49 protein-coding genes (1 of these 49 cut by a window edge) are annotated in these 57,671 nt (G+C 70.6%); 21 read left to right on the plus strand and 28 right to left on the minus strand.

Annotation, left to right across the window (positions count from 1 at the left end; all coding sequences use genetic code 11):
• Positions 1-744 precede the first annotated feature (744 nt).
• The 3 genes from QSK17_RS01355 to QSK17_RS01365 all read right to left on the minus strand — a co-directional run bounded on the left by QSK17_RS01355 (position 745) and on the right by QSK17_RS01365 (position 3,830).
• Entirely contained in the window at positions 745-1,992 is a 1,248-nt protein-coding gene (locus QSK17_RS01355) for an amidohydrolase (protein WP_285702484.1), read from the minus strand.
• A 387-nt stretch (positions 1,993-2,379) separates the two neighbouring features.
• Entirely contained in the window at positions 2,380-3,561 is a 1,182-nt protein-coding gene (locus tag QSK17_RS01360; RefSeq protein ID WP_285702485.1) for a glutamate--cysteine ligase, read from the minus strand.
• A 62-nt stretch (positions 3,562-3,623) separates the two neighbouring features.
• Positions 3,624-3,830: an SCO4848 family membrane protein gene (locus QSK17_RS01365; RefSeq protein ID WP_285702486.1), complete on the minus strand. Its 207-nt coding sequence runs from the start codon at positions 3,828-3,830 to the stop codon at positions 3,624-3,626.
• Positions 3,831-3,928: 98 nt separating this feature from the next.
• Here QSK17_RS01365 and QSK17_RS01370 point away from each other — a divergent pair, with 98 nt between their 5' ends.
• Complete coding sequence (locus tag QSK17_RS01370) at positions 3,929-5,092, plus strand: D-alanyl-D-alanine carboxypeptidase family protein (protein WP_285702487.1); 1,164 nt, start codon at positions 3,929-3,931, stop codon at positions 5,090-5,092.
• A 27-nt stretch (positions 5,093-5,119) separates the two neighbouring features.
• On the opposite strand, the gene QSK17_RS01375 is transcribed toward QSK17_RS01370, so the two are convergent.
• The 3 genes from QSK17_RS01375 to QSK17_RS01385 all read right to left on the minus strand — a co-directional run bounded on the left by QSK17_RS01375 (position 5,120) and on the right by QSK17_RS01385 (position 8,480).
• Positions 5,120-6,055 carry a YihY/virulence factor BrkB family protein gene (locus QSK17_RS01375; protein WP_285702488.1) on the minus strand — a complete coding sequence of 312 codons (936 nt, stop codon included), beginning with the start codon at positions 6,053-6,055 and terminating at the stop codon, positions 5,120-5,122.
• A gap of 66 nt (positions 6,056-6,121) precedes the next feature.
• Complete coding sequence (trpS, locus tag QSK17_RS01380; protein WP_285702489.1) at positions 6,122-7,129, minus strand: tryptophan--tRNA ligase; 1,008 nt, start codon at positions 7,127-7,129, stop codon at positions 6,122-6,124.
• Positions 7,130-7,172: 43 nt separating this feature from the next.
• Complete coding sequence (locus tag QSK17_RS01385) at positions 7,173-8,480, minus strand: hemolysin family protein (protein ID WP_285702490.1); 1,308 nt, start codon at positions 8,478-8,480, stop codon at positions 7,173-7,175.
• Between the two features lie 190 nt (positions 8,481-8,670).
• Between QSK17_RS01385 and galE the strand changes: the two genes are divergently transcribed.
• Positions 8,671-9,645, plus strand: a complete 975-nt coding sequence (gene galE, locus QSK17_RS01390; protein WP_285702491.1) for a UDP-glucose 4-epimerase GalE — start codon at positions 8,671-8,673, stop codon at positions 9,643-9,645.
• A 7-nt stretch (positions 9,646-9,652) separates the two neighbouring features.
• Here the strand turns inward: galE and QSK17_RS01395 are convergent, their stop codons facing one another.
• Together QSK17_RS01395 and QSK17_RS01400 are read right to left on the minus strand one after the other, a co-directional pair.
• The gene (locus tag QSK17_RS01395; RefSeq protein ID WP_285702492.1) at positions 9,653-10,915 is read right to left on the minus strand and encodes a hypothetical protein; all 1,263 of its coding nucleotides are present in this window, start codon (positions 10,913-10,915) and stop codon (positions 9,653-9,655) included.
• Positions 10,916-11,009: 94 nt separating this feature from the next.
• Positions 11,010-12,461: an MDR family MFS transporter gene (locus tag QSK17_RS01400; RefSeq protein ID WP_285702493.1), complete on the minus strand. Its 1,452-nt coding sequence runs from the start codon at positions 12,459-12,461 to the stop codon at positions 11,010-11,012.
• A 55-nt stretch (positions 12,462-12,516) separates the two neighbouring features.
• Here QSK17_RS01400 and QSK17_RS01405 point away from each other — a divergent pair, with 55 nt between their 5' ends.
• Complete coding sequence (locus tag QSK17_RS01405; RefSeq protein WP_285702494.1) at positions 12,517-13,086, plus strand: PadR family transcriptional regulator; 570 nt, start codon at positions 12,517-12,519, stop codon at positions 13,084-13,086.
• Here QSK17_RS01405 and QSK17_RS01410 read toward each other — a convergent pair.
• From QSK17_RS01410 to QSK17_RS01425, 4 genes are all read right to left on the minus strand, one after another.
• Positions 13,083-15,269 (minus strand): protein kinase domain-containing protein, encoded by a 2,187-nt coding sequence (locus QSK17_RS01410; protein WP_285702495.1) that lies wholly within the window; start codon positions 15,267-15,269, stop codon positions 13,083-13,085. The two genes, QSK17_RS01405 and QSK17_RS01410, sit on opposite strands and share 4 nt — an antisense overlap.
• Positions 15,270-15,500: 231 nt before the next feature.
• Positions 15,501-16,718, minus strand: a complete 1,218-nt coding sequence (locus QSK17_RS01415) for an NADP-dependent isocitrate dehydrogenase (protein WP_285702496.1) — start codon at positions 16,716-16,718, stop codon at positions 15,501-15,503.
• Positions 16,719-16,814: 96 nt separating this feature from the next.
• Positions 16,815-17,090: a DUF3017 domain-containing protein gene (locus QSK17_RS01420; RefSeq protein WP_285702497.1), complete on the minus strand. Its 276-nt coding sequence runs from the start codon at positions 17,088-17,090 to the stop codon at positions 16,815-16,817.
• 228 nt (positions 17,091-17,318) lie between these two features.
• A complete protein-coding gene (locus QSK17_RS01425; protein WP_285702498.1) occupies positions 17,319-18,440 on the minus strand; it encodes a citrate/2-methylcitrate synthase in 1,122 nt (373 codons plus the stop codon).
• Positions 18,441-18,621: 181 nt separating this feature from the next.
• Between QSK17_RS01425 and QSK17_RS01430 the strand changes: the two genes are divergently transcribed.
• Positions 18,622-19,269 carry an FHA domain-containing protein gene (locus tag QSK17_RS01430; RefSeq protein WP_285702499.1) on the plus strand — a complete coding sequence of 216 codons (648 nt, stop codon included), beginning with the start codon at positions 18,622-18,624 and terminating at the stop codon, positions 19,267-19,269.
• A gap of 30 nt (positions 19,270-19,299) precedes the next feature.
• On the opposite strand, the gene QSK17_RS01435 is transcribed toward QSK17_RS01430, so the two are convergent.
• A complete protein-coding gene (locus QSK17_RS01435) occupies positions 19,300-21,138 on the minus strand; it encodes a phosphatidylglycerol lysyltransferase domain-containing protein (protein WP_285702500.1) in 1,839 nt (612 codons plus the stop codon).
• A gap of 201 nt (positions 21,139-21,339) precedes the next feature.
• Between QSK17_RS01435 and QSK17_RS01440 the strand changes: the two genes are divergently transcribed.
• On the plus strand, positions 21,340-22,464 hold the full coding sequence (locus QSK17_RS01440; RefSeq protein WP_285702501.1) for an alpha/beta hydrolase: 1,125 nt from the start codon (positions 21,340-21,342) through the stop codon (positions 22,462-22,464).
• Between the two features lie 6 nt (positions 22,465-22,470).
• Here the strand turns inward: QSK17_RS01440 and QSK17_RS01445 are convergent, their stop codons facing one another.
• The 3 genes from QSK17_RS01445 to purN all read right to left on the minus strand — a co-directional run bounded on the left by QSK17_RS01445 (position 22,471) and on the right by purN (position 25,622).
• Positions 22,471-23,322 carry a bifunctional methylenetetrahydrofolate dehydrogenase/methenyltetrahydrofolate cyclohydrolase gene (locus QSK17_RS01445; protein WP_285702502.1) on the minus strand — a complete coding sequence of 284 codons (852 nt, stop codon included), beginning with the start codon at positions 23,320-23,322 and terminating at the stop codon, positions 22,471-22,473.
• A 59-nt stretch (positions 23,323-23,381) separates the two neighbouring features.
• On the minus strand, positions 23,382-24,923 hold the full coding sequence (gene purH / locus QSK17_RS01450) for a bifunctional phosphoribosylaminoimidazolecarboxamide formyltransferase/IMP cyclohydrolase (protein ID WP_285702503.1): 1,542 nt from the start codon (positions 24,921-24,923) through the stop codon (positions 23,382-23,384).
• A gap of 66 nt (positions 24,924-24,989) precedes the next feature.
• Entirely contained in the window at positions 24,990-25,622 is a 633-nt protein-coding gene (purN, locus tag QSK17_RS01455; RefSeq protein WP_285702504.1) for a phosphoribosylglycinamide formyltransferase, read from the minus strand.
• Positions 25,623-25,779: 157 nt separating this feature from the next.
• Between purN and QSK17_RS01460 the strand changes: the two genes are divergently transcribed.
• Positions 25,780-26,184 carry a hypothetical protein gene (locus QSK17_RS01460; RefSeq protein WP_285702505.1) on the plus strand — a complete coding sequence of 135 codons (405 nt, stop codon included), beginning with the start codon at positions 25,780-25,782 and terminating at the stop codon, positions 26,182-26,184.
• Positions 26,185-26,237: 53 nt separating this feature from the next.
• Here the strand turns inward: QSK17_RS01460 and QSK17_RS01465 are convergent, their stop codons facing one another.
• The 4 genes from QSK17_RS01465 to icmB form a co-directional block, all read right to left on the minus strand.
• Positions 26,238-27,845 carry a cell division protein PerM gene (locus tag QSK17_RS01465; protein WP_285702506.1) on the minus strand — a complete coding sequence of 536 codons (1,608 nt, stop codon included), beginning with the start codon at positions 27,843-27,845 and terminating at the stop codon, positions 26,238-26,240.
• Between the two features lie 308 nt (positions 27,846-28,153).
• Complete coding sequence (gene sucD / locus QSK17_RS01470; RefSeq protein ID WP_285702507.1) at positions 28,154-29,029, minus strand: succinate--CoA ligase subunit alpha; 876 nt, start codon at positions 29,027-29,029, stop codon at positions 28,154-28,156.
• Positions 29,029-30,210, minus strand: a complete 1,182-nt coding sequence (gene sucC, locus QSK17_RS01475; protein WP_352231752.1) for an ADP-forming succinate--CoA ligase subunit beta — start codon at positions 30,208-30,210, stop codon at positions 29,029-29,031. Before sucC ends, sucD begins: the two co-directional genes overlap by 1 nt.
• 168 nt (positions 30,211-30,378) lie before the next feature.
• Complete coding sequence (gene icmB / locus QSK17_RS01480) at positions 30,379-30,777, minus strand: coenzyme B12-dependent isobutyryl CoA mutase small subunit (protein ID WP_285702508.1); 399 nt, start codon at positions 30,775-30,777, stop codon at positions 30,379-30,381.
• 410 nt (positions 30,778-31,187) lie between these two features.
• Here icmB and QSK17_RS01485 point away from each other — a divergent pair, with 410 nt between their 5' ends.
• Positions 31,188-32,057 (plus strand): SCO4651 family lipoprotein, encoded by an 870-nt coding sequence (locus QSK17_RS01485; protein ID WP_285702509.1) that lies wholly within the window; start codon positions 31,188-31,190, stop codon positions 32,055-32,057.
• 214 nt (positions 32,058-32,271) lie between these two features.
• Here QSK17_RS01485 and pcrA read toward each other — a convergent pair whose 3' ends face one another.
• Positions 32,272-34,530 (minus strand): DNA helicase PcrA, encoded by a 2,259-nt coding sequence (gene pcrA / locus QSK17_RS01490; protein WP_502889113.1) that lies wholly within the window; start codon positions 34,528-34,530, stop codon positions 32,272-32,274.
• A 120-nt stretch (positions 34,531-34,650) separates the two neighbouring features.
• On the opposite strand from pcrA, the gene QSK17_RS01495 reads away from it, so the two are divergent.
• Complete coding sequence (locus tag QSK17_RS01495; RefSeq protein ID WP_285702510.1) at positions 34,651-35,388, plus strand: ABC transporter permease; 738 nt, start codon at positions 34,651-34,653, stop codon at positions 35,386-35,388.
• Between the two features lie 113 nt (positions 35,389-35,501).
• Here the strand turns inward: QSK17_RS01495 and QSK17_RS01500 are convergent, their stop codons facing one another.
• The 6 genes from QSK17_RS01500 to QSK17_RS01525 form a co-directional block, all read right to left on the minus strand.
• Complete coding sequence (locus QSK17_RS01500; RefSeq protein WP_285702511.1) at positions 35,502-36,338, minus strand: CPBP family glutamic-type intramembrane protease; 837 nt, start codon at positions 36,336-36,338, stop codon at positions 35,502-35,504.
• A 9-nt stretch (positions 36,339-36,347) separates the two neighbouring features.
• A complete protein-coding gene (locus QSK17_RS01505; RefSeq protein WP_285702512.1) occupies positions 36,348-38,573 on the minus strand; it encodes a bifunctional polysaccharide deacetylase/glycosyltransferase family 2 protein in 2,226 nt (741 codons plus the stop codon).
• Entirely contained in the window at positions 38,570-39,088 is a 519-nt protein-coding gene (locus tag QSK17_RS01510) for a hypothetical protein (protein ID WP_285702513.1), read from the minus strand. The genes QSK17_RS01505 and QSK17_RS01510 overlap by 4 nt, the downstream gene beginning before the upstream one ends.
• 123 nt (positions 39,089-39,211) lie before the next feature.
• Complete coding sequence (locus QSK17_RS01515) at positions 39,212-40,672, minus strand: glutamate-cysteine ligase family protein (protein WP_285702514.1); 1,461 nt, start codon at positions 40,670-40,672, stop codon at positions 39,212-39,214.
• Positions 40,673-40,700: 28 nt separating this feature from the next.
• Positions 40,701-41,339 carry a response regulator gene (locus tag QSK17_RS01520; protein WP_285702515.1) on the minus strand — a complete coding sequence of 213 codons (639 nt, stop codon included), beginning with the start codon at positions 41,337-41,339 and terminating at the stop codon, positions 40,701-40,703.
• Positions 41,340-41,415: 76 nt separating this feature from the next.
• Entirely contained in the window at positions 41,416-42,612 is a 1,197-nt protein-coding gene (locus QSK17_RS01525) for an ATP-binding protein (protein ID WP_285702516.1), read from the minus strand.
• 133 nt (positions 42,613-42,745) lie between these two features.
• Here QSK17_RS01525 and QSK17_RS01530 point away from each other — a divergent pair, with 133 nt between their 5' ends.
• The 13 genes from QSK17_RS01530 to QSK17_RS01590 all read left to right on the plus strand — a co-directional run bounded on the left by QSK17_RS01530 (position 42,746) and on the right by QSK17_RS01590 (position 56,829).
• A complete protein-coding gene (locus tag QSK17_RS01530; protein WP_285702517.1) occupies positions 42,746-44,590 on the plus strand; it encodes a PspC domain-containing protein in 1,845 nt (614 codons plus the stop codon).
• Positions 44,580-44,786, plus strand: a complete 207-nt coding sequence (locus QSK17_RS01535) for a hypothetical protein (RefSeq protein ID WP_285702518.1) — start codon at positions 44,580-44,582, stop codon at positions 44,784-44,786. The genes QSK17_RS01530 and QSK17_RS01535 overlap by 11 nt, the downstream gene beginning before the upstream one ends.
• Before the next feature lie 102 nt (positions 44,787-44,888).
• Positions 44,889-45,467, plus strand: a complete 579-nt coding sequence (locus QSK17_RS01540) for a CGNR zinc finger domain-containing protein (protein WP_285702519.1) — start codon at positions 44,889-44,891, stop codon at positions 45,465-45,467.
• 229 nt (positions 45,468-45,696) lie between these two features.
• Positions 45,697-46,140: a VOC family protein gene (locus QSK17_RS01545; RefSeq protein ID WP_285702520.1), complete on the plus strand. Its 444-nt coding sequence runs from the start codon at positions 45,697-45,699 to the stop codon at positions 46,138-46,140.
• A 259-nt stretch (positions 46,141-46,399) separates the two neighbouring features.
• Positions 46,400-47,383 (plus strand): pyridoxamine 5'-phosphate oxidase family protein, encoded by a 984-nt coding sequence (locus QSK17_RS01550; protein WP_285702521.1) that lies wholly within the window; start codon positions 46,400-46,402, stop codon positions 47,381-47,383.
• Positions 47,383-47,613: a ferredoxin gene (locus tag QSK17_RS01555; protein WP_285702522.1), complete on the plus strand. Its 231-nt coding sequence runs from the start codon at positions 47,383-47,385 to the stop codon at positions 47,611-47,613. The genes QSK17_RS01550 and QSK17_RS01555 overlap by 1 nt, the downstream gene beginning before the upstream one ends.
• On the plus strand, positions 47,610-48,062 hold the full coding sequence (locus QSK17_RS01560; RefSeq protein ID WP_285702523.1) for a nuclear transport factor 2 family protein: 453 nt from the start codon (positions 47,610-47,612) through the stop codon (positions 48,060-48,062). Before QSK17_RS01555 ends, QSK17_RS01560 begins: the two co-directional genes overlap by 4 nt.
• A gap of 78 nt (positions 48,063-48,140) precedes the next feature.
• Positions 48,141-48,632, plus strand: coding sequence for a (2Fe-2S)-binding protein (locus QSK17_RS01565; protein ID WP_285702524.1), 492 nt, complete (start codon positions 48,141-48,143; stop codon positions 48,630-48,632).
• Positions 48,629-51,058 carry a xanthine dehydrogenase family protein molybdopterin-binding subunit gene (locus QSK17_RS01570; protein ID WP_285702525.1) on the plus strand — a complete coding sequence of 810 codons (2,430 nt, stop codon included), beginning with the start codon at positions 48,629-48,631 and terminating at the stop codon, positions 51,056-51,058. The genes QSK17_RS01565 and QSK17_RS01570 overlap by 4 nt, the downstream gene beginning before the upstream one ends.
• On the plus strand, positions 51,058-51,921 hold the full coding sequence (locus QSK17_RS01575) for an FAD binding domain-containing protein (RefSeq protein WP_285702526.1): 864 nt from the start codon (positions 51,058-51,060) through the stop codon (positions 51,919-51,921). The genes QSK17_RS01570 and QSK17_RS01575 overlap by 1 nt, the downstream gene beginning before the upstream one ends.
• A gap of 162 nt (positions 51,922-52,083) precedes the next feature.
• Complete coding sequence (locus tag QSK17_RS01580) at positions 52,084-52,896, plus strand: SRPBCC family protein (protein ID WP_285702527.1); 813 nt, start codon at positions 52,084-52,086, stop codon at positions 52,894-52,896.
• 115 nt (positions 52,897-53,011) lie between these two features.
• Positions 53,012-55,744: a bifunctional glycosyltransferase/CDP-glycerol:glycerophosphate glycerophosphotransferase gene (locus QSK17_RS01585; RefSeq protein ID WP_285702528.1), complete on the plus strand. Its 2,733-nt coding sequence runs from the start codon at positions 53,012-53,014 to the stop codon at positions 55,742-55,744.
• On the plus strand, positions 55,744-56,829 hold the full coding sequence (locus QSK17_RS01590) for a glycosyltransferase (RefSeq protein WP_285702529.1): 1,086 nt from the start codon (positions 55,744-55,746) through the stop codon (positions 56,827-56,829). The genes QSK17_RS01585 and QSK17_RS01590 overlap by 1 nt, the downstream gene beginning before the upstream one ends.
• Here the strand turns inward: QSK17_RS01590 and QSK17_RS01595 are convergent.
• Positions 56,819-57,671, minus strand: the 3' portion of a protein-coding gene (locus tag QSK17_RS01595) for a sulfotransferase family protein (protein ID WP_285702530.1). Its footprint extends 188 nt past the window's final position; the window shows 853 of its 1,041 coding nt (coding positions 189-1,041); its start codon lies off the right edge, out of view; it ends in the stop codon at positions 56,819-56,821. The genes QSK17_RS01590 and QSK17_RS01595 overlap by 11 nt on opposite strands.

Genomic DNA, 57,671 nt, shown 5'->3' on the forward strand with positions numbered 1-57,671 from the left:
AACCTGTAGCCAGGGGCCGAGAACAAGCCGATCGCATTCCACCAGACGGCAAGAAGAAGAGCGTGATCCCCCGCCTGCCCACGCCCGGCCGTACGCCGGTGGAAATCTTGGGAATCGAAAATGATCACGTCTCCGATGGCCGGTTCGACCGCGACGGAAGCCTCGCTCCCGACGATTTCCCATGAGTAACCGATGCCCCTTCGGCACGGGTCGTCGGCGGCCTCGCCCCGGAATTCGCGCGTGTGGTCGTGCTGCTCGCGGCCGCCCGTCGGCCTCGTCCGCGGCCCTGGCCTCGCTGGGACTCAGCCCGAGATGGGCGGCCCAAGATGCGCACGGAAGGCGATATTCGCGAGTGTCTCAGTCGGTCGACGGAAACGAAGTCCGGCGTCTCCGCCAGTGCGGTGCGCGTTTCGACGGGAAGCGCCCGGCGCCCGTGAATCGCCGCGATCCGGCCCTCATTCGACTGCGGGATTCGGTCCCGGGCAAGAGGTCCCGAGGCGACGGCGGATTCGGTCGAGGATTCGGTTTCGGGTGAGAAACTCGGAGGCAACGGCGAGATCGGTGCCCGTCGACTCGAAAAGGCCCGGCAGACCTTCCGCCGCGGTTTTCCGGAAAGTCACGTGAGCATCGCCGGACGGCGAGAGCGTTCACCCGGTGAACGCGCGCACCACCCGGCCGGGCCGATACGCGATCGCCCCGGTCACATCATCACTTGATGCCGTGACCGGGGCGGTGGACGGCCGTTTAGCGGGCTCCGTCGCCCCAGAGCGCGGTGAGCGCGGTCGCCGCGAGCGTCTTGACCCCGACGCCGATGGCCCGCTCGTCCACGTCGAACTCCGGACGGTGGATGTCGACCTCGTTGACCGCGCCGGGGACGCGGGTGCCGAGCCGGGCCAGCGCGCCGGGCACCGACTCGACATACCAGGAGAAGTCCTCACCGCCGAGACTCTGCGGGGTGGGCACGGGCCCCGCGTCGCCGATCATCTGGACCACGGCGTCGTGCAGCATCTGGATGCTCGTCGCCTCGTTGACCGTCGGCGGCGTGCCACGCCGGTAGTCGATCTCCGCCTCGACGCCGTACGCCGCGGCCACCGACTCCACGAGCGAGGTGATGAGGTCGGGCGCCTGCTGCCAGGCCTCCTCGTCGAGCGAGCGCACGCTGCCCTGCGCCATGCCGACATCCGGGATGAGGTTGAAGGCGGAGCCGGCCGAGACCTGCCCCCAGACGAGGCTGAGGCTGGAGCGCGGGTCCACCCGGCGGGACAGTGCGGCGGGCAGCTCAGTAATGATCTTGCTCAGCGCGTACACGAGGTCGACCGTCAGGTGCGGGCGCGCCGTGTGGCCGCCCGGCCCGGAGACGCGGATCTGGACGTTGTCGCAGGAGCCGGTGATCGCACCGACACGCAGGCCCACGTGACCGACGTCGATCCTGGGATCGCAGTGCAGCGCGAAGATGCGGTCCACATCGCTCAGCCCGCCGTCGCGCATGACCTCCAGGGCGCCGCTGCCGATCTCCTCGGCGGGCTGGAAGAGCAGCCGGACCCGGCCGGGCAGCGCGCCCGCGTCGGCCTGGGCGGCGAGGTACAGGCCGGCGCCGAGGACCGCGGCCGTGTGGACGTCGTGGCCGCAGGCGTGGCACGCGCCCGGAACCGTCGACCGGTACGGCACGTCCTTCTCGTCGTCCATCGGCAGCGCGTCGATGTCGGCGCGCAGCGCCACCGTCGGACCGGTGTCCCGGCCGAGATCGACCCACAGGCCGGTACCCCGGGTGAGCCGCCTCGGCTTCAGGCCGGCGTCGGACAGCCGCTGCGCGATCTTCTCCGTGGTGCGGTGCTCGTTGAAGGCGGTCTCCGGGTGGGCGTGGACGTCACGCCGGAACTCGATGAGCTCATCGCCGTGCTCGCGCAGGAAGTCGGTCAACTGCCCGGCGAGGTCGCCACCCTGGGGAACCACCGCGTGATCGGGGGGCGCGAGCCTCGATGAGATCGTCACAACTCTTTCCTTCCTCGGGCGAACCGCGGCCCACGGGCCATGGAGGGTGCCGTGCCCTCTACCCGGCGCGGTTCGCCGGTTATCGTGATGGCGCTCAGCCGGAGCGCGACCGCCTCGCGCCGGGCGCCGGACAGCCGGGTCCGGAGATCGGCTGAGCGTCGCCGTCGTACCCGCCCTCGCCCAGGTTCCGTGTCAAACGCCCGAGCGGATCTCTGTGGAGCCCGCTCCACCCGGCAGGCCGCGATGTCAGGCCACGCCGAAGAGCGAAAGGGTCGCGTAGGCATGTCCGCCACGACCGACCCTCCGTTCACAATCTTTCCACGGTTACGGCGGGCAAGATGGGCGATTGACACAGTATTTACGGCGGCAACCCGATCACCCGCCCATTCAGGTCCCCGAGTGGCCCGGGCCTCCGCCTCCGAACCCGGGAGGCGACGTCACGAACCTGTCCTCGGCGAGTTCCATGATCGTCGCGTCCACGACGTCCTCCAGCGCCCCGCCCGCCGACAGGATCGCCCGCTGCCGCTCGCACGAGCTGCCCCAGTCCAGGACCTCGGCCATGACGGCGAGCTCGTCCGCGCACCCGAGCCGCTCGGCCACCGGCTCCAGCTCGCGCTGCAGCTCGTAGAGCACGTCGCGCACCGGTGCGGTCGATCCCTGGTCATCGGTGATGACCTCGGCGTTCAGCCCGTATCGGGTGGCGCGCCACTTGTTGTCCCGCACGACCCACGCGGGCGGCCGGGGAAGCTTGTACCCCCGGTCGAGCTGCTGGTCGAACTGCTGGACCAGGCACTGGGACAGGGCGGTCACCATCCCGACCTCACGGAGAGTGGGGATCCCGTCGAACATCCGGATCTCGATAGTCCCGAAATCAGGATGTGGTCTGATATCCCACCATACCTCCTTAATACTCCTAATTGTCCCTGCGCGTACCAGAGTGTCCATATACTCCTCGAACTCCGCCCAGTCGGCCAGCAGGTGCGGCGGGCCGGCCGTGGGCAGCGCCCCGAAGACGATGGCCCGGCTGGACGCGAGCCCGGTGTCCTGGCCGCCCCAGCAGGGACTCGACGAGGTGAGCGCGAGGAAGTGCGGCAGGTACGCCGCCAGCGCGTTGACGATCGGGATGACCTTGTCCCTGTCCCGCACGCCGACGTGCACGTGCACGCCGAAGGTCTGGATGCGCCAGGCCAGCCACTGCATCTCCTCGACCAGCTCGGTGTAGCGCTGGACGGGCGCGTAGACCGCGTCACGCCAGTCGCTGATCGCGTGCGTGCCGGTGCAGGCCAGGGACATCCCGCGCGGCTCGACCGCGTCGCGCAGCCGGTCGATGCTCTTGCTCAGGTCGGCCACGGCCTCCGCGGCCGTGTGGCAGACGTCGGTGACGATCTCGATCTGGGACTGCATCAGCTCGTGCATGGCCTTGGGACGTGAGCTCTCGCTCAGCTCGGGGACCGCGGCCAGCACCTCCTTCGCGTCCTGGCGGAGGCGCCGGGTGTGCCGGTCGACGAGCTGCAACTCCCACTCCACACCAAGAGTCGCCCCACGCGAAGGATTGAACTGGATCGCCACCGCGGACCTCCCGTGCTCGGAATCGGCGTTCTTCTACGCCGTACCCGATTTACCCGCCCGATTTACCCCCTTCTGCTGCCGGTTTTCCAGGCACGTACCCCGACGACGCCCAACACGACGGCCAGGATGATGTTGACCGCGATGAGAATGCCGTGAACCACGTAGAAACCGGTCTCGTGCCCATCAGCGAGGTTGAAACCGAGATTGATCCATTCAAAGATCATGAAAGCGGCAAGGGCGAGGAGAAAGCCCGATACACGTCTCGTCATGCTCTCAGTATCGGCATTGCCACCGAGTGCGTACGCCCGCGATCTTCGGGGGATCTGTCACATCATGCGTAGAGACTCGAAGCTAGGCTGATCTCCCTATGAGGACCAGCCTGCACGCCCTCGGGGCGGCCTTCACCACGGCGACGCTCCTGGGCGTCGCGCTCTGCACCCCCGCCGCCGCGCAGGCCGTGCCTCTCGCGCGCAGCGGCGCCGTCGGCGGCGACCTGCTCGCCGGCCACGGTGTGATCGCCCCCGCCGGGATCAAGGCCCCCCCGAAGACGACCGCCTCGTCCTACGTCATCGCGGACGCGGAGACCGGGCAGGTGCTGGCCGCGAAGGACCCGCACGGCCACTACCTCCCGGCGAGCACGCTCAAGACGCTGACCGCGGTCACGCTCATCCCGAAGCTGGACAAGGACAAGACCGTCAAGCCCAGCCAGGAGGCGTGCGACGAGGAGGGCAGCGCGGTCGGCCTGGTGCCCAAGCCGATCTACAAGGTCGACGACCTCCTGCGCGCGCTGCTGATGGTGTCGGGCAACGACGCCGCCAACGCCCTCGCCGAGGCGCACGGCGGCCTGGCGACCACCCTCGCCGACATGAACAAGGAGGCCCGCAGGCTCCAGGCGTACGACACGGTGGCCAAGACGCCGAGCGGCCTGGACCGGCCGGGCCAGCGGAGCTCGGCATACGACCTCGCGCTGATCGCCAGGGCCGGGCTGGCGCTGCCCGCGTTCCGGAAGTACGTGAGCACGAAGACGGCCAGGTTCCCCGCGCCCAAGGGCTACTACGAGATCGGCAACCACAACAAGCTGCTCTGGCGCTATCCCGGCATGATCGGCGTGAAGAACGGCTGGACCACGAAGGCCCAAGGCAGCTTCGTCGGCGCGGCCACGAGGAACGGCCACACGATCATCGTGTCGATCATGCACTACGAAGGCTCCTTCTGGGAGGACGTGGCCCACATGCTCGACTGGGGGTTCGCCGCGCGCGGCCGGGCCACCCCGGTGGGCGTCCTAGTCGATCCCGTGCCCGACAAGCCGATGATCGAGAGGGTGCTGCCGCGCTCCGGTCCCGCGCTCGCCGGAGGAGCCACCGCGCTGCCCTCCCGGCTTCCCGCGCTGCCCTCCCGGCGTCCCGTCGCCGCCAAGGACGGCGGGAGCGGCCCGCTCGCCGCCATGATCGCGGCCGGCGTCGGCCTGCTCGGCGGCCTCGCCTGGCTCGGCTACGGCATCCGGCGCCGCCGCCGCGCGAACGGTTCCTGAGGACGCCGGCTCACCGGGTCAGCGGGCTCAGGTGGGGATGATGGTGGACGGCACGGGTGTCGGCTCGGGCGGCGGGCCCATCCCTGAGGTGGCCGTCCACGCGGCGGCGTACAGGACGACCCTCGCCGACCAGTTGATCCAGATCAGCAGGCCCACGACGACGGCGAACGTGCCGTACACCGGGTTGTGCAGCGTCTTGGCCAGGATCAGCGTCGCGAACTGCTTGAGCACGCCGAACGCGACGGCGCCGACCAGAGCGCCCCTGAGCAGGACCCGGAACGGCTGCCGCGGCCGGGCCAGCCAGCCGAACAGGATCAGGAAGAGCAGCAGGTCCGCGCCCAGTCCGGCGAGGAAGCCGGTGATCCAGACAGCGGCACCGGCGAACCAGGAGGTGCCCAGGCCGAGCCAGCCGGCCACCGTGCTCGTCGCCCCGGTGGCGAACGCGCCGATGACGGCCGACGCGAGCAGGGTCACGCCGATGAGGACGAGCGTGATCAGGTCCCTGAGCTTGCCCAGAAAGAAGCTGAGCGGCGGCTCGCGGCTCATCCAGATCTCGCGGAGCGCCTCGCGCAGCGCGTCCACCGCGCCGAGGCCCGCGTACAGCAGGCCGACCAGGCCGACGATCCCCGCCCCCGCCCGAGCCTGGGCGATCGTGCTGATCTGGAGCCGGTCGGCGAGCCCGGGGAGCTGCTGGTTGATCGCCTCGGCGAGCGTGTTCTGCGCGTCCGGGCGGGCCGCCAGGACGAAGCCGAGCACCGCGAACGCCAGCGCGATCAACGGGAAGAAGGACAGGAACGCGAAGTAGGTGACCGCTCCCGCCAACCGACTGGCCGACTGCACCTGGTACCGGTGGATGGTGCGGACCAGGTGGTCGAACCAGGGGAACCTGACGCGTTCCCGCTCCAGCAGGCGGCGGCCGCGGGCCTTGACCTTCTCGGCAAGCCGCAAGATCCGCGTGAACATGGCCACCTCCCGCCGGAGGACTGCCCCGGACCGCCGCCCGGAAATCGGATCAGCCCGGAGATCGGATCAGGAGGAGGCGGGCAGGAACCCGATGCGCTCGCGCACCTGGGCCATGGTCTCGCGGGCCACCGCGCGGGCGCGCTCGGCCCCGGCGGCGAGCAGCTTGTCCAGCTCGGCCTCGTCGGCCAGCAGCTTCTCCGTGCGCTCCCTGATCGGCGTGAAGGTGTCGAGGACCAACTCGGCCACGTCCTTCTTGAAGGTGCCGTAGCCCTGCCCGGCGTACCGCGCCTCCAGCTCGGGGATCGGGGTGCCGCTCAGCGCCGACTGGATGCGCAGCAGGTTGGTGACGCCGGGCTTGTTCTCCTCGTCGGCGCGGACCTCGGTGCCGGTGTCGGTGACCGCGCGCATGATCTTCTTGCGGAGCGGGCCCGGCTGCTCCAGCAGGTCGAGGATGCCCTGTGGGCTGGAGGACGACTTCGACATCTTCGCCGTCGGCTCCTGGAGGTCGGTGATCTTCTCGACCTCCTTCAGGATGCACGGGTTGGGCACCTTGAAGGTCTGCCCGAAACGGCTGTTGAACCGCTGCGCGAGGTCGCGGCTGAGCTCCAGGTGCTGCTTCTGGTCGACGCCGACCGGCACCTGGTCGGCCTGATAGATCAGGATGTCGGCGGCCATCAGGATCGGGTAGGTGAACAGGCCGACGCTGGCCGCGCTCTCGCCGTACTTGGCCGCCTTGTCCTTGAACTGGGTCATCCGGGCGGCCTCGCCCATGCCGGTCTGGCAGGCGAGGATCCAGGCGAGCTCGGTGTGCTCGCGCACGTGGCTCTGCACGAAAACCGTGCAGCGCTCGGGGTCGAGACCGACCGCGAAGAGCTGGGCGGCGGCGATCCGGGAGCGGCGGCGCAGCTCCTCGGGAGCGGGATTGACGGTGATCGCGTGCAGGTCCACCACGCAGTAGAACGCCTCATGGGTCTCCTGCATCGCCACCCACTGCCGGACCGCGCCGAGATAATTTCCCAGGTGGAAGGAGTCAGCGGTGGGCTGGATTCCAGAGAGCACGCGAGGACGATCCATAGCACCTCATTCTGTCAGCAGAACGACCGTGCCCGTGACACTCTCACTCCGCCGTGCCGGACTCCTCGGCGGCCGCGGGCGCGCGGATCACGCGGACGCGGGAGATCCGGCGGCCGTCCATCTCCGTCACGGTCAGCCGGGCCCCCGGCGCCTCCGCCGTCTCGCCGAGCTGCGGCAGGTGCCCGAGCGCGGCCATGACGTAGCCGCCGAGCGTCTCGTACGGGCCGTCCGGGAGCCTGATGCCGGTCTCGGAGGCGAAGTCGTTCAGGTTGAGCAGGCCGTCGACCTCGATGACCCCGGCGACGACGCGCACGGACCTCCCGGCCTCGTCGTACTCGTCGCGGATGTCGCCGACGAGCTCCTCGACCAGGTCCTCCAGCGTCACGATGCCGCGGGTGCCGCCGTACTCGTCCACGACGATCGCCAGGTGGTGGCCCTCATCCCGCATCTCGGTGAGCGTCGGCAGCACGCGCTTGGTGGCGGGCACCAGCTTGACCGGCCTGATCGGCACAAGCTCGCTGATGGGCTCGACGCGCCCGGTCAGCACCGGGTCGAGCAGGTCCCGCACATGCACGAATCCGATGATGTCGTCATACGAATCGCGATAGACCGGGAAACGGGAGTGCGGCATGGTCGCCGCGAGCACCGCCGCCTCCGCGAGCGGCGTGTCCGCGGCCATGAAGTCCACCTCGGTGCGGGGCAGCAGGACCTCTCTGAGCTGCCGCTTGCCCGCGGCGAACACCTCGGCGATGACGCTGCGCTCGTCCTGGGTGAGCTCCTTGTGGCCCACGACTATGTCGCGCAGTTCCTCGGTGGTGATCGCGGCGCGGTCGGCCGAGGGATTGCCGCCGAGCAGGCGGACCACACCGTTGGTCGACACGGACAGCAGCCAGATCACCGGCCGCACCAGGCTCGCGATCAGGTCGAGCAACGGCGCGACCATGAGGGACATCCCCTCGGCGCGCTGCCGCGCGAAACGCTTGGGCGCGAGCTCGCCGAACACCAGCGTGATGTAGGAGATGGTGAGGGTGACCACCGCGAACGCGAGCGGCGCGGCGACGGCGCCGGACAGTCCCCAGCCTTCGAGGACGGGTTCGAGCCGGCCCGCGAGCGTGTCCGCGCCGAGCGCGGCGGACAGCACGGTCGCGACCGTCACCCCGACCTGGACGGCGGACAGGAAGCGGTTCGGGTCCCGGGCGAGCTTCTGCACCCGGGCACCCCTACGCCCCGTCTGGCTCAACCTGCGTATCTGGCTGTCGCGCAGGGAGACCATGGCCATCTCCGCCGCCGCGAAGAACCCGCAGATCAGGATGAGCAGCAGAACAAGGGGGATGCTCACCGCGAGGCTCACGGCCGCCTCCCGCGAGGACGAGCACGGCACCCGTGATCGCCGGCCCGCTCGCTAATCTCGCTCACGCCTTCGATCCGTTCGCACGGTGCTGATCGGATCAGCCTACTGCGTGACATTCGACCCGCGCCTCACCTCCACCGCGTAAGCTGAGTTCCGTACACAATCCAACAAATTCACTCAGGAGCAAACAGTGCAGCTGCTGGTCACGGGTGGCGCGGGATACATCGGCAGCGTCGTGGCGGCGCAACTCGTCGAGGCGGGACACGACGTCACCGTGCTCGACGACCTTTCGACCGGCCACGCCGACGCGGTCCCGGACGGCGCGCGATTCGTCGAAGGCTCCATCACCGAAGCCGGCGGCCTGCTGAAGGCGGGGTTCGACGGCGTGCTGCACTTCGCCGCCAAGTCCCTCGTCGGCGAGTCGGTCGAGCGGCCCGGGCTGTACTGGTCGCACAACCTCGGCGGCACCCTCGCCCTCCTCGACGCGATGCGGCAGGCGGGCGTCGGCCGGATCGTCTTCTCCTCGACCGCGGCGACGTACGGAGAGCCGGAGAGCACGCCGATCCTGGAGACGGCGCCGACCCGGCCGACCAACCCCTACGGCGCGTCGAAGCTCGCCGTCGACACCGCGCTGACCGCCTACGCCGGCCTGTACGGCCTGGCCGCGGTCAGCCTGCGCTACTTCAACGTCGCGGGCGCGTACGGCCGGTTCCGCGAGCGCCACGCGGTCGAGACCCACCTGATCCCGAACGTCCTCAAGGTGGCGCTCGGCGAGCGGGAGTCGGTGAGCGTGTTCGGCACCGACTACCCGACCGCGGACGGGACCTGCGTCCGCGACTACGTACACGTCGGCGACCTGGCCCGCGCCCACCTGCTCGCCCTGGACGCGTGCGCGGCCGGCACGCACACGGTCTACAACCTGGGCAACGGCGCCGGATTCTCGGTGCGGGAGGTCATCGACGTGTGCCGCGAGGTCACCGGCCACGAGATCCCCACCGTCTTCGGCCCAAGGCGGGCGGGCGACCCCACCGTGCTGGTCGCGTCCTCCGAGAAGATCCAGCGCGAGCTCGGCTGGAAGCCCGACCACACGTCTCTGCACGCCATCGTGCGCGATGCCTGGACCGCCCTCCGGTCGGAAAACCCGGACTCGGCCGGTGAACTGTGATGGGATCTCACATGTGAGGGTGGACGGGCTTTCTCCGCTGGTCATACGGGCCGCGCTGGTGGCTCTGGTCCTGCTGGGCAGCCTGGCGGCTGCCGCCGGGGTGCTGTTCGCCACCGGCGGTCCCCCGGCGGGCGTAACGCCCGAGCACTTGGCCACGACCGCGGTCCCGATCTGCCCGACCCACTGAATCGGCTGAACCGGCCGAACCGGACGAACTCACAGAACCGGCCGACCTCGCGGAACCGCCGGGACCGATCGAACTGGCAGAACCGGAGGAACCGGCAGAACCGGAGCGGACGGAAGCGGCCGGACCCGTCCGGCCCGCGACACCCGCGACACCCGCGACACCCGCGACACCCGCGACACCCGTGACATCCTTCGGGCCGGCGGGAAGCCCGTAGCCCGCGGTCCCGGCGCCGGCCGTCCCCTCCGGGCCGGTCGCCACGGCGACCCGCATGACCGCCGCGTTGTTGGCCGGTCGCCGGTCCCCCACCTCGCGCGCGTAGACCGTGGCCCGGGCGGCGATCGCCTTGGCGGCCTGCCGCGGCACCCGGAACACCAGATCGACCAGGCTCCTGCTCCCCGCCCTGATCGGCCCGAGCGCGCAGCCGACGAACCCCGCCGCGCCCTGGCAGCGCGCACCCGCCGCGGAAAGGAGGCGGGCCTGCGCGGGCTCGAAGAACACGTACGCGTCCCGGACCGCTTCGGGCCCCAGGTTGCGCACGGTGGCCTTCATGGTGAACCGCCCGCCGGGGACGACCGTGCTCGCCGTGGGCGCGAGCCGGACCGCCAGGTCGGCCCCGGCCCCGACCGGGGTGAGCGCCTCCGCGGTGTTGTCCTCCGGATGAGGATCCGCGATCTCGGATGACAGGTCCGCCTGAGCGCGGAGGACGCCCTGCGCGGCGGGCCGCACCAGGCCGGTGATCGTCACCCCTCCGGTGCCGCTCGCGAGCACCTCCCCGGGCGAGCGGCAGACGACCTCGTTGGCGCCGCGTCCGGGCCCGCACTCCGCCACGTTGACGTTGATGATCTTGAAGTCTCTCGGGAGCCGGATGGTGAGCACGGTGAGCACCGCGTCGCCCGGGCCGTTGTTGTGCACCCGCACGTTGTAGACCAGCGGCTGGCCGGGCTGGGCGACTCTTGGGGACGCGGAGATCTCGACGCCGATATCCGCTCCGCCCCACTGGTCGGACGCGAGCGCGGCGCGTGGCGCTCCAGCGGCGATCAGGCAGGCGAAACCTGCGATACCCGTGATGACCCGACGACCCATTCGTGCTCCCCCGAAACGTTTAGAGATCAATTCAATGGGGTGGCACCGACGCGCGGCTCCCCGACACGCCGTCCCGACCGGAGGTCGCCCGCATCTATCCCGCCTGCGCGAGCACCGTCTCCTCGCCCTCGCGTACGGCCTCGCCGGGCGTGAGCCTGCGGTCGGGCATCAGGGCGAGCGCGACGAGGGCGACGATCGCTCCGGCGACGCCGAGCCACGGGATGACGGTCGCGCTCGCGGCGGCGTGCGCGGCGGGCAGCCCGGAGAGCGGCGCCTCGCGGGCGACCACCGAGCCGTACGCGGTGCCGGCGACCGCGAGGGCGACCGATCCCCCGATCTGGCGGAAGAAGGTCAGGTTGGCGCTGGCGGTGCCGATGAACCGCGGGGGCACGGCCCGCTGGATGGCCACGGTGAGCCCGGACAGCATCGGGCCCATGCCGAGGCCGATGAGCGCCATCCAGCCCATGAGCGCGGGCGTCGCCGAGTCCACGGCCAGGTTCGCACAGAGCAGGGTCCCCGCGACGAGGAAGAACGGCGCGATCACCAGCCACGGCTTGTACCGGCCGCTGCGGGAGATGAGCGCCCCGGTGACGGCGCTGCCCGCGACCATGGCCAGCATCAGCGGATAGATGCGCAGGCCGGACGCGGTCGCGGTCTGCCCCTGCGCCTCCTGGAAGTAGCGCGGCAGGAAGACCACCCCGGCGTACATGCAGAACGCGGTGGCGAACGAGGCGACGTTGACCAGCGTGTACGTCCGATTGGCGAACAGGTGCAACGGCACGATCGGCTGTGCCGCCCGCCGTTCGACCAGGACGAACACGGCGGTCAGGACGGCGGCCGCGGCGATGGGGCCGACGACCGGGCCGCTCGTCCAGGAGTTGCCGTCCACGCCCTTCTCGGTCAGGCCGACGAGCAGCGCGCTGATGGCGGCGGTGAACACCGCGATGCCGAGGTAGTCGGGCCGCGCCCCACCCGCGTCGCCGGGACGGTGCGGCAGCCGGAACCAGATGATCGCGAGCAGCACGATCCCGATGGGGACGTTGACGTAGAAGGCCCAGCGCCAGCTCGCGTGGTCGGTGAACAGGCCGCCGAGGAACGGCCCCGCGATGTAACTCAGCGCCATCACGCCGCCGAGCGCCCCCTGCACCCGGCCGCTTCGCTCCGGCGGGAAGAGATCGACAACCAGTGCGAGGGAGAGCGGCAGCAGCGCGCCCGCGCCGAGGCCCTGGAGTCCGCGGAACGCGATCAACTGGTCCATGTCCTGCGCGACCCCGCTCAGGGCGGAGCCCGCGAGGAAGATCGTCACGCCGACAAGCATCAGAGGCTTCCTGCCGTACGCGTCGGAGAGCCGGCCGTACAGCGGGACGGTGACGGTGGATGTGAGCAGGTACGCGGTCACGACCCAGGTGTAGAGCCGGGCGCCGCCCAGCTCGGCGGTGATCCGGGGCAGCGCGGTGCCGACGATCGTCTGGTCGAGCATCGCGAGGAACATGCCACCGAGCACGGCGAACAGGAGCAGCCCGTTCTTGCTTGTGTCTGTCTTCACGTGTTGAAAGTGACATGTAAGTTTTGACATGTCAACTCGCAGATATAGTTGGCGCATGTCCCTGCGCATCGCGCTCCTCGGCCTGCTGTCGGCCTCCGGCCCGGCCAGCGGGTACGACCTGACCAAGAAGTTCGAGACGTCGCTCGCCCACGTGTGGCAGGCCGGGCACAGCCAGATCTATCCCGAGCTGGCCAAGATGGCGGCAGAAGGGCTGATCACGGTCGAGGCCGAGGGCTCCCGCGGCCGGAAGATCTACACGATCACGCCCGAGGGGCGGGACGAACTGCACCGCTGGCTCATGGGGTACACCCCCTCGCCTTCCCCGCGCAGCGAGATCGCGCTTCAGGCGTATCTGACCCCGCTGCTGGAGCCGAGGGAGGCCGTCGCCGTACTGGAACGCATGGGAGCGAGCTTCGCGGCCAGACTCCGCGAGCTGCAGAAACTGGGCGATCCCAGCAAGAAGTCCGGGTACGGCGGGTACGCGCTGGATCTCGGCATCCGGCAGGCCCGGATGGCCATGGAGTGGGCCTCCGACACCATCGCCCACCTCAGCGCCTCAGGCACCGGCACGGACCGCGCGGAAGGCGCAGCGGACGCGGAAGGCGCGGCGGACTCCGAAGGTTAGGCGCAGGTGAGCGGCGCGGGCAGACCGACCTCGGGGTCGAAGTCGACGTTCCCGAAGTGCCGCTTGAGCAGGTCCTTCATGGTGCCGTCGGCGTACATGCCGGAGATCGCCGCCTGGACGGCCTCGCATGTGCGGGCGTCACCCTTCGGCACGCCCACGGAGTAGCGCAGGTCGGTCAGCTTGAGACCGAGCACGGCGAGCCGGAGGTTCGGCACCCGGTTCGCGAACCCGGCGAGGATGAGATCGTCACCGGGGACCGCGTCCACCCTGCCCTGGACGAGCATGTCCATGCACTCCGCGTAGTTGCCGGCGGCCACCGGCTCCACACTCACCTTGTCCTGGATCAGCGCGACCGACTCGGCGCCCGCCGGGGCGCACATGCGCCGCCCCTCCAGGTCGCTGAGCCGCCGGATCTGCGAGCCCTTCACCACCAGCATGTCGGTGTGCGCGACGTAGTACGGCCCGGCGAAGCCGACGGCGTCCTTATGGTTCTCGTCGTAGGCGTAGGTGGCGACGACGAGATCGACGTCGCCGTCGGACAGCGCCCTGGCCCGCTCTGCCCTGCCGATCCTCCGGAAGGTGATGCCGCCGGCGGGGACCCCCAGCTTGCCCGCGATGTAGGTCGCCACGTCCACGTCGAACCCGGCGAAGGAGCCGCCGCTCAAGCCGAGACCGACGCCGGGGAGATCGCCCTTCACGCCGATGGTGAGCCGCCGCGCCCCCAGCGCCTTGTCCACGACCGCGGGGTAGGCGGGAGCGGCCGACCCGGGCGCCTGCCCCTGCACGCCCGCCCTGCTCGTCGTTGTCGTGCCCGGTGTGCCCTGGTCGCCTCCCAGGCGTACGGCGGCCAGCGCCCCCACCCCGACCACGGCGGCGACCACGGCCATGACGGCGGTGATCACGCGGGCCCTGCGCCGCCGCCCCGGCCCGCTCTTCGGCGGCTCGGTCACGCCCGCGCTCCGCGACGCCTCCGTCGAGCCCGCGCCCTGAGACCCCGCACCCTGAGACCCGGCGCCCTGAGACCCGGCGCCCTGAGACCCCGCACCCAGGGACCCGGCGCCCTGAGACCCCGCACCCAGGGATCCGGAGCCCTGTGACGCCGCCGGCCCGGCGTCCCGCGCTTGGACGTCCCACGCCTGAACACCCAGCGCTTGCCTACCTTGCGCCTGGACGCCCTGCGCTTGGACACCCTGTGCTTGGACGTCCCCTGCTTGAACACTCTGCGCCTGAGCGCCCTGCGCTTGGACGCTCTGTGGCGCCGTCTCCCGCGTCGTCTGTCCCTGGGGCAGGCGCATGTCCCGGGTGACCTCGGCGGGCTCCGGGCTGGCCGCGTGGGCCCCCTCGGACAACACCATCGTGGACGCGTCCCCCGACTCCGAACGGCCGAGCAGGCGCAACAGGATCCGGTCGGCGGTCGGCCGGGCGGCCGGAGCCTTGCTCAGGCAGGAGCGCACCACGCCACGCAGCGGCTCCGGCAGCATGCTCACGTCGATGTCGTGGTTGAGCACGCGGTTCAGCACGACCGCGATCGAGTCGCCGCCGAACGCCGCCGTGCCCGTCGCCGCGTACGCGATGGTCGCCGCCCAGGCGAACACGTCCGACGGCGGCCCCACCTTGTCCCCGGAGATCTGCTCCGGCGCCATGTAGGCCGGCGTGCCGATCGCCCGGCTGGTGATCGTGCCGGTCGAGTCGATGATCCGGGCGATGCCGAAGTCGACCACGCGCGGCCCGTCCGGAGCGAGCAGCACGTTGTCCGGCTTGAAGTCCCGGTGCACGATCCCCGCGTGGTGGATCGCCGTCAGCGCCGTCGCCGTGCCGACGGCGAGCCGCTCCAGCGCGGGTCCGATGATCGGCCCGCTCTCCTCCACCGCCTCGCGCAGAGACCGCCCGTCGATGTACTCGCTCGCGATGTACGGCGTGTCGCCTTCGAGATCGGCCGCGATCACCCTGGCGGTGCAGAAGCTCGCGACCCGCTGGGCGGCCCGGAGTTCCCGACCGAACCTGGACCGGGCCATCGCGTCACCGCTGAACTTGACGTGCAACAGCTTGATCGCCGCGCGCTCCCCGGCTTCGTTGCGCCCGAGGTACACCACGCCCTGACCGCCCTCACCGATGCGGCCGGACAGCACGAACGGCCCGAGCCGGAGCGGGTCCCCCGGTCCGAGCGGCGCGACGTTCGGCATCCACGCCCCCAAGTTTCGGCAAAGTGTCGACGACCATCAGAACTTTACGGCTCCGATGACCGTTTCCCAGCCTCCCGATACCGGGCCGTGACCCGCGTACGGCTCAGCCCGAGCCGGCAGTGAGCCCGGCAGTGATCCCGGCCGTGAGCCCGGCAGTGAGCCCGGCCGTACGCAGGCACGGAAAAGGGCCGCCCGCCACGAAGGCGAGCGGCCCTGACCGGACGGGCTGGATCAGCCGGCCATCTTCTTCTTCAGGTTCTCGTCCAGAGCCGCGAGGAAGTCCTGCGTGGTCAGCCACTCGGCGTCGCCGCCGACCAGGAGCGCCAGGTCCTTGGTCATCTGGCCGCCCTCGACGGTCTCGACGCAGACCTGCTCCAGCTTCGCGGCGAAGTCGATCACCTCGGGCTGGTTGTCGAGCTTGCCGCGGTGCTGCAGGCCGCGGGTCCACGCGAAGATCGACGCGATCGGGTTGGTGGACGTCGGCTTGCCCTGCTGGTGCTGGCGGAAGTGCCGGGTCACCGTGCCGTGCGCGGCCTCGGCCTCGACGGTCCGGCCATCCGGGGTCATCAGCACGCTGGTCATCAGGCCGAGCGAGCCGAAGCCCTGCGCGACCGTGTCCGACTGGACGTCGCCGTCGTAGTTCTTGCACGCCCAGACGTAGCCGCCCTCCCACTTCAGCGCGGAAGCGACCATGTCGTCGATCAGGCGGTGCTCGTAGGTGATGCCGGCGGCGTCGAAATCCGCCTTGAACTCGGTCTCGTAGACCTCGGCGAAGATGTCCTTGAACCGGCCGTCGTACGCCTTGAGGATCGTGTTCTTCGTCGACAGGTAGACCGGGTAGTTCCGGGCCAGGCCGTACCGCATGGAGGCACGGGCGAAGTCACGGATCGACTCGTCCAGGTTGTACATCGCCATCGCGACGCCGGCGCCCGGGAAGTCGTAGACGTTCAGCTCGACCGGCTCGCTGCCGTCCTTCGGGGTGAAGGTCAGGGTCAGCGTGCCCTCGCCCGGCACCTTGATGTCGGTCGCGCGGTACTGGTCGCCGAACGCGTGACGGCCGACCACGATCGGCTTGTTCCAGCCGGGAACGAGCCGCGGCACGTTCGACATGATGATCGGCTCGCGGAAGATGACGCCGCCGAGGATGTTCCGGATCGTCCCGTTCGGGGACTTCCACATCTTCTTCAGGCCGAACTCCTCGACCCGCGCCTCGTCCGGCGTGATCGTCGCACACTTGACGCCGACGCCGTACTGCTTGATGGCGTTCGCGGCGTCGATCGTGACCTGGTCGTCGGTGGCGTCGCGGTGCTCGATGCCGAGGTCGTAGTACTTCAGGTCGACGTCGAGGTAGGGAAGGATCAGCTGGTCCTTGATGAACTGCCAGATGATCCGGGTCATCTCGTCGCCGTCAAGCTCGACGACCGGACCCGCTACCTTGATCTTGGGCATGCGTGTGGTTCCCCTTCTGAACTAACACTGGCCAGACAGTCCGTTTTGAGGCTCACTGGCCGTTGAGGCTATCGGACGGGCGTGATACGCCCGTTACTAGGTGCTGTGCATGCGCAGCAACAGGTTCAACGAGCCCGCCACCAGGGCGGAGCCGAGCACCAGGAACACGATCGCGTCCACCCGGCGGGTGCGGACACCGAGCAGTCCGGCCCGGCCGTCCGGGACGATCAGCCGTAACGCCGCCCCCGCGATCAGCGCGAACCCGATGACCGCGCCGCCCACCCAGACGGCGAAGCCGTAGGCGATCATGCCCAGCCCGGCGACCGCACCCGCCGCAACCAGCAGGTACGGCCCCCAGGGCTTACCGCTCACATTCACAACCAGCGCCTATGGTGACTGTCACTCCTCGTTCCGGTGCGACATCCGTCGATATCCGCCCACCGCTCACCGCTCGGGCTCACGGTCGCTACGCTCCCTGCGCCGCTCACCGCACGGGCTCACGGTCGCATTCGCGTGCTCGCTCGCTACGCTCCCTGCGCCGCTCACCGCTCGGGCTCACGGTCGCATTCGCGTGCTCGCTCGCTACGCTCCCTGCGCCGCTCACCGCTCGTCGATCGGCGTCCACTTCTGGTCGCGCTCTCCGATGTACTCGCTGTCCGGGCGGATCAGGCGATTGTCGGCGTGCTGCTCGATCACGTGCGCGGTCCACCCGGACATCCGGCTGACCGAGAACACCGGGGTGAACAGGTCCGTCGGGATGCCGAGGTAGTGGTAGACCGTCGCGGCGTAGAAGTCCACGTTCGGATACAGGCCCTTCTCCGCGAAGACGACCTCCTCCATCTCCTTGGACATCCGGTAGAACGTGTCGTCGCCCGACGCCTCGCCCAACTCCCGCGACATCTTCCGCAGGTGCGTCGCCCGCGGATCCTCGGTCTTGTAGACCCGGTGCCCGAAGCCCATGATCTTCTCGCCCGCCGCGAGCCTGTCCCGCACCGCCTGCGCGACCCCCGCGGGGTCGATCGCTTCCAGCGTACGCATGACCTGCTCGTTCGCGCCTCCGTGCAACGGGCCCTTCAGCGTGCCGATGGCCGCGACGATGGCCGAGTGCATGTCGGACAGAGTCGCGGCGCAGACGCGGGCGGCGAACGTGGAGGCGTTCATCGTGTGGTCGGCGTGCAGCACCAGGCACGTGTCGAAGATCTCGACCTCGCGCTGCGACGGCATCCTCCCGGTGATCTGCAGCAGGAAGTTCGCCGCGATGCTCAGCTCGGGATCCGGATCGGGAATCGAGGCGCCGGTGCGCGCGGCATGATAACGGGCGACCAGGATGGGCTGCTGCGCCGTGAGCCGCGCCGCCTTGCGCAGGTTGGCGTCCGCGGCGTTGGAATCCTTGTCCGGGTCGTCGGCGCCGGCGAGGGAGACGAGACTGCGCAGCGCCTCCATGGGCGCCTGTTTCCCGGCGATCTCCGGGATGTTGCTCTCGACCAGCCCCCCGAGGCCACGTCCTCGGACCAGCTCCGCCCTGTACGCGGCCAACTGACCGCGCGTCGGCAACGAGCCGTGCTGGAGGAGATGCGCGATCTCTTCGAAGGTGGTGCGGCCGGCCAGATCGTGGATGTCGTAGCCGCGATAGAAAAGCCGGCCGGCTTTCCCGTCGATGTCGCTGAGCGCTGTGGACGCGGCGACGACATCGGCGAGGCCTTTGGTGGGCTTGTCCGCCATGAGTGTTTCCTCCGCTTATCTTCGCCCGAAGTCTACCCGCGAGCAGGCAAAGCGCCTCCTAGAGGTCCAGACCAATTTCAAGCGAGATTCTCCTTGCCGCAAAGGAGATTCCCGATCCCCACGTCTGGGTAAGCCGGATCTGTAGCGAAAGTAACGGCGGGCTACCTGGGGAGGAACTGCCGTGGAGGGGCCGTTCATTCGGATCGAGGACAGCGGTGAGGTCATAGCGCTGCGCCCCGAGATCACAACGATCGGTCGGGGCAGGGGCGTCGACGTCCGGCTGACGGATCCGAGCGTGTCTCGGCTGCACGCCGAATTCGTCCGGCGCGGGCCCTACCTGTACGTCGTTGATCTGGGCCTGTCCCGCAACGGCACGCGGGTGAACGGCAGGCCGATCGCCCGGAGGGTCCTCGACGACGGCGACGTGGTCTCCTTCGGCGCCGCCAGGGCTCGGGTCGGCGGCATCCCCCGCGAGGACTTCACCCCCGAGGTCGAGCTGCGCCGGGCCGCGGCGCCCGAGCTGACCCGCCGCGAGGTCGACGTGCTGACCTCGCTGTGCCGGCCCGCGCTGTCGGACGAGGCGTTCGTCGCCCCGGCGACCGCGCGGGAGATCGCGGACGACCTCGTCGTGACGGAGGCCGCGGTCAAGCAGCACCTGCTGCGGCTCTACCAGAAGTTCCGCATCCCCGAGGGGACCAACCGGCGCACCCGGCTCGCCAACGAGGTCGTGGCGCTCGGCCTGGTGCGGCCGACCCCGGTGATCCCCACGCAGCGGGCCACCAACGCGGGGCAGCACACCCCCACGACGTCGAGCCGCCGCGCCAGCTGACCGGCCACGCTCACACGCCGGTGCGTGTTCTCAGCCGTCAGCATGCGTCCCCGTGCCGGGCACCGCCTGGCCGGTGGCCGCCTCCTGTGGCCGGGGCGTGCGCCACTTCGGCCATGCTCGCTGGGCCCGCTGGCCCTTCCGGAACGGCAGACCGGGTAGGTCCATGGTGAAGAACGCCTCCGCCTGGAGCGCGGAGACCCCGATGCGCGGCAGGTCCCGCGTGTGCGGATACACCAGGAACCTCGGTTCCCAGAACGGCCGGAACTTGGCGTTGAACTTGTACAGCGACTCGATCTGGAACCAGCGGGAGAGGAACACGAGGAGACCGCGCCACGCGCGGAGCACCGGGCCGGCGCCGAGGCGCTCACCTCTGGCCAGCGCCGAACGGAACATGGCGAAGTTCAGCGACACCCTGGTCACGCCCAGCTCCGGCGCCGCCTGCAGCGCCTTCACGATGAGCAGCTCGTTGAGCCCGGGGTCGGCCTGGCGGTCCCGGCGCATCAGATCGAGGGACATGCCGTCCCGGCCCCACGGCACGAAGTGCAGGATCGCGCGGATGTCCCCGCCGGGCGGGTCGGTCCTCTCCTCGCTCTCCTTGTGCGCCGTCACCACGATGCAGTCGTCGTCCGCCGGGCCGCCGAACCGGCCGAGTGCCATGGAGAAGCCGCGCTCAGTCTCGGTGCCGCGCCAGAAGTCCGCGGCGTCGCGGATCTGCGCCTTCTCCACCTCGGTGAGGTCTCCCACCCGCCGGACCAGACAGGTGTAGCCGAGTCGCTCGACGCGGTTGACCATCTGCCGGACGTTGCGCATGGCCCGGCCTTCCAGTGTGAAGTCGGCGACCTCGACGATGGCCTCGTCGCCCAGCTCCAGGGCGTCCAGGCCGCCGCTCCTGGTCCACACCTCACCCCCGAGCTCGCTGCACCCGATGACCGACGGAACCCAGGCATGCCGCCTGGCCTCCTCCAGGAAGCAGCTGATCGCGCCCGGCCATGCCTCGACGTCGCCGATCGGGTCGCCACTGGCCAGCATCACCCCCGCCACGACGCGGTAGGCGATCGCGGCCTTACCGCTTCGGGAGAAGATCACGCTCTTGTCGCGTCGCAACGCGAAGTAACCCAGCGAGTCCTGCCTGCCGTATCGGTCGAGCAGGGCGCGCAGCCGCTCCTCGTCCGCGCCGCTGAGCGCGGCGACGGGTCGCTCCGGCCGGAGCGCGAGGTAGATCGTCGTGATCGCGGTGAGCGCGCCGAGCCCGGCGAGTGAGTAGTACACCAGGTCGGAGACGCGGTCGGAGGAGTACTGCAGGGGCCCTTCCATGCCGAGCAGGCCGAGGACCACGTGCTCCATCTGGTCGCTCAGCGTGGGCCGGCCGATGACCGTACGGGTTTGCAAGGCGACGAAAATCCAGCCGATGGCGAGGTCGAAGGCTCCGAGAACGAGGAAGTTCCACAGCGCCCGCCACCGCGACCGCGGATCCGAGAGCGCGTAGAACTCGCGCCGGTTGACCAGCAGCACCGCGCAGAAAATCAGGCTCACGGTCGCGGCGATCGGATGACGCGAGCGCAGGCCCTCGATGGCCGCGCCGACCAGCAGGAGCAGCACCACAGCCCGCCAGGCGCGCTTTTTGCGCCGCCGGAGGGCATGCGCCACCATGATCATCATGATGCCGACGAGCAGCGTCGCCGCCTGGGCCAGCGTGGTGACGCTTCCCGGAAGGACACTGGCCATCTCGTTGAACCGGCTCGCCCGGACATGCGGCACGATCGCCTTGACGATGTTCAGGATGCCGATCACCAGCGCGGCGTACCCCGCCGCCGCGGGCACCCACGGCCGCGAGACCCCGCCGCGCAGAAGGCTCATCCGAGTGCTCACGGGAGGACACGATAAGTCGGCAATCGAGGTACGGCAGGGCTAACTCCATCCTTACCCGTCGTGAGTACCTTTGGCGATGATGGCCGCACGCCCACGGACTGTCGGGCACCATGACAACTTGAGATAGCGCAGGTCACGCCGGAGGATTTTCCCACCTTTCGGCCGCATATCACCCGCATCCGGGACGGCAGGGGGGACCGTTTGGAACTGACATCGATCACGCTCCAGATGCTGGTCGCGGCACTCGCCGTCGGCGCACTGGTCGCGACGGTGTGGCTGTGGCCACGGTTGAGCGGCCCGAGCTGGCGCTCGGTCGCCGGCCGGATCGGCGTCCTGATCGGTGACCAGCTCCTCATGCTGGCCGCACTCGGGCTGGCGCTCAACTCGTACTTCGCGTTCTACTCCTCCTGGAGCGACCTGCTCGGCACGGACACCTCGACGGCGCCCATCGTCCCCGCCACCGCGGAGGGCGCGAGCCTCGTCCAGATCACCGGCAGCACGCCGGTGCTGGTGCCGCACCCCGGCGCGGGCCACTCGGGCGGGCGCCTGGAGCAGGTGGTCATCTCAGGCCCGCGGACCGGACTGAGCGCTCCGGCGTACGTCTACCTGCCACCGCAGTACTTCCAGAAGAAGTTCACCACCGCCCGCTTCCCGGTGATCGTCGCCCTGACCGGATATCCGGGCGACGCCAAGAACCTGGTCACGCGGATGAACCTGCCGGAGCGCGCCGCGACCCTGATCAGCTCGCACCAGATGCGCCCGACGATCATGGTGCTCATGCGGCCCACCGTCGCGCCGCCGCGTGACACCGAGTGTGTGGACGTCCCCGGAGGGCCCCAGGCGGAGACCTTCCTCAGCGAGGATCTGCGGCATGCCATCGCCGCCACCTTCAGGGTCGGCACGGACGCCCAGAGCTGGGGCGTACTCGGGGGGTCGACCGGCGGCTACTGCGCGCTGAAGCTGACCATGCGGCACCCGACGGTGTTCTCCGCCGCGGTTTCCCTGTCGGGCTACTATCACGCCCTGGTCGACGTCACCACGGGCGATCTGTTCGGCGGGAACACCCGGCTGCGGGACGAGCACGACCTGATGTGGCGCCTCGCCCACCTGCCCGCCCCGCCGGTCTCGGTGCTCGTGACGAGCAGCAAGCAGGGCGAGTCGAACTACAAGGCGACCAAGGCCTTCGTCGCCGCGGTGAAACCGCCGATGCAGGCGTCGTCACTCATCCTGCCGAGCGGCGGCCACAACTTCGCCACCTGGAACCGGGAGCTGCCTCAGGCCCTGCCCTGGCTCGCGCAGCAACTGCACGACCCAGGGCAGGCCTGAACCGGCTCAGCGGGCCGCGCGCTCGGCCGCCTCGACCACGTTGGTGAGCAGCATCGCGCGGGTCATCGGGCCGACGCCGCCCGGGTTGGGCGCGACGAACCCGGCGACGTCCCGCACATCGAGCGCGACATCGCCGGCGATCTTGCCGTCCACCCGGGAGACGCCCACGTCCAGCACCGCCGCGCCGGGCTTGACCATGTCCGCCGTGATCAGGTTCGGCACGCCGGCCGCGGCCACGATCACGTCCGCCTTGCGGGTGTGCCAGGCGAGGTCCTGCGTGCCGGTGTGGCAGGTGGTCACCGTGGCGTTCTCCGAGCGGCGGGTCATGAGCAGGCCGAGCGAGCGGCCGACCGTGATGCCGCGCCCGACCACGACGACCTCCGCGCCCTTGAGCGGCACGCCGTACGCCTGCAGCAGGTGCACGATGCCACGCGGCGTGCACGGCAGCGGGGCGTCGACCATGTGGACGAGACGGCCGAGGTTGACCGGGTGCAGGCCGTCGGCGTCCTTGGCCGGGTCCATCCGCTCCAGCAGCGCCATCGTGTCGAGGTGGCGCGGCAGGGGCAGCTGCACGATGTAGCCGGTGCACTCCGCGGACGCGTTGAGCTCGTCGATCGCGGCCTCGACCTCGGCCTGGGTCGCCGTCTCGGGAAGGTCCACGCGGATCGAGGCGATGCCGACCTCGGCGCAGTCCCGGTGCTTGCCCGCGACATAGATCTGGCTGCCGGGGTCGTCGCCGACGAGGATCGTGCCCAGCCCGGGCCTGATCCCCTTGGCGGCCAGCGCCGACACGCGCTCGGTGAGATCGGCCTTGATCTTCGCGGCGGTCGCCTTGCCGTCCAGAATCTGCGCGCTCATTGGTCTCCTAACCGTGCCGATTTACCGTGCCGATTTGCCGTCTTGATCGACCGTGCCGATCAGTGGAAGAAGTGCCGGGTACCGGTGAAGTAGAGGCTGATCCCGGCCGCCTCCGCGGCGGCGATGACCTCCTCGTCCCGGATCGAGCCGCCCGGCTCGACGATCGCCTTCACCCCCGCCTCCGCCAGCACCTGGAGGCCGTCGGCGAACGGGAAGAACGCGTCGGACGCGCCGACCGATCCCGCCGCGCGCTCACCGGCGCGGGACACCGCGAGGCGGGCCGAGTCGACCCGGTTGACCTGGCCCATGCCGACGCCCACAGTGGCCCCGTCCGCGGCCAGCAGGATCGCGTTGGACTTCACCGAACGGCACGCCTTCCAGGCGAAGGCGAGGTCCGCCAGCACCTCATCCGGTACGGCTGTGCCGGCCTTGAGCTCCCACGTCGCCGGGTCGTCGCCGGGCGCGTCCACCCGGTCCACGGCCTGCACGAGCAGGCCGCCGTCGATCCGGCGGAACTCCGTCGCGTTGTCCGGGCCGGACGGGCAGGCCAGCAGCCGGATGTTCTTCTTCCCCTTGAGGATGTCGAGCGCCTCGGGAGCGAACGACGGCGCGACCACGACCTCGGTGAAGATCGGGGCGATCTGCTCGGCGAGCTCCCGCGTGACCTCGCCGTTCACCGCGATCACGCCCCCGTACGCCGAGACGGGGTCGCACGCGTGGGCCTTGCGGTGGGCCTCGGCGACGTCGGCGCCGATCGCGACACCGCAGGGGTTGGCGTGCTTGATGATCGCCACGCAGGGCTCGGCGAAGTCCCACGCGGCGCGCCACGCCGCATCGGCGTCCACGTAGTTGTTGTAGGACATCTCCTTGCCGTGCAGCTGCTCGGCGTTCGCCAGGCCGGCCTCCTGGCCAGAGTAGAGCGCGGCCCCCTGGTGCGGGTTCTCGCCGTAGCGCAGCGGCGTCTGGAGCTTCCAGGCGGCGCCCATGAAGGACGGCCACTCGCCCTCGGGGGCGTACACGCCCGCGAACCAGGAGGCCACCGCGACGTCGTAGGCGGCCGTGTGGGCGTACGCCGTGGCGGCGAGCCGCCGCCGCTCGGTGACCGTGAAGCCGCCCTCGGCCACCGCCGCGAGCACGCTGTCGTAGGCGCGGGGGTCGACGACGACCGCGACCGTGCCGTGGTTCTTGGCCGCGGCGCGGATCATGGCCGGGCCGCCGATGTCGATCTGCTCGACGCAGTCGGCGTCGGACGCGCCGGAGGCGACCGTCTCGGCGAACGGGTAGAGGTTGACCACCGCGAGCTGGAACGGCTCGATCTCCAGCTCGTCGAGCTGCTTGACGTGCGACGGGTTCGCGCCGTCGGCGAGCAGCCCCGCGTGGACCCTCGGGTGCAGCGTCTTGACCCGGCCGTCCAGGCACTCGGGGAAGCCGGTCAGCGACTCGACCTTCGTCACGGGCACACCGTAGGACGCGATGGCGGCGGCGGTGCCGCCCGTTGAGACGATCTCGACGCCCGCCGCCTCAAGCCCCCGGGCCAGCTCTTCGAGCCCGGACTTGTCGTATACCGCGATCAGCGCGCGCCGGATGGCGATGCGGGTCACTTCGTGATCCTCTCTGTTCCGTTTTCGCCCAGCTCATCCGCTGGGTCGTCGTGCCCGGGAACCGGGTCAGGCACTCCCCAGGCGTACCCGCCGGCCGGAGACCGTCCAGCCTTCGCGTGCCATGCGCCCGACGATCTCGACGAGCAGCCTGCGCTCAACGGTCTTGATCCGCTCGTGCAGCGTCTCCTCGTCGTCACCCTCGCGCACGGCCACCGCCTCCTGCGCGATCACCGGCCCGGTGTCGACCCCGGAGTCGACCAGGTGGACCGTGCAGCCGGTGACCCGGACGCCGTACGCCAGGGCGTCCCGAACGGCGTGGGCACCGGGGAAGGCGGGCAGCAGCGCCGGATGCGTGTTGACCACCGGGAAGGAGCCGAGGACGCGATGGCCGAGGATCTTCATGAAGCCGGCGGACACCACGAGGTCCGGATTGTACGCGGCGATCTTCCCGGCGAGCGCCTCGTCCCACTCGTCACGCGTGGCATGGTCGGCCACCCGCTCGACGAAAACGGGGATCCCGGCGCGCTCGGCCCGGGCCAGTCCCTCGATGCCGTCGCGGTCCGCGCCGACCGCGACGATCGCAGCGCCGAACGACGAGGCCGACACGGCGTCGAGAAGGGCTTGTAGGTTGGTCCCGGATCCGGAGACGAGAACCACGAGCCGGGCGGCCTCTGCTGGATGATGAGGTCCGGATGGCACCGGGCGGACTCCTTCGGGAAGGCTGGTGAGGAGGGCGCAGGCAGCACGCCCTCGCCGGTAGAAAGGTTATCGGGCTCCGGCCACCGGATTCGAAGGCGGCCCGGCGAAAGCCAGGACGTCGCGCAAGGGAAAAGCGCGGAAAGCAAAGGTGGAGATCGTGACGGCACCACTGCAGACGCCGGCCTCCGAGCTGGGAGGACGCCGGGCGTTGTTGCTCGCCCTCTCGGCGCTGATCTTCACGTTCATGCTGCCCGCCGCCGGGCTGGCGCTGTCGCTGTTCGGCCTCGTGGTCGCGTTCCGTGACGTCAAGACGCTGAGCCGGACGCGCCGTCCCGTGGGCGCGGCGGCCGCGGCGCTCGTCGTGTCGGCCGTCTCGTTCATGTTCGGCGGCCTCCTGCTGGCCACCCAGCTCTTCTTCTCCACCGAGCTCAACGCGTACGTGGAGTGCGGGAAGGGCGCCGGGACCGTCACGGCGGCGCACGACTGCGTGAACGAGTTCAAGAGCGCCGTGGAGCGGCGGCTCGGCGTCGCCTGGCCGGCGGACCTGCCGTTCCCCAACTAGACCAGGGTGTACTGAGCAGGCGGGTTGGTGACGCGGAGCCGCACTCGGGGTCGTCAGGAGTCGCGCTCCCAGGCGTACGGGTCGAGATAGATCACATGGCCGCCGCGGTCGTCGGTCTCGTCCACGATGTCGCTGCGCGGCGGCCGTACGGGCTCCGAGCGGGCGGCCCGCATCGCGGCGAACGTCTCGGCGGCGGCCGCCGCGTGCTCGTCCGTCCAGTCGTCCTTGATCACCGGGATGGGCTGGGTGTCGGCCTCGGTCGCGTCCAGCCAGTGCCCAGGAAGCGCCCGGGAGCCCTTCTCCGTCAGGCGGACCCGGCCCGCGGCCTTGGCGATCACGGCGCCCGCCTTGCGCACCGGCTCGGGGGTGGCCGGTCGGCGCGAGATCAGACACCAGTTGGCGATGCCGGCGGAGATGCCCGCGGCCACGCCGACCTCCAGCGCCACCGACAGCGCCACCTCCCACGGTGACGGCCCGACGGCGGACAGGCGGGCGCCGCCGAGCGGACCGCCCGAGAGCGCGGCGAGCAGCCCCGCCATCGCGCCCGAGGTCAGACCGCAGCCGAACCCCCAGAGCGGAGCGGCCTCGATGGTCGGCGTCGGGGCGACGCGGGCCATGACGACCCCGGCGACCGCCCCGGCCAGGAACGGCAGCGCGATCACTCCCATGATCCATGAAGGGGCGACGCCCGACTCCGGCAGTGCGCCGAGCAGCGGCACGGTGGGGATCGCGCTCAGCTTCACTCCCGTCGGCGCGACGAGGGTGCCCGTGCCGATGGCGAACCCCGGCCCCGCGATGTACGACAGGCCCCAGATCGCGGCGTTGACGAGGTAGAGCGCCTGAACCAGTACCAGCAGCAGCCCGCCGACGAACCCGGGGCTGAGCATCTCGGACAGCCGCCGGATCTCCGGGAACTTCACCGCGATCGCCCCGAGGACCAGCAGCAGCCCGGCCACGAGCATGATGGACAAAGCGACGGCCGTGCCGACGACGACCGAACGGGTGCGGTCCGGGAGCAGTCGCAGCATCGACTTCCACGGCCCGATCGTGCGGGCGGTGGCCAGCGATCCCGCCAGGAAGGCCAACACGAGGTGGCTGGCCAGCGCCTCTCCGAGGAACGGCTGGGTGAGCTCGTTCTGGGCGACGAGGGCGATCATCCCGGCGAGCAGCGCGTACGGCGCGGCCAGCGAGATCCCGGCCTGGGCGACGAGCACGAGCTGCGCCCGGCGCCTGGCGTTCTCGACGTCGCGCGGCGTCCCCTTGGGCAGCCGGGCCGGCATGCGCAGCCGGAGGTCGGCGTCACGGGCCATCCACAGGCCCGCGCGGTACAGCAGGGCACCCGGCAGGATGGTCAGCCCGAGCGGCAGCAGCCCGACCCGTCCCCCGGGGATCGCGAACCCGGCGTGGTGGGCGGCCAGCCAGAGCTGGCACGCGGCGCGGAAGACACCGGGCAGTCCCTGGCCGAACGCGCCGCGAGGAGCGGCGGCCCAGCCGATGAGGGTGAGGGTGGTCAGCACCGCGAGGCCGACGCCGAGCGTGCCCGCTCCGGCGAGCATGCCCGACACGGGGAGCGGCCTGCGGGTCTCGTCGTCGTCGCCTTTGGGGAAGCGGCTGAGGACGGCACGGGGGGCTGTCCGTAGCTGGTCGAGAAAGGCCGTCACGCTACCCCATGGTCCCAGCCGGTACGGCTTTCGCCACGTCGCCACGCCCAGTCCCGCCCGATTTGCCATGATCATCCCCGGGTGCTCCATGACCCGCCGGAAGCCGGGACGTGATCGGGTGCCGGGCGCTTGGGCCCTGATCCACGTGGCTACCGGCCCGCTCGGGCGCGAAACGACCGTGACCTCGCACTCACGGTGGAGTGCGAGGTCACGGTTCACGAGCCGATGATCGGTCCGCGCGGGACGCGCGGGCGATCAGGCGATCAGGCGATCACGAGATCGAGCGATCTGCCGATCGGCCGGAAGGATCAGCGGGACTGCATGATCTCGCGCATGAGGCGAGCGGTCTCGCTGGGGGTCTTGCCGACGCGGACGCCGACCTTCTCCAGCGCTTCCTTCTTGGCCTGGGCCGTACCGGCGGAACCGGACACGATGGCGCCCGCGTGGCCCATGGTCTTGCCCTCGGGAGCGGTGAAGCCCGCGACGTAGGCGACGACCGGCTTGGTGACGTTCGCCTCGATGTAGGCGGCGGCCCGCTCCTCGGCGTCGCCGCCGATCTCGCCGATCATGACGATCGCGTCGGTGCCGGGGTCCTCCTGGAACGCCTGGAGGGCGTCGATGTGCGTGGTGCCGATGACGGGGTCGCCACCGATGCCGACGCAGCTGGAGAAGCCGAAGTCACGCAGCTCGTACATGAGCTGGTAGGTCAGCGTGCCCGACTTCGAGACCAGGCCGATGCGGCCGGGGGTGGTGATGTCGGCCGGGATGATGCCCGCGTTGGACGCGCCGGGCGAGGCGATACCGGGGCAGTTCGGCCCGATGATGCGGGTCTTGTTGCCCTTGGCGCCGGCGTAGGCCCAGAACTCGGTGGTGTCGTGGACCGGGACGCCCTCGGTGATGACCACGCAGAGCGGGATCTCGGCGTCGACGGCCTCCTTGACGGCGTCCTTGGTGAACGCCGGCGGCACGAAGACGACCGACACGTCGGCGCCGGTCTGCTCCATGGCCTCCTTGACCGTGCCGAACACGGGCAGGCCCTCGTGAACGGTGCCGGCCTTGCGGGCGTTGACGCCGCCGACGACCTTGGCACCGGCGGCGAGCATGCGGCGGGTGTGCTTGGTACCCTCCGCGCCGGTCATGCCCTGCACGATGATCTTGCTGTTCTCGGTCAGCCAGATAGCCATTACGCACCTACCGCAGCAAGCTCGGCGGCGCGCTTGGCCGCGTCGTCCATGGTGTCCACCAGCTCGACGCGCGGCAGCGCGGCGTCGGCCAGGATCTGCCGCCCCAGAGCGGCGTTGTTGCCGTCCAGGCGCACCACCAGCGGGTGGGTCACGGCCTCGCCGCGGCTCTCCAGCAGCTGGAACGCGGAGACGATGCCGTTGGCGACCGCGTCACACGCGGTGATGCCGCCGAAGACGTTCACGAAGACCGACTTCACGGACGGGTCGGAGAGGATGATCTCCAGGCCGTTGGCCATGACCTCGGCCGAGGCGCCTCCGCCGATGTCGAGGAAGTTGGCCGGCTTCGGCTGGCCGGGGAACGCCTCGCCGGCGTAGGCGACCACGTCGAGCGTGGACATGACCAGCCCCGCGCCGTTGCCGATGATGCCGACGGTGCCGTCGAGCTTGACGTAATTGAGGTGCTTCTCCTTGGCCCGCGCCTCAAGGGGGTCCTCGGCGGCCTTGTCGACGTACGCCGCGTGCTCCGCCTGGCGGAAGTTGGCGTTCTCGTCGAGGGTGACCTTGCCGTCGAGTGCCTTCACCTGGCCGTCGGCGGAAAGGATCATGGGGTTGACCTCGACGAGAGTGGCGTCCTCGTCGACGAAAACGGCCCAGAGCTTCTCGATGAGGGCGGCGGCGCCGTCCAGCGACTGCTCGGGCAGGCCACCGGCCTGCGCGATCGCGCGCGCCTTGGCGAGATCGATACCCTCGATGGGGTTGACCGGAACCTTGGCCACCTTCTCGGGTGCGGTGTGCGCGACTTCTTCGATGTCCATGCCGCCCGCAGCCGAGCAGATGGCCAGGAACGTGCGGTTCGCGCGGTCGAGGAGGAAGGAGAAGTAGTACTCCTCGGCGATCTGGCTGGCCTCCTCGATCAGGACCTTGTGGACCGTGTGGCCCTTGATGTCCATCCCGAGGATCTGCGTCGCCTTGTCGTGAGCGTCGCCCGCGTCATCCGCCACCTTGACGCCACCGGCCTTGCCGCGGCCCCCGGTCTTGACCTGGGCCTTGACCACGACACGGCCGGTGAGCTGCTCGGCAGCCGCGCGCGCCTCGTCCACGGTGTGCGCGACGATGCCGCGCGGCACCGGGATGCCGTACTCCGCGAAGAGCTCCTTCGCCTGATGTTCGAACAGGTCCACGAGGGTCCGTCCTTCGGCTGATCTTCTAAATGTCGAGGGCCAGGCCGGTTGACCTGCCTGGCATTTCCGCGCATGAAGCCTAGCCCTAGCGAGGACGTGAATACGTCATGGGGTCCCGTTAAGCCCTTGCAAAGGACAGATGGATAGGGCAAAGTTACGCAAAAGATCCTAAATCCCTGTGGGGACCGTGGAGCGTACCCAATCGACGATCTGCTCGGTCGTCGCGCCGGGGGTGAAAATCCCGGCCACGCCCATCCTCGTGAGCTCGGGGATGTCGGCCTCCGGGATGATCCCTCCGCCGAAAACCACGATGTCCTCGGCGTCCTGCTCCTTGAGGAGCTCCATGAGCCGGGCGAAGAGGGTCATGTGCGCACCCGACAGGATCGACAGGCCGATCGCCCCCGCGTCCTCCTGGATCGCGGTCTGCACGATCTGCTCAGGCGTCTGGTGCAGGCCGGTGTAGACGACCTCCATGCCCGCGTCGCGCAGCGCACGCGCGACCACCTTGATGCCACGGTCATGCCCGTCCAGCCCCGGCTTGGCAAGAACGATCCGAATCGCACCCACGTGACCTCCCCGCAACGCGCCCGGTTTCACATCCTCGCCGACTCTGCCCCTCCGTCCAAGAGCCGAGGGCTCGGAACGCGGGCGGCGCTCTCGTCCGCAGCCGGACGCCGCCGCGGAGCACCACGAGGGTCGCCCGTACGGCTCCCGCGCGGCGACGCCATGAGGGGACGGCGGTCCGGCCTGGCGACCGCGGACGGCGGTCCGACGCGGCGGCCGGGGAACGGTCCATCGGATCCCCGAAAGTACTGAGGGAATCCACAGGAAATGTGGAATTTCGTGACTTTGCCGTAATCATTACCCGGCAGGATGCTCCATGATCACCTTATCTTGATCACCTTCTCCGCGAGAGGGGAAGGCACTCAACGGGAGGAACCCCCCTTATGAGGCGAATTATCGCCACTTTGGCTTCCGTGGGCACCGCCGCACTCCTGGCCCCTGTGATCGCCGCTCCCGCCCAGGCCCAGGCGCAGGCGCGCCCGACCGATCCGGTCACGGCGCTCACCAAGCAGTTCCAGGTCAAGCGCGGCGTGCACGCGACATCCGCCGCGAAGATCAACATCGGCGGGAGCGTCGCGTTCAAGGTCAGGTCGGAGGGAGACCTCCAGTTCGGCCGCTCGGGCGTCGTGGCCTCCGACATCACGACCAAGAACGATTTCGGCGACCTCTTCGAGGAAGACGAGTCGCTCAAGGGGATCAACAAGCCCACACGGACCATCACGATCAACAAGACCGCCTACGTCTCCGGCGGCATCTACGACGAGCTCATCCCCTCGGGCAAGAGCTGGCTCCGCGCGCCCGGGAGCTCTCCGACGTCGTTCGGCGGCGGCCAGTTCATCGACGTGTTCGACACGAGCAGCCTGCGCGCCGTGCTCGCGACCACCAAGGCCAAGGGCAACGGCGGCACGGTCGACGGGACGCGGACCACCGTCTACCGCGGCGCCATCACGCTCAAGCAGCTCTCCGCGTCGTCCCCGGCGATGAAGCAGCAGCTCAAGGGCATGGACGCCAAGACCGGCAAGACCGTGCTCAACTGGAAGCTCTGGGTCGGCTCGGACCAGCTGATCCGCCGCGTGACGGCGGCGGCGACCTTCACGATAAAGAGCAAGAAGATGTCCATCGACATGGACATGACCAGCGACACCAAGTTCACCAAGTGGGGGTCGAAGGTGTCCATCACCGCTCCCCCGGCGAGCGAGGTCGCCACGGCGTCGGAGATCGAGGGCCCCATGCCCGAGATGCCGACCGTCATCACGCCCGGCATGATGGCGGGGAAGCTGTGACCGTGAGCACACGGAAGTGAGCCCACGGCAGTACGTGAGCGCACGGCAGTAGACGAGGGCCCCGCGGAACCGCCCGTTCCGCGGGGCCCTCTCGCGTCCAGAACGCCCGTGAGATCCGCATCCGAGTAAGAAGCCCGCCGCTGGAACCGGCACACGGCCGGGCACAGCGGCATGAGGTCACCCGCTGCCGGCGGCTACCGGTGCGAGACCGGCGTCAGAGCTTTTCGACCTTGGCGTAAGCCAGCATCAGGGTCTTCTCGCCCCCGGAGCCGAAGTCGATCTTGACTCGGGTCTTCTCGGCCTGCCCCTCCACCGCCACGACCGTGCCCAGGCCGAAGCTGTCATGGGTCACCCGGTCGCCGGCGGCCAGGTTCGGGATGGCCCGCCCGCCGCCGCGCGCGGGCGCGGGAGCCGTACGGGACTCGCGTGAGGCGGCGCCCCAGGCGGTCTTGGACGGATCGCTGCGCCACTCGACGAGGTCGTTCGGCACCTCCGACAGGAACCGCGACGCCGGGTTGAACGACGGCGCCCCCCACGACGAGCGCACCGCCGCGCGGGACAGGTAGAGCCGGCGCTGCGCCCGGGTGATGCCGACGTAGGCCAGGCGGCGCTCCTCCTCCAGCTCCTTGGGGTCGCTCATGGAGCGCATGTGCGGGAAGACGCCGTCCTCCATCGCGGTGAGGAACACCACGGGGAACTCCAGGCCCTTCGCGGTGTGCAGGGTCATCAGCGTGACGACGCCGCCGTGCTCCTCGCCCTCGGGGATCTGGTCGGCGTCGGCGACCAGCGAGACCTGCTCCAGGAAGTCGACCAGCGTGCCGTCCGGGTTGCTCTCCTCGAACTCCGCGGCCACGGCGATCAGCTCGTTGAGGTTCTCCAGGCGGCTCTCGTCCTGCGGGTCGCCCGACGTCTCCAGATCGGTGCGGTAGCCGGTGGCGTTGAGCACCTCCTCCGCCAGCTCGGACAGCGGCAGCTCCTTGGCCCGGAGATCGTCGAGCAGGGCGGTGAACTCCCTGATCGAGTTCAGCGAGCGGGTGGCCAGCCCGTGTGCCTCGTCGGCCCGCCGCAGGCCCTCCCAGAAGCTGATCCGCTCGCGGCTCGCGAACGCCTCGATCATCGCCTCGGCCCGGTCGCCGATGCCGCGCTTGGGGACGTTCAGCACCCGGCGCAGGGAGACCGTGTCGTACGGGTTGGCCAGGACGCGCAGGTAGGCGAGCAGGTCCTTGACCTCCTTGCGCTCGTAGAAGCGCACCCCGCCGACCACCTTGTACGGCAGGCCGGTCCGAATGAAGACCTCCTCGAAGACGCGCGAGGCGGCGTTGGTCCGGTAGAAGATGGCCACCTGGCCCGGGGTGACGTCCTCCTCGTCGGAGAGCCGGTCCACCTCCTGGGCGACGAACATGGCCTCGTCGTGCTCGTTGTCCGCGACATATCCGATGATCTTGGGACCGGCGCCCTGGTCGGACCAGAGGTTCTTGGGCTTGCGGCTCTCGTTGCGGGCGATCACCGCGTTCGCGGCGTTGAGGATGGTCTGGGTGGAGCGGTAGTTCTGCTCCAGCAGGATCGTCTTGGCGTCCGGATAGTCCCGCTCGAACTCCAGGATGTTGCGGATCGAGGCGCCGCGGAAGGCGTAGATCGACTGGTCCGCGTCGCCCACCACGACCAACTCGGCGGGCGCGACCCGCTCCTCGCCCGGCTCCGACGGGCGGACCAGGTCGCCGTCGGCCGTCCTGAGCTCGGGCCGCCCGACCAGCTCGCGAACGAGGACGTACTGCGCATGGTTGGTGTCCTGGTATTCGTCGACCATCACGTGGCGGAAGCGCCGCCGGTAGTGCTCGGCCACGTCGGGGAAGAGCTGGAACAGCGTGACCGTGAGCATGATCAGGTCGTCGAAGTCCATCGCGCCGGCCTCGGTGAGCCGCGCCTGATAGGTGCGGTACGCCTGGGCGAGCGTGCGCTCCAGATGCGTCTTCGCGTTGTCCGCCGCCGTTTCGTAGTCGATCAGCTCGTTCTTGAAGTTGCTGACCTGGGCGGAGAACGCCTTGGGCGGGTAACGCTTCGGATCGAGGTCCAGCTCGCGGCAGACCATCGCCATGAGCCGCTGCGCGTCGGCCTGGTCATAGATCGAGAAGCTGCTCGTGAAGCCGAGCCGCTTGGCCTCCCGGCGCAGGATGCGCACGCACGCGCTGTGGAAGGTCATCACCCACATGGCCTTGGACCGGGGACCGATGAGCCGGTCGACCCGCTCCTTCATCTCCTTGGCGGCCTTGTTGGTGAACGTGATCGCCAGGATCTCGCCCGGCTGGACCCCCCGCTCGGACAGCAGGTACGCGATGCGATGGGTGAGCACCCGGGTCTTTCCCGAGCCGGCCCCGGCGACGATGAGCAGGGGGCTTCCCTGGTGGACGACGGCCTCCCGCTGGTGCGGGTTGAGACCGTCGAGCAAAGGATGAGTGATGGCTCGGGTGGACACGTCCCTAGCGTATGACCGTCCACCGACATCCAGCACCCCGATCACGCGCCGCCTGCGCCTCCCCCTCATGCCCGCCTCCCGTGTGTCGGCGCGGGACCGGCGAGGAGCAGGATCGGACGGGTGAACACGCTCCTGCCGGTCACTCCCCAGCTCGGTGTCGTGATGGTGCTGCTCGCCCTCGCCGCCGCCGGGGTCGCCGCACTCGGCCGCCTCGGGCACTCGGCGGCGATCCTGACCGCGTCCGTCCGCGCGGCGGTCCAGCTCGCCGTGGTGTCCACCGCCATCGTGTGGGCGATCACGTACCTGCCCGCCGTGGCGGGGTTCCTCATGGTGATGTACCTGGTGGCGAGCGTCACCGCCGGGCGGCGGATCACGAAGAGCGCGGCCGCCTGGTGGGCCGCGCTGCCCGTCGCGGCGGGGACGGCGCCGGTGCTCGTCCTGATGATCGCCGCCGGCGTGCTTCCGGTGCGGGGGATCGTGCTCGTGCCGATCACCGGGATCCTGCTCGGCGGCTGCCTCACCGCGACGTCCCTGGCCGGGCGCAGGGCGCTCGACGAGCTGCGACAGCGGCGCGGCGAGGTGGAGGCCGCGCTCTCCCTCGGTTTCTCCGCCCGCGACGCGGCGATGGAGATCTGCCGTCCGTCCGCCGCCCAGGCGCTCGTTCCGGCGCTGGACCAGACGAGGACGGTGGGCTTGGTGACCCTGCCCGGCGCGTTCGTCGGCATGATGCTCGCGGGCTCAGGGCCCGTCCAGGCGGGAGCCGTCCAACTGGCCGTGCTGATCGCGCTCCTCGCCGCGGAGTCCCTGGCCGTCGTCGTGACGATCGAGCTCGCCGCTCGCGGCCGGTTCCCGCTCTGACCGCTTCTGTCCGACCCGCCGCGCGGCCGGTTCCCGCTCTGACCGCTTCCACGTACGTGACGATCCGACCCGCCGCACGCTCTGATCGTCCGTTCTCCACCCGAGGGTGGAGATCACCGACTCCACCTGTGCGCCGATCCGGCGGCGGGGCCTGCGCTCCGCACGCGAGAGGCGGACCGGGCGTCGAGCTTCCGTGCGACCCGCGCGGCGAGATAGCCGAAGGAGTTCGTAGCCAGATGTGTCAGCGAAGGGGCGAGCAACCCTCCGCGGCGACGCAACTCCTGGAAGGCCGTCCCGGCCAGCGCCGTCGAGAGGACGGTTCCCGCCACCAGGCGGCCCGTCGATCCCGCAGGGGGCGCCTCGGCCCCGGCACCGTCCTCGGCGCCCGCACCGCCGGCCTGTGTGCTGTCTCCGGCCGTCAGGTGACCGAGTGCCGGGTTGGCCCTGGCCATGTCCATGGCCGGGAGGACGTGCCAGAGCCCGAAGCTCACCGCCGCCGCCGCGGCGGCCGTACGGGACGGGAACGGGCGGCCGAACAGCGCGGGAAGGACCCCGCGGAAGGCGACCTCCTCCAGCAGGACCGTTCCCAGCGGCACCTGCACCATGATCTCTTCCAGGAGCCGGGTACGGGACAGGGCGAGCGCGCGCTCGTCGAGGAACAGCGGGCGGGTGCGGGGTGACGCGACCCCGGCGGCGTAGCCGATGACCACCCCCGCGGCGAGCGCCCCTCCGAGGCGCGCTCCGCGATCGGCGTGCTGGAAGCCCAGATCGGCCCAGGTCAGGCCGTCGCGGCGGGCGATCGCGAGCAGGGCGACGGTGGCCGCGACCGACGTCACAGGTGCCCAGCGCCGAGCGATCCGGTTGTTCGACACGTTCGCCACAGCCAGGACGCCCAGCGCGCACACCAGCGGCCCGACTCGGTCGACCCGGGCGTCCCCACGTCCCACCACGGCGCCCCCTCAGCCCTTGTACGCGCTCTCGACGAATGCCGGTTCCACAGTTTCCTGCACCGTCTCAGGATTCGTCGCCGCGCTGAACGTGCCCTCCCTGCGGATGCTGTGCCAGCGCAGGCGCGCGCCCAGCACCGCGGTCGCCACGGACTGGATGACCACGAGGTACATCAGCTGGCGATACACGAATTGCTGGAGCGGGAGCACCCACAGGGCCGACGCCTTCTCCCCGTCGAGGCGGAGCGCGTACCAGCCGGTCAGCGCCTGGACGGTGACGAAACCCGCCCACACCGCGACCACAGGCAGCGGATCGCCGACCAGGGTGCTGTAGATCGCCATGATGTCCACGGTGGGAGCGAGCAGTGGCAGCAGGACCTGGAAGGTCATGAGGTAACCGAGGCAGCGGCGACCGAACGGGCCCGGCTCCACGACGGCGCCGCGATGCTTCCACATCGCCTGCAGGGTGCCGTAGCACCAGCGGTAGCGCTGCCGCCAGAGCTGGCCGAGCGACGAGGGCGCCTCGGTCCAGGCCAGCGCCCGCTCCTCGTACACCACTCGCCAGCCCGCGCGGCAGATCGCCATGGTCAGGTCGGTGTCCTCGGCCAGGGTGTCGTCGCTCAGCCCGCCGACGGAGTCGAGCGCGGCGCGACGGAAAGCGCCGATCGCGCCCGGCACCGTGGCCATGCACCCGAGTAGCTCGAAGGCCCGGCGGTCGAGGTTGAAACCGATGACGTACTCGATGTGCTGCCAGCGGCCGATCATGCCCCTGCGGTTGCCGACCTTGGTGTTGCCGCTGACGGCGCCGACGGACGGGTCCGCGAGCTGCCTGACCAGCGTGCCGATGGTGGCCGGCTCGAAGACCGTGTCGCCGTCCACCATGATCAGAATGTCGTGCCTGGCCTGGGCGATGCCGACGTTGAGCGCCGAGGGCTTGCCCCCGTTCTCCTTGCGGATCACCCGCACGCCTGGGAGCCGCAGCGACTCGGTGATCTCGGCCGTGCGGTCGGACGACCCATCGTCGATCACGAGGATCTCGACCTCGCCCTGGTAGTCAGTGCGCACCAGCGAGAGGACCGTGGCCTCGATGCCGGCCTCCTCGTTGTAGGCCGGGACGATGACGGTCACCGGCGGCGGAGCCGCCCAGGACGGGGCAAGGCCGCGGCGCCGCTTGCCCGGCGCCTCCCCGCGGGCCCTCCTGGCCCGTCTGGCATGCGCCCAGGCGAGCGAGAGGAAGAACAGCAACCGGATGAGGGTCAGCGCCCCCGCCACGGCGAGAATCCAGCTCAACGCGCCGGTGACCGCCGCGGAGGCGCGCTGGGCCAGACCCAGCACCGTTCCCGTGAACCGCTCGCCCGCGTCCGCGGTGGTGTGAGCGGAGGGCAGCCCCACGGCGTCCGTGAGGGTCTTCGCGGCGTACCCCTTGCGTGCGAGCGACGTCAGCAGCGCGTCCACCGCCCCCACGGTCTGCTCGCGGTCGCCGCCGGAGTCGTGGAACATGACGACCGCTCCGCCGCCGTTCCTCGGCGTCGCCGCCCGCATGATCTCCGCGGTGCCCGGCTTGCTCCAGTCCCGCGTGTCGAGATCGGTGAGCGCCACCAGGTAGCCCTCCTGGCCGAGCGCGCGCATCGTCTCCAGCTGCGCGACGCTCACCCCTTTCGCCGACGACGAGTACGGCATGCGCACGAGCAGGGTGTGGATCCCGGCCGCGCCGGCGAGCGCCCGCTGGGTCAGCGAGAGCTCCATCCGCGTGCGCCAGAGCGGGGTGGCCGTCAGGTCCGCGTGCGTGTAGGTGTGGTTGCCGATCTCGTGCCCTTCGGCGACCATCCGCCGGATCAGCTCGGGCTGCTGCGCGGCCCGCCCGCCGACGACGAAGAAGGTCGCCTTGGCACCGTGCCGCTTCAGGATGTCGAGCAGCTCGGGGGTCCAGCGCGGGTCGGGGCCGTCGTCGAAGGTGAGCGCCACCGTCTTCGCGGGTACCCGGAGGCTCTGCGGCCGCTGCCCGGCCATGTTGACCACCGGACCGCCGCGCCGTACGGCCTCGATGCCCGGGGCGGTGTCCGTGGCGGCCTGGACGGGCGTGTAGCTCTGGCCCAGGCCGTTTTCGGCGAACCCGTTGAGCACCAGCGCGCCTGTCATCAGCAGGGCGCCTACCGCGACGAGGAACCAGTGACCGCGTGGGTCGGCCGGGCGTCGCGTCACCCGCGTGCGTACGCGCGCGCTCGTGCGGCGGCTCACTTCGGCTCCTTGGTCTTGCCGACCTGGCCCGGCGGCGTGCCACCGTGGCCGGGGTTCGGCACCTCGCCGGCCGTCGGTTCAGGGTCGAGTGCCGGGGCCGAGGACGGCTCGGACGTGGGGCCGGCCGAGTCCGTGGAGGGCTCATGCGGCGTGGAGCCGGCCGGGCCGGTGTAGGTGATGCGCGGCGTGGGGCGGGCCGACCGCGTGAACGACACGCGCGGCGTGGGGCTGGGCAAGGCGGAGGCGGCCGGTGTCGCCCGCCTGGGCGGCGTGGAGCCCGGAGAAGCCATGGAGGGCGTGGCGGTGGGGCTCCGCTCGGGGCTGGCCGCCCCGGCCGGGGTGCCCGCCTGCCGGCCCGGCCATCCGATCCCGGGCAGCTCGGTTTCGCTCACCATCCCGCGGACGAGGGTGACGAAGAGCGTCAAGGTGAGGGCGGACGCCCCGATGCCCATCACCGTCAAGATCTTGCGCCGCCGTCCGCTGTGGTCGACGAAGACGGCTTTATTGGGGTGCACGGCGAAAGATCCTATTGTTTCCTGGTCAACGGTCGCAGATCGATGCGGCCTGCGTGACCGCCGTACGATGTGGGCGCCGATATGGCCGCGAAGCCCGACCCGAGTTTCCGTCCCCTCACCTGGTCAGCGGTCCCAGAGATGGACCGGCTCGTTGTCATGCATGTGCTCGATGTACCGCAGGGTCATCTTGCGCAGCGCCTCGTAGTCCCCTCCGAGCGCCCGCGCGGTCTCCACCTGCCAGGTCGCTCCGTTCTGCGCGGCGAGGCAGCGCTGCTCGATGATCCCGAGGAGCCGGTCGCGGTACGGCGCGCTGACGCCCCAGAGTTCGAGCCCCTGGTGGGCGAGCGGCAGCAACCGTCGGCAGATGAGCTCGGCGGCCGGCACCTCTCCGAGCCCCGGCCAGTACAGGCGGGCGTCGAGGCCGTACCGTGCCGCGTTGCGGAAGTTCTCCTCGGCCGCGGCGAAGGACATCCGCGTCCAGACGGGCCGCTCCGCCACGGTCAGCACCCGCATGAGCCCGTAGAAGAAGGCGGCGTTGGCCGTGATGTCCGCGACCGTCGGCCCGGCGGGCAGCACCCTGTTCTCCACGCGCAGGTGCGGCGTGCCGTCCACGACGGCGTAGACGGGCCGGTTCCAGCGGTAGATCGTGCCGTTGTGCAGGGTCAGCTCGCCCAGCTGGGGCACGCCTCCCCTGTCGAGCATGTCACGCGGATCCTCCTCGTCGCAGATCGGCAGCAACGCGGGAAAGTAGCGGACGTTCTCCTCGAACAGATCGAAGACCGAGGTGATCCACCGCTCGCCGAACCACACCCGGGGCCGTACGCCCTGGGCTTTCAGCTCCTCGGACCGGGTGTCCGTCGCCTGCTCGAACAGGCTGATCCGCGTCTCGCGCCAGAGCTCCTTGCCGAAAAGGAACGGCGAGTTGGCCGCGACGGCGACCTGCGGCCCGGCGATGGCCTGCGCCGCGTTCCAGTGATCCGCGAACGCGGACGGGCTGACCTGCAGGTGGAGCTGCAGGCTGGTACAGGCGGCCTCCAGCGTGATGCTTTCGGCGTACATGTCGAGCCGGTCGACACCCTCGATCTCGATGTGCAGGTCCTCGCTGCGCGCGGCGAAGATCTGCTCGTTGAGCAGCCGATAGCGGACGTTCGACGACAGGGCCCCCTCGCCGACGTCGCTCTCCCGCAATGTGGGCAGGATGCCGATGAGCACCAGGTGCCCGCCGACGCTCCTCGCCCGCTCCTCCGCCCGGTTGAGGCGCTCCTGGATCGTCTCCTCCAGCCGGAGCGACCCGTCCCGGTGCAGGCCCTGCGGCTGGATGTTCATCTCGATGTTGAACCGGCCCAGCTCGGTGCCCCAGTCGGGCTCGGCGATGGCGGCGAGCACCTCGGCGTTCTTCATCACCGGCTCTGCCCTGGAGTCGACCAGGTTGAGCTCTATCTCCATGCCCGCGCGCGGCCGGTGCAGCTCGAACCCCGACTCGCGCAACATCTGTGCGAGGACGTCGAGCGACCGCCGGATCTTGTCGCGGTACCGGCGGCGATCGTCCCGGGTGAACGCCATGGCGGGTACGTCACGCCCCACAAATCCAGCGTACGCACCCTGGAACGGCTCACACCAGTCTGCGGGCGGTGGCCCAGCGGGACAGCTCGTGCCGGTTGGAGAGCTGGAGCTTGCGCAGCACGCTCGACACGTGCGTCTCCACGGTCTTCACCGAGATGAACAGCTCCTTGGCGATCTCCTTGTACGCGTATCCGCGCGCGATCAGCCGCAGCACCTCGCGCTCCCGCTGGGTGAGCGAGTCGAGCTCAGGGTCGATGGGCGGAGCCTCGGTCGAGGCGAACGCGTCCAGCACGAACCCGGCGAGCCGCGGCGAGAAGACCGCGTCGCCGTCCGCCACCCGGACGATCGCGTCGGTGAGCTCCGCGCCGCTGATCGTCTTGGTGACGTAACCGCGGGCGCCGCCCCGGATGACGCCGATGACGTCCTCCGCCGCGTCGGACACCGACAGCGCGAGGAACCGCACCTGCGAGCCGGATCCCAGGACCCGCCTGAGGACCTCCTGACCGCCGCCGCCGGGCATGTGCACGTCGAGCAGCACGACATCCGGCTGCAGCTCGGCGATCGACGCGACCGCGCTGTCGACGTCCTCGGCTTCCCCGATCACCTGGATGGACGGCCCCAGTTCCGCGCGGACGCCGGACCGGAACAACCGATGGTCGTCGACGATCAGTACGCGTACGGTCTTCATCAGATCTTCACCATTCCTCGCTTGTTCCGGGCGGCCGGCCACCGCGCGGGTTCGTTCGCCGCTCCCGGCGGCCTCGTCACGACGCCCTCTTCATGGTCAGCATGACCTCCGTCCCGTCGCCGGGCTCGGTCCTGACCCGCGCGCTGCCGCCGTTGCGCTCCATCCTGCCGATGATCGACTGGCGGATGCCCATGCGGTCGGCGGGGACGGCGTCGAGGTCGAAGCCCTGGCCCCGGTCCCGGACGAACACGGTGACCTCGTCGGGCTCCACCTCGGCGTACACCGAGATCACCGGAGCCCCAGAATATTTGGCCGCGTTCACCATCGCCTGCCGGGCCGCCTGCAGCAGCGCCCCCAGCCTCTCGTCCAGGTCGCAGTCGCCCACGCAGACGATCTCGATCGGCACGCCGTGGGCGTCCTCCTCCTCGGCGGCGACCCTGCGTACGGCGGCGGCCAGCGTGGCGTCGGCGTCCTGCTTGGGCTGGTAGAGCCAGTTGCGTAGATCACGCTCCTGGGCGCGGGCCAGCCGCGTCACCTCACGCGAGTCGTGCGCGTTGCGCTGGATCAGCGTCAGCGTATGCAGCACGGAGTCGTGGACGTGCGCGGCGACCTCGGCCCGCTCCTCCTGGCGGATGCGCTCGGTGCGTTCCCGCTGGAGCTCCTTGACCAGGGAGGCCAGCCAGGGGGCGGCGATCATCAACATGCCGCCCACGACGACGGCGGTGAACACCAGGCCGGTCTTCGCCTTGGCCAGCTCGCCGCTCGCGGCGAGGAATCCGATGGCGCCGACGACGATCAGCAACGCGCCGACGATGGTCCTGACCCAGCTCGCGCTGACCTTGCTGACCGCGCCGGACATCCAGCGCTGCCGCCTGCCGGGGTCGGCCTGCTGCCAGAGGATCAGCGCGCCGATGCCGCCCACGACGATCGGCCACGTGCCGATGCTCCCGTCGGATGCCCCGGTGATCCACCAGAGCCCGGCGATGGCCGTCCACAGCACGCCGTACGCGGCGAACTGCCCCCAGTCGCGGGCCGGTTCCGGGCCCTTGACCTGCTCTTTCGGCGTGAAGATCCACAGGGCCGCGTAGGCGACGACGCCCAGGCCGTTGACGACGGTGAGCAGCACGAAACCCAGGCGCAGCACGACGGGATCGAGCCGCAGCTGAGCGGCGGCACCCTGCGCGACCCCGGCGATGACGCGGCCGGAGGCGGGCCGGACGAGGCGGGGCTCGGCGGCGGGGGCGGCATTGGAGACAGTAGGCGTTTCAGACATCTCGCGCAGCATCGTCACACGACACGCGTCATGGTCGCATCAGGGCGTGCCCTGATGCGACCCCTGAGGGTTCGGGGGCGAGTCAGGGGTTCCCCCGATGGCCGCCGCGCCGGCGAGCCGCGACGATGGGACCATGACCGAAGCACCGCCCACCTCCACCGAAGAGCCCGCCCCCACCGACGAGCGGGTGCTGCAGCGATCCGGCGACGGCCGGATGATCACCGGTGTGTGCGCGGGCCTCGGACGCTACACCGGCATGGACCCCGTCCTGTTCCGCGTGGGTTTCGGCGTGCTCATCCTCGGATCCGGCATCGGCATCATGCTGTACATCGCGGCCTTCCTGCTGATGAAGGACACCGAGGGCCGGCCCGGATACGTGGAGCAGTGGACCCGTCGCATCTTCGACACCGAGACGGTGCTGGCGCTGCTGGCCGCGGTCTTCGCGTTCGGCCTGATCATCAACGTCGCGTCGGGCGGGATCGGCATGGGCACGATCGTCGTCGGCACGCTCCTGGCGATCGCACTGCTCGCCGCCCACGCCCGCGGGGTAGACCTGATCGCGCTGGCCAAGTCGCTCCCCGAGCGGATCATCGGCCGCCGCGGCATGACCCCGGCCCAGGACAGCGCCTTCCCCTGGCCCGGCACCCGCTCCACTCCGTCGAGCCCGCACGGCATGCCGCCGCAGGGGCCGTACGGGGGCGGCCCGTACCCGGGTCCGCACGCCCAGCCGCCGCACACGCCGTACGCGCAGGGGCCGTACGGACAGGCACCCTATGGGCAGACCCCCTATGGACAGGCGCCCTATGGACAGGCTCCCCACGGCCAGGCCCCGCAGGCGCCGTACGAGCAGGCGCCGTACGAGCAGGCGCAGTTCGCCCAGCCACCGCACGGCTCCGCCGCGCCCGGGACGACCGGGACAACCGGAAGTGGACCGGCCGGGCCCGCCGGGACGCTCCGAAGCGAGACGACCGCCGGCGAAACGGCCGCGACCGATCGCGCAGGGGTCACGATGCCGCTGACGCCACCGGCTCCCCCGGTCTCGCCCACGCTGGAAGCGCCGCTTGCTCCCCCGGCTCCCCCGGCTCCCTCAGCGCCGTCGGCGCCCGCCGGAACCTCCGGCGAGGCCAGGAGTTTCACGGCACCCGACGACCGCGTGTCCGCCGCGTCGGCCGAGTCCGCCGAGCCCGGTTTCCGGCGGCTGTCCGACCTGGCCAGGGAAGCCCGCCTGAGCACGCACGACTACGCGTCGGGCGAGCCGTTCGCCCCGCGCGGCCCCTACGCCCGGTACGGCGGCACGCCCTACCCGCCCGTGGAGGACCCGTACTTCCATGACGCGGAGCAACCGAAGGCCCGGAAACCGGCCAGGCGCCCCAAGTCGTTCATCGGCGGATTGACCATCTGCCTCGCCCTGATCGTTGGAGGGATCATGGTCGCGGTGCAGCAGAGCACCGGTTCTGTCAGCATGCCGGTGATCGGCGGGGCGGTACTCGTCACGATCGGGACCGGTCTGCTCATCGCGACGTGGTTCGGACGGGGCGCGGGGCTGGTCGCCGCCGGGGTCATCGTGTCGCTCGCCCTCGTCGCGGGATCGACGTTGAACGGCATCCCCAAGAACGTGGGCAGCTACGCCTGGCATCCGAGCGACCTCTCCCAGACGCGCAGCGAGTACACCGTGGGGATCGGCGATGGCAAGCTCGACCTGAGTGACGTCATGCTGGCCCCCGGCTCACGCACCCGTTTCGACGCGTCGGTGTCGATCGGGCAGATCACGGTCATCGTGCCGCCCACCGCGCGGGTCGAGGTCCACGGGTACGCCCGGGTGGGCGAGGTGAAGATCGACCACAAGGTGGAGGACGGCATGGACGTGCGGTTCGACAAGGTGCTCGACCCCGAGGTCCCCGGCACGGGTGACGCCCCGACGATCGAGCTGCACGTGCAGGCCGGCATCGGCGACGTGGCGGTGCGCCGTGGCGCGTGACCCTGAGAAGCGGCCCGGTCAGACGCATCGGACCGACTGGCTGGCCCTGCTGTGCGGCCTGCTGTTCGTCGGAGTCGGCATCCGCTATCTGATCCCGCCCAGCCCCGACCCGGCGCTGATCTTGCTGATCCTCATCGTCGGCCTCGGATTCTCCGCGTTCGTCGCCATCCTCGCGAAAGCCGCCCGCAAGCACTGAGGTGGCCCAGGGCCGTCGCCGAACTCCGTCGAGTGTGGATCGCACCTGACGTGCCGCACATGTCTCACGGAACGACCTGCGGTTTCCCATTAGACTGGAACGATGTTGGCCCTGGAGTTCGTCAGCACCATCCACGCCAGTCGTACCGGCCTGACGGACGACCTGGCCGACGCCGCGGACCTGACGGCATGGGGGCGGGCACACGCCGACCCGCTCGGACTCGACCCGACCGCGTTCGTCGCCACCGAGGCCCTGCGGGACGAGGTGATCGAGCTGCGCCAGGCGGTGCGCGCCCTGTTCGCCCGCGCCGTCTCCCCCGGAGCGCCGAGCGACGCGGACGCGCACCGGCTGCCCGGGTTCGCCGAGTCGCTCGGACTGGTGAACGCGACGGCGATGGCGGTGCCGCTCGCGCTGCGGCTCGACTGGCCCGCCGACGGCCTCCCGCGCCTCACGACCGTTCCCGCGGAGCCGGTGAGCGAGTCCGCGCGCATCCGCGCCGCCCTCGCCGCCTCCGCCATCGAGTTGCTCGCCGGTCCCGGCCGCGAGCGGCTGCGGACCTGCCACGCGCCACGCTGCGTGCTCTACTTCCTCAAGGAGCACGTCCGGCAGGAGTGGTGCTCCGTCGCGTGCGGCAACCGCGCGCGTGCCGCGCGCCACTACCGCCAGCACAAGGCGCGCTGACACACCGCCCCTGACATCCCCGTAGCCCCTCTCCGGCCGCCACGACCACCCGCCATGACGCGTCGCCGATCACGCCGTCGCCATGCTCGATCACCGCCGACAACGGGCGAAGAACACCCGCATCCATCGATTGTGTGATGTACGCCACTCCCTTATAACGGAATCAATCCACCATTCCCGTTATATCGTCTAACGGAAGCCTCCATTAGACATGGTGAGGAGAACCCCCATGACCTTCACGACCGGCCACGTCGGACTCAACGTCTCGAACCTCGACAGGTCCAAGATCTTCTACACGACCGTGTTCGGCTTCGACGTCGTCGGCGAGTCCAAGGAGGAGGGGTGCCGCTTCGCCTTCCTCGGGTTCGACGGCGCCCCCGTGCTGACCCTCTGGGAGCAGAGCGAGGGCACGTTCGACGCCGGGACGCCCGGCCTCCACCACCTGGCCTTCCAGGTGCCGGACATCGAGGCGGTTCGCCGGGCCGAGGCCGTCATACGGGAGACCGGCGCCACCGTCTTCCACGACGGCGTCGTGCCGCACGGCGAGGGCGCGCCCTCGGGTGGCGTGTTCTTCGCGGACCCCGACGGCATCCGCCTGGAGATCTACGCCGCCGGCGGCGCCGACGAGCGTCCCGCGCCCACGCCCGGCGCTCCGACCTGCGGCTTCTTCTAGGGAGTGTTGCGTGGATCTTTGCCGTAGCGAGGATCGGCCAGATGGATGCGTCGCAAGGCGGAGGAGGAGGTCGGAGCGGAGCCTCCGGCCGACATTCCCGGGCCCCGCGGAAAGTCCGAGCTTGCGAGGAGTTTTCGTGGGTGGGGCGACAACGAAGCGAGGCGCCATCTGGGCGACCGCAGTAGGCCAAAAAGATCCACGAAACACGACCTAATCGGATCGCACGACATCGAACGGCCCCCGGGGGAAGGAGACGAGGATGCGACACACCGGAGAGGTCGCGGTCCAACTCCGTGCGGGCGTGCGCGCGGAGAACTGGGGATCGGCGGGCACGAAACCGGAGATCCCCGAGGTGGCGGCCGACTTCCTGGCCGCCCAACGCATGCTCGTCATCGGTACGGCCGGCCCCGGCGGACGCGTCTGGGCCGGCCCGCTGACCGGGCCCGCCGGGTTCGCCACCGCACGAGGACCGCGCACGGTGGTGATCGACGCGCTGCCCGGCCCGTACGACCCGCTCGCGGGCGTGTTCGACGGTGACCGGAGCACCTGGCACAGCACCGGACGCGACACCGGAAAGGGCACCGGACCCGCGGCCGGCGCGGACACCGGGCAGGACACCGTGCGCGACACCGGGCACGACATCGGCCTGCTGGCCATCGAGCCCCGGACCCGGCGGCGGATGCGGATCAACGGCCGCGCCCGGCGGGAGGGCGACGGTCTCGTCGTCACCACCGAGCAGGTCTACGCGAACTGCCCCAAATACCTCCAGACCCGTGATGTCGCGGAGGAACCGGCCCACTCAACGGCGGTCACGTACAGAACAGGGCTGCTCGCCCCCGAGCACCGGGAGTGGATTGAGAAGGCGGACACCTTCTTCGTCGCCACGCACGCGGACGGGTTCGGCTCGGACGTTTCCCACCGGGGCGGCAACCCCGGGTTCGTCCGCGTCGTCGACGAACATCGGCTGGTCTGGCCCGACTACGTCGGCAACTCGATGTACATGACGCTCGGCAACCTGGAGCTGAACCCGGCCGCCGGCCTGCTGTTCCTCGACTGGACCACCGGCGACGCGCTGCACCTGACCGGCCGGGCCCGGGTCGACTGGGACCCGGGCGACGTCCCCGGCGCGCAGCGCCTGGTCGAGTTCGACATCGACGAGGTGGTGCAGGTCGGCGGCGCGAGCCCGCTGCGCTGGACCTTCGGAAATTACTCCCGTTTCAACCCACAGCTAAGAAGCCGATGATGCGCGTCTACGTCGACAGGGAACGCTGCCAGATACACGCCCAGTGCGTCTTCGCGGCACCCGACGTGTTCGAGCTCGACGAGAACGACGAGCTGCACTACGTCGCCGAGCCGGACGAATCGCTGTTCCCGGCCGTCGAGGAGGCCGCCCTGCTCTGCCCGGTGCAGGCGATCTCCATCCGGGACTTACCTGGACCGAGAACGGCGCCACAGGAAGGACATCCACCATGAAACCACCGGTTCCTCCCTTCACCGAGGAGACCGCGCGTCAGAAGGTGCAGGCCGCCGAGGACGCCTGGAACACCCGCGATCCCAAGATCGTCGCTCAGGCGTACACACCCGACTCGGTCTGGCGCAACCGCGACGAGTTCGTCACGGGACGCGAGGAGATCGAGTGGTTCCTCACCCGCAAGTGGGAGCTGGAGCTCGACTACGCGCTCCGCAAGGACCTGTGGGCCTTCACCGGCGACCGCATCGCGGTGCGCTTCCAGTACGAGTGCCGCGACGCCGACGGTCAGTGGTGGCGCAGTTACGGCAACGAGCTGTGGGAGTTCGACGCCGACGGGCTGATGCGCCGCAGGGAGGCGAGCATCAACGACCTGCGCATCGACGAGGGCGAGCGGCGGATATTCGGCCCGCGGCCCGCCGAGGAGCGGGGCCTATCTTTCCCCCTGGCCTGACTTTTGGGGGTTGACCGACCGAAACAGGGGCGTACGTTCGCAACTATCCGGTCTCGCCTCTTGTCCGGGAGGGATTGCATGCCCCGAATCTCCGTCACCGTCGACGGCATCCGATACGACGAGGAGGTGGAACCGCGCCTTCTCCTCGTCCATCTCCTGAGAGATCGACTGGGGAAGACGGGCACGCCGATCGGCTGCGACACGAGCAACTGCGGCGCCTGCACGGTGCTCCTCGACGGCAGGAGCGCCAAGAGCTGCTCGGTCCTCGCCGTACAGGCGGACGGGTGCGACATCGTCACGATCGAGGGCCTGTCCACAGGTGGTACGTGGCATCCCATGCAGCGGGCGTTTCACGAGGAGCACGCGCTCCAGTGCGGCTACTGCACCCCGGGGATGATCATGGCGGCGATCGACCTGCTGCACGACGACCCCGACCCCTCCGAGGAGTCCGTTCGCGAGGGGCTGGAGGGCAACCTCTGCCGCTGCACCGGCTACTGCACCATCGTCCGCGCCGTACGGCGGGGCGCGCGGGAGATGTCGCAGAAGCAGGAAGGGGCGGCTACGTCATGACCGAGCAGCTCGACGCCGGCGTGGCGGCCCGGCAGATCAAGGAGAGTGACGTCCTCAGCGGCGCCGGCGACGGCCGGGAGGTCGGCCGGGCCCGGCGGCGCAAAGAGGACGCCCGCCTGGTCACGGGCCGCACCCAGTGGACCGACAACATCCAGCTCCCCGGCCTGCTCCACGTGGCGTTCCTGCGCAGCCCGATGGCGCACGCGCGGATCACCCGGGTCGACACGTCGGTGGCGCGCACCCAGCCCGGCGTCGTGGCGGTCTTCAGCGGCCAGGACTTCGCCGCCGAACAGGGCAGCCTGCCCTGCGCGTGGCCGGTGACCGAGGACATCGTGCTCCCCGACCACCCGCCGATGGCGGTGACGGAGGTCCGCTACGTCGGCGAGGCGGTGGCCTGCGTGGTCGCCACCGACCGCTACAAGGCCGCCGACGCGCTGGACGCCATCGAGGTCGACTACGAGCCCCTCGACGCGGTGACCGACATGACCGCGGCGCTCGAAGAGGGCAGTCCCAAGGTCCACGAGGCCGGCAACAAGGCGTTCACCTGGAAGTTCGCCCAGGGCGACATCGACGCGGCGTTCCGCGACGCGGCCGTGCGCATCGACCGCACCTACGTCCAGCAGCGGCTGATCCCGTCGGCGATGGAGCCGCGCGCGGTCGTGGCGCAGACGGACGGCGACTCCTTCACCCTGCATTCCTCGACGCAGATCCCGCACATCCTGCGGGTGATGCTGGCGCTGACCACCGGGATCCCCGAGCACAAGCTGCGCGTCGTCGCCCCCGACGTGGGCGGCGGGTTCGGCTCCAAGCTCCAGGTGACCGCGGAGGAGGTGCTCTGCCTGCTGATCACCCGCCGCCTCGGCAAGCCGGTCAAGTGGACGGAGTCGCGTTCCGAGGGCAACCTGACCGTCCACCACGGCCGTGACCAGCTCCAGCGGATCAGCGTCGCCGCCGACGCCGACGGCCGGATCAGGGGCGTCAAGGTGGACCTGCTGGCCGGCATGGGCGCGTACCTCATGCTGGTCACGCCTGGCGTCCCGCTGCTCGGCGCGTTCATGTACTCCGGGATCTACAAGATGGACGCCTACGACTTCACCTGCACGGGCGTCTTCACCACCAAGATGCCGACCGACGCGTACCGCGGTGCGGGCCGGCCGGAGGCCACGTTCGCGATCGAGCGGATCGTGGACGAGCTCGCGGCCGAGCTCGGCATGGACCCGATCGAGCTCAGGCGGCGCAACTGGATCCAGCACGCCGAGTTCCCGTACACCACCGTCTGCGGCCTGACGTACGACTCCGGCAACTACGAGGCGGCGACCGACCGGGCGCTCGCTCTGTTCGGCTACGACAAGCTACGCGCCGAGCAGGCCGACCGGAGGGAGCGCGACGATCCCGTCCAGCTCGGCATCGGCGTATCGACGTACACCGAGATGTGCGGCCTCGCGCCGAGCCGCGTCCTCGGCAGCCTCTCGTACGGCGCGGGCGGCTGGGAGCACGCGGGCGTCCGCGTGCTGCCCACCGGCAAGGTCGAGGTGGTCACCGGCACCAGCCCGCACGGGCAGGGCCACGAGACGGCGTGGAGCCAGATCGTCGCCGACGCCCTGGGCGTGCCGTTCGAGGACGTCGCGGTGATCCACGGCGACACGTCCTCGTCGCACAAGGGCATGGACACCTACGGCTCCCGCTCGCTCGTCGTGGGCGGCGTCGCCGTCGTCCAGGCGTGCGAGAAGGTGAAGGAGAAGGCCAGGCAGGTCGCCGCGCACCTGATGGAGGCGTCGCCCGACGACATCGAGTTCACCCGGGGCGAGTTCCGGGTGCGGGGCACGGGCACCTCGCGGACGATCCAGGAGATCGCGCTCGCCACGTTCGCGGCGCACGACCTCCCGGACGGCTTCGAGCCGCGCCTGGACGCCGAGGCGACCTTCGATCCGGACAACTTCTCGTTCCCGCACGGGACGCATCTGTGCGCGGTCGAGGTGGACACTGAGACCGGCGCGACCAAGATCAGATCGTACGTCGCGGTGGACGACGTCGGCAGCGTGGTCAACCCGCTCATCGTCGAGGGCCAGGTCCACGGCGGCATCGCGCAGGGCATCGCCCAGGCGCTGTTCGAGGAGGCGGTCCACGACGCGGACGGCAACCTGCTGACCACGACCATGGCCGACTACCTGCTGCCGTCGGCGGCCGACCTGCCCGACTACACGACCGACCGCACCGAGACCCCGGCCACGACCAACCCGCTCGGCGTCAAGGGCGTCGGTGAGGCGGGCACGATCGCCTCGACCCCCGCCGTCGTCAACGCGATCGTCGACGCGCTGCGCCCGCACGGCGTGCACGACGTGCCGATGCCCTGCACCCCGGAGCGCGTCTGGCGGGTGCTCGACCAGGCCCGTACGACCGCCCAGAGCACGGACGGAGGTCTGTGATGATCCCCGCGTCGTTCGATTACGTCCGCCCGTCGTCGCTGGACGAGGCCCTGGAGACGCTCCGCGACCAGGGCGAGGACGCCAAGGTCCTCGCCGGAGGCCAGTCGTTGCTGCCGCTGCTGCGGCTGCGGCTCGCCTATCCCGGAACGCTCGTCGACGTGGGCCGCGTCAAGGAGTTGCGCGGCGTCGCTGACCGGGGCGACCACATCCTGATCGGCGCGATGACGACGCACTACGACATCGTCACCTCTCCGATCGTGCGGGAGCACTGCCCCCTGGTCGCCCTCGCGACGGCGACCGTCGCCGACCCCGCCGTACGGCATCGCGGCACGCTCGGCGGCTCCCTCGCCCACGCCGACCCGGCCGGGGACCTCCCCGCCGTGGCCCGCGCGCTGGACATGGAGTTCGTGGTCAGGTCGGCCGATGGGGAGCGTGTGATCCCCGCGGCGGACTTCTTCCTCGACTATCTGGAGACCGCGCTCGACCCCGGGGAGATCCTCACCGGGATCCGGGTGCCCAAGCTCGGCCCGGGCTGGGGCTTCCACTACGAGAAGTTCCACCGTACGGCCCAGGCGTGGGCGATCGTCGGCGTCGCGGCGGCGGTCCGCCGGTCGAACGGGACCATCGAGGAGGCGCGGGTCGCGCTGACCAACATGGGGCCGACGCCGGTCCGCGCGACCGCGGTCGAGGAGGCGGTACGCGGCGCCGAGCTGGGCGCGGGTGGAGTACTGCGCGCGGCCGCCTCGCGTGCGGACGAGGACACCCATCCCCCGGCCGATCTGCACGCCCGGCCGGACTATCGCAGACACCTGGCCCGGGTCCTCACCCACCGCGCGCTCCTCGCCGCGGCGGGCACCACCTGATCCGGCCGCCCGCCCGTCCCGTCAGGGATGGGCGGGCACCACCTGGTCCGGCCGGCCCATCCCGGCTTCACCCGATCCGCCCCGCCCGGTGGCGGCGACGGGGACCCGGGTCGTACTGTCGCAGTTGGAAGACCGGCGCAGCCGACGGAACGGAGTCGTCCCATGGCAATGCGGTTCGAGCACGAGTTCACGGTGCCGGTCCCGGTGGAGCGGGCATGGCCGGTGCTGCTGGACGTCGAGCGGGTCGCGCCGTGCCTGCCGGGAGCGACGCTCCAGTCCGTCGAGGGCGACACTTTCACCGGCGGCATGCGGGTCAAGGTGGGCCCCATAACCGTGATTTACCAGGGCCATGCGTCGTTCGAGGACGTCGACGAGAAGGCGTGCACGCTGACGCTCAAGGCGTCGGGCAAGGAGGCGCGCGGCTCGGGAACGGCCGGCGCCACCGTGCACGCCCGGCTGATCCCCGAGGGCGACCACACCAGGGTGCGGGTCGAGACGTCCTTCCACGTCACCGGACGGCCCGCGCAGTTCGGCCGGGGCGTCATGGCCGAGGTCGGCTCCAAACTGATCGACCGCTTCGCCGGCAATCTCGCCGCCCTCCTGGAAGAGGGAGCGGAAAGGAGAGAGCCCGAGAAGGCCGTCGGCCCTGAAGAGGCGCGGCTCGAGGAGATCACCGCGCCCCTGCAGCCGGTACCGCCGGCGCCACCCGCGCAGCCCGCCGTGCCCGCACAAGCGGCGCAGCCCGCCGGACCCACGCCGCACCGACACCTGACCGCGGTGCCGTCTCCGCCGGAACCGGTGGCGGAGAGACGCCCGGAGCGGGGTTCCAAGGCGTCGCGGACCGCGGACGAGGAGGCCCTGGACCTGCTGCGCATCGCCGGAGTGCCGGTGCTCAAGCGGCTGGCCCCGCTCCTGGGCGCGCTGGCCGGGATCGCCGTGGTGGTCTATCTGATCCGGCGACGACTCTCCCGCTAAACCAGCAAAAATCCCGTCATCTTCTCCCGAACCGGGACAAGCCACCTGAGCGTAGGGGAACACCCCGAGTGTCGAAACCGGCATTCGGGGGGTTCGCATGGCGGTGCGGCCGGACGTGACCATAGTCGTGATCACCTACAACGACGCCGCCCGGCTCCCCAGGGCGGTCGGCTCGCTCCTCCACCAGTCGCTGCGCAACATCGAGATCATCGTCGTGGACGACGCGAGCACCGACGGCACCGCCCAGGTCGTCCGCGACCTGCCCCGGGTCCGGTACATCCGCCGGAGATCCAACAGCGGCGGCTGCGGAGCGCCGCGCAACGCCGGGATGAACGCGGCCCGCGCGCCGTACATCATGTTCCTCGACAGCGACGACGAACTGCCGCGGCACGCCTGCAAGAGCCTGCTGACCGAGATCGAGCGGACCGGCGCCGACTTCGTGACCGGCCAGATCTCGCGGCTGATCGAGGAGACCGGCAAGACGACGCCCTACTACCCCTCGCTCTTCCGCAGACGGCGGGTCGTCCCGGGGATCGCCGCCGACCCCGCGATGTTCTTCGACGGGTTCTCGACCAACAAGCTCTACCGGCTCGGCTTCCTGCGTGAGCACGGCCTGCGGTTCCGCGAGGACGTGCTCTACGAGGACCACATCTTCACGGCCGCCCTCTACCGCGCCGCGAAGCGGTTCGCGGTCGTGCCGTGGCCGGTCTACCTGTGGCATCGGGCGCCCGGCGATGACGTGTCGATCTCGCTCCGCCTCGGCGCGATCGACAACGTGCGGCACCGGGTGGTCGCGGCGGAGGCCGCCGACCGGATACTCCGGCGCGGCGGCCTGGCCGGCCTCGTACCGGAGCGACAGCACCGGTTCGTCGCCCAGGACCTCCGGGTCTACCTCAACGCGCTGCCGAGGTTCGACGCGGTGTGGGCCAAGGACTTCGCCGCGGTGGTCCGGCCGTACCTCGCGGCGCTCGAACCCGGCGTGCTGGACCGGGCGGAACCGATGATCAGGGTGTGCGCGCGGCTCATACTCGCCGACCGGATCGAGGACCTGCGTGTGGCGGCGCGGTCGCTGACCGGGGGCAGGGCGGCTCCCCGCGAGGCGGTCACGCGGGACGGGCGGACCTACTGGGGCGCCGACGCGGACCCCGACCTCGACATCACGGCCATGCGGCTCGCCGAGCTGCCGTTCTCCGCGACCCGGATCAGGCACGAGGTCACCCAGGCGTCGCTGACCCGCTCCGTCCTGTCCCTCACGATCCGCACCTACGACCCGTTCTCCGTGCTCGACCGCCACCCGACGACGGCCCACCTCGTCGTCGGCGCCCATCGCGTACGACTCTCGCCGCGGGAGCACCCGGAGGGCGGCTACCTGATCCGGGCCCGCGTGGATCTGACGAAGGCGAATCCCGGCCCCTTCTGGTGGGCCGGCTTCCACGACCCCAAGCTCGTCTTCACCCGCGCGGACGGGCACAGCACCAGTGACCGCCTGCTCGCCGATCCCTCGCTGCCGCCGCTCACGGCGTCCACGCCGACGCACCGGGTGACCGTACGCCCGGAGGGCGACAGCGCCCTCCTGCGCACGGTGTGGGAGCGGCGCGGGCCGTTCCGGCAGGTGGTGCCGCGGCTGCTCGCCCTGCGCCGGGCGGTCATCAGGCGCACCAGTGACCGGAACCTCAAGCTCAGGATCTACAAGCGCCTGATCCGGGTCGTTCCCCGGCGGCGCGACCTCGTGCTGTTCGAGGCCGACTGCGGCAGGGGCTACACCGGGCATCCCCGGTACATCCACGAGGAGATCCACCGCAGGAAGCTGCCGCTCAGGTCGGTCTGGTCGGTGTCGGCGAACCGGCGGAACTTCCCCCGCGACGTGACCAAGGTCCGGCGGATGAGCTGGCGTTATCTGTGGACGATGGCGCGGGCCGGGTGGTGGGTGGACAGCCACGGCATGCCGCTGGGCTTCCCCAAACCGCCCGGCACCCGCTACCTGCAGACGTGGCACGGTCAGGGCTCCAAGCCGGTCGGGCTCAACTCGCCGGACCTGCGCGGGGACTTCCCCGGCCCGCGCGAGGAGTGGCGCGCGAACGTGGCCCGCTGGGACGCCCTGGTCGCCCCCAGCGCGGAGTTCGAGCGGATCTTCCTGCCCGCCAACGAGTACGTCGGCCCGCTGCTGCGGTACGGCTCACCGCGCTGCGACGTGCTGGTGCGCGGGGACGCCACGGCGGCGGCGCGGGCCAGGGAGCGTCTGGAGATCGAGGAGGGCGCCCGGGTCCTGCTGTACGCGCCGACCTACCGGGACAGCGCGAAGCTCTCCGGCCGGTCGGTCCGGGTGGACCTCGACCGGCTGGCGGCCGAGCTGTTCCCCGAATGGGTCCTGGTCCTGCGCACCCACCCGGTGGAGCGGTACGCGGTGCCCGAGCGGCTGCGGCACTTCGTCCGGCCCGCGGGAGGCTATCCCGAGATCAACGACCTGATGCTGACCGCGGACGTGCTGCTGACCGACTACTCATCGGTGATGTGCGACTTCGCGGTCACCGGCAAGCCGATCGTGCTGTTCACCGACGACTGGGAGGAGTACCGCCGGGTCGAGCGCGGCTTCCACCACGACCTGACCGAGATCGCCCCCGGCCCGTGCGTCACCACCACGGAGGAGCTGATCCGCGTGCTCCGCGACCTCCGCCCGCCGCGACACGCGGCACGAGACGCGGCACGAGACGCGGCACGAGACGCGGAGAGATACGCGGAGAGATACGCGGCCTTCCGCCGCATGTGGTGCGCCCGGGAGAAGGGAGAGGCGGCGGCCCGCGTCGTCGACGTGTTCTTCGCCGGGTTCGTCCGGAAGCGGCCGGCCTGATGAGGACCGTTCTGTTCGCCTGCGTGGACGCCGACACCCTCGGCGGGATCCAGCGCGTTACGCACACCGTCGCGCAGGGCCTCGCCGGACGCGGCTACGAGGTCCACGTGGCCGGCCTGCACCGGTCCGCCGACCCCGTCCGCTACGTCGAGCACCCCGCGTACGAGCACCACGTCCTCAGCACGGAACCAGCCGGACGGTCCCGGAGCCGGGCCGAGCGCCGGGCGATCACGCGACTGCTCGCCGACGTCGGCCCCTGCTATGTCGTGATGACCTCACCCGGGGTGGTGACCAGGATGCGGGACCTGCTGACGCCGCACCGCGATCTCGGCATCGGGCAGTATCACGGGTCGTTCGACCACGCCGTCGGCTCGTGGCACTTCCGCTCGGTGCGGGCGCACTACGGCGAGCTCGACCAGGCGGTGTTCCTCAGCGCCGACGACGCCAGGCGGTTCTCCGAGGCGGCCCTGCTGCCCAACGCCTGCCATCTGCCGAACCCGCTCCCCGGCTGGCCGCCGACGGTGTCGTCCGTCGGCGGCCGGCGGATCCTGGGTGTGGGGCGGCTGTCCGGGGTCAAGCGGTTCGACCGGCTGATCTCGGCGTTCGCCCGGGCATGCCGTTCGGGAGGGGACCCGGGCTGGGAGCTGCACCTGATCGGGGACGGGCCGGAAGTGGAGCGGCTCCGGTTACACGCGGCGGCCGAGGGCGTCGCGAGCACTGTGATCTTCCGGGGGCGGATACCGGCGGCGGGGATGCCGGCCGAGTACCTCAAGGCCTCAGCGGTGGGGCTGTCGAGCGAGCACGAGGGACTGCCGCTGGTCATCGGGGAGGCGGCGTCGTACGGGGTGCCGTGCGCGGCGTTCGACGTGTCCGGGGGCGTCCGCGCGCTGGTGCTGCCGGAACGGACCGGCCTGCTCGTCCCCCCGGCGGACGTCCCGGCTCTCGCCGCCGCGCTGTCCCGGCTGATGGGCTCCGCGGACGAGCGGCGGCGGCTGGGTGCCGCCGCCCGCCTGCACGCGGAGCGGTTCCGGCTGGAACACGTACTCGACCGATGGACGTCGCTGCTGGAGCACGTCAGCCGTTGACGAGCTCACGGGGACGCGTCGCGGGGACGCCGGCGAGGGTGCGCTGGCCGTCGGTCAGGAGGGCGGCCAGCGGGCCGGGTTCGCGCAGGCGGACCAGCAGGTCGCGGTTGCGCTTGCGCCAGCGCGCGGCCTTCCGCTTGCCCGCGGCGGCCTTGTACGCCGAGATGTGCTGGCGCTCCGCCTTGGGCGCTCCGCTCAGCTCGTACCCGCACTCCGCCAGCCGCTCGCCGAGCACGTCCTCGCAAAGCGCGATCTCCCACGGCTCCAGCCGGGCGGACCAGCTGCCCGCGCGCGAGGTGGTGACGTCGCCGTGCGTGTTGCGGTGCCAGACCTTGTGCGCGGGCACCGCGACGCGGGCCACGTGCCTGGGCTCGCACATCCCCGGGTCGTAGTCCTCGCCGATGAACGCGCACAGCTTCCTGAGCTCCCGCTCGGGCTCGGCCGTCAGGTCCTCGTACCGGAGCTGGTAGAAGGTGTCCTCGGAGAGCCGGCGGGCGTTACGGCGGCCGAAGTCGATGGCCTCGGCCCAGTTGGCCACGGCGTGGAAGCTGTCCAGCGTGTACCAGGGCATCTCCTTCAGGGAGGCGACGCAGTCACGGCCGTCCCTGATCAGGTGGATGAACTGGGCGTCGGGGAACATGCGCATCAGCATGTCCACGTGCTTGAAGTAGCTGGGCCGCTTGTCGCCCCAGCGCGGCTTGCCGAACCGCTCGGCGTAGCTCTTGAAGACCGTCCCGATGACCGAGCCGAAGCTGCCCGGCCCCATCATCGCCGTCTGGACGAACTCGGCCTTGTCGAGACCCAGCTCGCGGAACTTGGTGTTCCTGCCGTTGGCAATCCAC

Origin of the sequence: Microtetraspora sp. NBRC 16547 (assembly GCF_030268965.1) — a bacterium.
GTDB lineage: Bacteria > Actinomycetota > Actinomycetes > Streptosporangiales > Streptosporangiaceae > Microtetraspora.

What these genes read in the sequence shown, in the direction of transcription:
- QSK17_RS01365 (WP_285702486.1), bottom strand. Translation starts at nt 3,830, where the DNA reads ATGACGAGACGTGTATCGGGCTTTCTCCTCGCCCTTGCCGCTTTCATG.
- QSK17_RS01445 (WP_285702502.1), bottom strand. Translation starts at nt 23,322, where the DNA reads ATGAGCGCGCAGATTCTGGACGGCAAGGCGACCGCCGCGAAGATCAAG.
- QSK17_RS01570 (WP_285702525.1), top strand. Translation starts at nt 48,629, where the DNA reads ATGACCGAGCAGCTCGACGCCGGCGTGGCGGCCCGGCAGATCAAGGAG.
- QSK17_RS01555 (WP_285702522.1), top strand. Translation starts at nt 47,383, where the DNA reads ATGCGCGTCTACGTCGACAGGGAACGCTGCCAGATACACGCCCAGTGC.
- QSK17_RS01395 (WP_285702492.1), bottom strand. Translation starts at nt 10,915, where the DNA reads ATGGGTCGTCGGGTCATCACGGGTATCGCAGGTTTCGCCTGCCTGATC.
- QSK17_RS01580 (WP_285702527.1), top strand. Translation starts at nt 52,084, where the DNA reads ATGGCAATGCGGTTCGAGCACGAGTTCACGGTGCCGGTCCCGGTGGAG.
- QSK17_RS01425 (WP_285702498.1), bottom strand. Translation starts at nt 18,440, where the DNA reads ATGGCGGACAAGCCCACCAAAGGCCTCGCCGATGTCGTCGCCGCGTCC.
- QSK17_RS01550 (WP_285702521.1), top strand. Translation starts at nt 46,400, where the DNA reads ATGCGACACACCGGAGAGGTCGCGGTCCAACTCCGTGCGGGCGTGCGC.
- QSK17_RS01370 (WP_285702487.1), top strand. Translation starts at nt 3,929, where the DNA reads ATGAGGACCAGCCTGCACGCCCTCGGGGCGGCCTTCACCACGGCGACG.
- QSK17_RS01565 (WP_285702524.1), top strand. Translation starts at nt 48,141, where the DNA reads ATGCCCCGAATCTCCGTCACCGTCGACGGCATCCGATACGACGAGGAG.
- QSK17_RS01415 (WP_285702496.1), bottom strand. Translation starts at nt 16,718, where the DNA reads ATGCCCAAGATCAAGGTAGCGGGTCCGGTCGTCGAGCTTGACGGCGAC.
- QSK17_RS01575 (WP_285702526.1), top strand. Translation starts at nt 51,058, where the DNA reads ATGATCCCCGCGTCGTTCGATTACGTCCGCCCGTCGTCGCTGGACGAG.
- QSK17_RS01375 (WP_285702488.1), bottom strand. Translation starts at nt 6,055, where the DNA reads ATGTTCACGCGGATCTTGCGGCTTGCCGAGAAGGTCAAGGCCCGCGGC.
- QSK17_RS01540 (WP_285702519.1), top strand. Translation starts at nt 44,889, where the DNA reads ATGTTGGCCCTGGAGTTCGTCAGCACCATCCACGCCAGTCGTACCGGC.
- trpS (WP_285702489.1), bottom strand. Translation starts at nt 7,129, where the DNA reads ATGGATCGTCCTCGCGTGCTCTCTGGAATCCAGCCCACCGCTGACTCC.
- QSK17_RS01590 (WP_285702529.1), top strand. Translation starts at nt 55,744, where the DNA reads ATGAGGACCGTTCTGTTCGCCTGCGTGGACGCCGACACCCTCGGCGGG.
- sucD (WP_285702507.1), bottom strand. Translation starts at nt 29,029, where the DNA reads ATGGCTATCTGGCTGACCGAGAACAGCAAGATCATCGTGCAGGGCATG.
- QSK17_RS01560 (WP_285702523.1), top strand. Translation starts at nt 47,610, where the DNA reads ATGAAACCACCGGTTCCTCCCTTCACCGAGGAGACCGCGCGTCAGAAG.
- QSK17_RS01545 (WP_285702520.1), top strand. Translation starts at nt 45,697, where the DNA reads ATGACCTTCACGACCGGCCACGTCGGACTCAACGTCTCGAACCTCGAC.
- QSK17_RS01405 (WP_285702494.1), top strand. Translation starts at nt 12,517, where the DNA reads ATGTCCCTGCGCATCGCGCTCCTCGGCCTGCTGTCGGCCTCCGGCCCG.
- QSK17_RS01525 (WP_285702516.1), bottom strand. Translation starts at nt 42,612, where the DNA reads ATGTCTGAAACGCCTACTGTCTCCAATGCCGCCCCCGCCGCCGAGCCC.
- QSK17_RS01520 (WP_285702515.1), bottom strand. Translation starts at nt 41,339, where the DNA reads ATGAAGACCGTACGCGTACTGATCGTCGACGACCATCGGTTGTTCCGG.
- QSK17_RS01530 (WP_285702517.1), top strand. Translation starts at nt 42,746, where the DNA reads ATGACCGAAGCACCGCCCACCTCCACCGAAGAGCCCGCCCCCACCGAC.
- QSK17_RS01410 (WP_285702495.1), bottom strand. Translation starts at nt 15,269, where the DNA reads ATGCCGAACGTCGCGCCGCTCGGACCGGGGGACCCGCTCCGGCTCGGG.